This window comes from Streptomyces gardneri, from assembly GCF_006539185.1.
Classification (GTDB): domain Bacteria; phylum Actinomycetota; class Actinomycetes; order Streptomycetales; family Streptomycetaceae; genus Streptomyces; species Streptomyces gardneri.
The window spans coordinates 109,359-157,420 of sequence record NZ_BJMN01000026.1 but is presented as its reverse complement, the minus strand read 5'-3'; the positions used below and the strand labels follow the sequence as shown (position 1 = coordinate 157,420).

At 70.7% G+C, this 48,062-nt stretch carries 33 protein-coding genes, 1 tRNA gene and 1 pseudogene; 13 read left to right on the top strand and 22 right to left on the bottom strand.

The window, feature by feature from the left end; genetic code table 11:
- Positions 1–51: 51 nt before the first annotated feature.
- The 6 genes from SGA01_RS20630 to SGA01_RS20605 form a co-directional block, all read right to left on the bottom strand.
- On the bottom strand, positions 52–711 hold the full coding sequence (locus SGA01_RS20630; RefSeq protein ID WP_141297913.1) for a TOMM precursor leader peptide-binding protein: 660 nt from the start codon (positions 709–711) through the stop codon (positions 52–54).
- 46 nt (positions 712–757) lie between these two features.
- Positions 758–2,188 carry a YcaO-like family protein gene (locus SGA01_RS20625; protein WP_229918179.1) on the bottom strand — a complete coding sequence of 477 codons (1,431 nt, stop codon included), beginning with the start codon at positions 2,186–2,188 and terminating at the stop codon, positions 758–760.
- Positions 2,185–3,240 carry an ABC transporter permease gene (locus SGA01_RS20620; RefSeq protein WP_141297912.1) on the bottom strand — a complete coding sequence of 352 codons (1,056 nt, stop codon included), beginning with the start codon at positions 3,238–3,240 and terminating at the stop codon, positions 2,185–2,187. Before SGA01_RS20620 ends, SGA01_RS20625 begins: the two co-directional genes overlap by 4 nt.
- Entirely contained in the window at positions 3,237–4,136 is a 900-nt protein-coding gene (locus tag SGA01_RS20615) for an ABC transporter ATP-binding protein (RefSeq protein WP_167534146.1), read from the bottom strand. Before SGA01_RS20615 ends, SGA01_RS20620 begins: the two co-directional genes overlap by 4 nt.
- A gap of 152 nt (positions 4,137–4,288) precedes the next feature.
- Positions 4,289–4,492, bottom strand: a complete 204-nt coding sequence (locus SGA01_RS20610; protein ID WP_141297910.1) for a hypothetical protein — start codon at positions 4,490–4,492, stop codon at positions 4,289–4,291.
- A 302-nt stretch (positions 4,493–4,794) separates the two neighbouring features.
- The gene (locus SGA01_RS20605) at positions 4,795–9,816 is read right to left on the bottom strand and encodes an FG-GAP-like repeat-containing protein (RefSeq protein WP_141297909.1); all 5,022 of its coding nucleotides are present in this window, start codon (positions 9,814–9,816) and stop codon (positions 4,795–4,797) included.
- 490 nt (positions 9,817–10,306) lie between these two features.
- Between SGA01_RS20605 and SGA01_RS20600 the strand changes: the two genes are divergently transcribed.
- Together SGA01_RS20600 and SGA01_RS42935 are read left to right on the top strand one after the other, a co-directional pair.
- The gene (locus tag SGA01_RS20600) at positions 10,307–17,338 is read left to right on the top strand and encodes a polymorphic toxin-type HINT domain-containing protein (RefSeq protein WP_141297908.1); all 7,032 of its coding nucleotides are present in this window, start codon (positions 10,307–10,309) and stop codon (positions 17,336–17,338) included.
- 3 nt (positions 17,339–17,341) lie between these two features.
- Entirely contained in the window at positions 17,342–17,734 is a 393-nt protein-coding gene (locus SGA01_RS42935; RefSeq protein ID WP_371866088.1) for a DUF5958 family protein, read from the top strand.
- A 245-nt stretch (positions 17,735–17,979) separates the two neighbouring features.
- Here SGA01_RS42935 and SGA01_RS20595 read toward each other — a convergent pair whose 3' ends face one another.
- Entirely contained in the window at positions 17,980–18,846 is an 867-nt protein-coding gene (locus SGA01_RS20595) for a glycerophosphodiester phosphodiesterase (RefSeq protein WP_229918177.1), read from the bottom strand.
- 307 nt (positions 18,847–19,153) lie between these two features.
- On the opposite strand from SGA01_RS20595, the gene SGA01_RS20590 reads away from it, so the two are divergent.
- Together SGA01_RS20590 and SGA01_RS20585 are read left to right on the top strand one after the other, a co-directional pair.
- A tRNA-Arg gene (locus SGA01_RS20590) sits at positions 19,154–19,226 on the top strand.
- Between the two features lie 91 nt (positions 19,227–19,317).
- A complete protein-coding gene (locus SGA01_RS20585) occupies positions 19,318–19,755 on the top strand; it encodes a hypothetical protein (RefSeq protein WP_141297906.1) in 438 nt (145 codons plus the stop codon).
- Between the two features lie 12 nt (positions 19,756–19,767).
- On the opposite strand, the gene SGA01_RS20580 is transcribed toward SGA01_RS20585, so the two are convergent.
- Together SGA01_RS20580 and SGA01_RS20575 are read right to left on the bottom strand one after the other, a co-directional pair.
- Entirely contained in the window at positions 19,768–21,453 is a 1,686-nt protein-coding gene (locus SGA01_RS20580) for a DUF8823 domain-containing protein (protein WP_141297927.1), read from the bottom strand.
- 416 nt (positions 21,454–21,869) lie between these two features.
- Positions 21,870–24,185 (bottom strand): D-alanyl-D-alanine carboxypeptidase family protein, encoded by a 2,316-nt coding sequence (locus tag SGA01_RS20575; protein ID WP_174867396.1) that lies wholly within the window; start codon positions 24,183–24,185, stop codon positions 21,870–21,872.
- 183 nt (positions 24,186–24,368) lie between these two features.
- On the opposite strand from SGA01_RS20575, the gene SGA01_RS20570 reads away from it, so the two are divergent.
- From SGA01_RS20570 to SGA01_RS20560, 3 genes and pseudogenes are all read left to right on the top strand, one after another.
- Positions 24,369–25,070: a GOLPH3/VPS74 family protein gene (locus SGA01_RS20570; protein ID WP_141297904.1), complete on the top strand. Its 702-nt coding sequence runs from the start codon at positions 24,369–24,371 to the stop codon at positions 25,068–25,070.
- A 171-nt stretch (positions 25,071–25,241) separates the two neighbouring features.
- Positions 25,242–26,102 (top strand): annotated as a pseudogene (locus tag SGA01_RS20565) (helix-turn-helix domain-containing protein).
- Between the two features lie 213 nt (positions 26,103–26,315).
- A complete protein-coding gene (locus SGA01_RS20560; protein WP_055642930.1) occupies positions 26,316–26,516 on the top strand; it encodes a DUF397 domain-containing protein in 201 nt (66 codons plus the stop codon).
- A gap of 150 nt (positions 26,517–26,666) precedes the next feature.
- On the opposite strand, the gene SGA01_RS20555 is transcribed toward SGA01_RS20560, so the two are convergent.
- Complete coding sequence (locus SGA01_RS20555) at positions 26,667–27,521, bottom strand: hypothetical protein (protein WP_229918175.1); 855 nt, start codon at positions 27,519–27,521, stop codon at positions 26,667–26,669.
- 82 nt (positions 27,522–27,603) lie between these two features.
- On the opposite strand from SGA01_RS20555, the gene SGA01_RS20550 reads away from it, so the two are divergent.
- Both SGA01_RS20550 and SGA01_RS20545 read left to right on the top strand, forming a co-directional pair.
- A complete protein-coding gene (locus tag SGA01_RS20550) occupies positions 27,604–28,386 on the top strand; it encodes an SDR family oxidoreductase (protein WP_141297903.1) in 783 nt (260 codons plus the stop codon).
- A 175-nt stretch (positions 28,387–28,561) separates the two neighbouring features.
- Positions 28,562–30,130: a sodium:solute symporter family protein gene (locus SGA01_RS20545; RefSeq protein WP_141297902.1), complete on the top strand. Its 1,569-nt coding sequence runs from the start codon at positions 28,562–28,564 to the stop codon at positions 30,128–30,130.
- On the opposite strand, the gene SGA01_RS20540 is transcribed toward SGA01_RS20545, so the two are convergent.
- From SGA01_RS20540 to SGA01_RS20525, 4 genes are all read right to left on the bottom strand, one after another.
- On the bottom strand, positions 30,115–31,233 hold the full coding sequence (locus SGA01_RS20540; protein ID WP_141297901.1) for an ADP-ribosylglycohydrolase family protein: 1,119 nt from the start codon (positions 31,231–31,233) through the stop codon (positions 30,115–30,117). The genes SGA01_RS20545 and SGA01_RS20540 overlap by 16 nt on opposite strands.
- 188 nt (positions 31,234–31,421) lie before the next feature.
- On the bottom strand, positions 31,422–34,019 hold the full coding sequence (locus SGA01_RS20535) for a bifunctional FO biosynthesis protein CofGH (RefSeq protein WP_141297900.1): 2,598 nt from the start codon (positions 34,017–34,019) through the stop codon (positions 31,422–31,424).
- Positions 34,020–34,117: 98 nt separating this feature from the next.
- Positions 34,118–34,951: an LLM class F420-dependent oxidoreductase gene (locus SGA01_RS20530; protein ID WP_141297899.1), complete on the bottom strand. Its 834-nt coding sequence runs from the start codon at positions 34,949–34,951 to the stop codon at positions 34,118–34,120.
- Between the two features lie 57 nt (positions 34,952–35,008).
- Positions 35,009–35,653, bottom strand: coding sequence for a hypothetical protein (locus tag SGA01_RS20525; RefSeq protein ID WP_141297898.1), 645 nt, complete (start codon positions 35,651–35,653; stop codon positions 35,009–35,011).
- A gap of 115 nt (positions 35,654–35,768) precedes the next feature.
- On the opposite strand from SGA01_RS20525, the gene SGA01_RS20520 reads away from it, so the two are divergent.
- Both SGA01_RS20520 and SGA01_RS20515 read left to right on the top strand, forming a co-directional pair.
- The gene (locus SGA01_RS20520) at positions 35,769–36,509 is read left to right on the top strand and encodes a GNAT family N-acetyltransferase (RefSeq protein ID WP_229918173.1); all 741 of its coding nucleotides are present in this window, start codon (positions 35,769–35,771) and stop codon (positions 36,507–36,509) included.
- Between the two features lie 148 nt (positions 36,510–36,657).
- A complete protein-coding gene (locus tag SGA01_RS20515) occupies positions 36,658–37,125 on the top strand; it encodes a carboxymuconolactone decarboxylase family protein (protein WP_141297896.1) in 468 nt (155 codons plus the stop codon).
- On the opposite strand, the gene SGA01_RS20510 is transcribed toward SGA01_RS20515, so the two are convergent.
- Complete coding sequence (locus SGA01_RS20510; protein WP_371866084.1) at positions 37,091–37,597, bottom strand: GNAT family N-acetyltransferase; 507 nt, start codon at positions 37,595–37,597, stop codon at positions 37,091–37,093. The genes SGA01_RS20515 and SGA01_RS20510 overlap by 35 nt on opposite strands.
- A gap of 23 nt (positions 37,598–37,620) precedes the next feature.
- On the opposite strand from SGA01_RS20510, the gene SGA01_RS20505 reads away from it, so the two are divergent.
- Both SGA01_RS20505 and SGA01_RS20500 read left to right on the top strand, forming a co-directional pair.
- On the top strand, positions 37,621–38,082 hold the full coding sequence (locus tag SGA01_RS20505; RefSeq protein WP_141297895.1) for a carboxymuconolactone decarboxylase family protein: 462 nt from the start codon (positions 37,621–37,623) through the stop codon (positions 38,080–38,082).
- Positions 38,083–38,144: 62 nt separating this feature from the next.
- A complete protein-coding gene (locus SGA01_RS20500) occupies positions 38,145–38,363 on the top strand; it encodes a hypothetical protein (RefSeq protein WP_055642921.1) in 219 nt (72 codons plus the stop codon).
- Between the two features lie 131 nt (positions 38,364–38,494).
- Here SGA01_RS20500 and SGA01_RS20495 read toward each other — a convergent pair whose 3' ends face one another.
- From SGA01_RS20495 to SGA01_RS20465, 7 genes are all read right to left on the bottom strand, one after another.
- Entirely contained in the window at positions 38,495–40,060 is a 1,566-nt protein-coding gene (locus SGA01_RS20495) for an APC family permease (RefSeq protein ID WP_141297894.1), read from the bottom strand.
- 273 nt (positions 40,061–40,333) lie between these two features.
- Entirely contained in the window at positions 40,334–41,788 is a 1,455-nt protein-coding gene (locus SGA01_RS20490) for an aldehyde dehydrogenase family protein (RefSeq protein ID WP_141297893.1), read from the bottom strand.
- Between the two features lie 11 nt (positions 41,789–41,799).
- Positions 41,800–43,539, bottom strand: a complete 1,740-nt coding sequence (locus SGA01_RS20485) for an N-acyl-D-amino-acid deacylase family protein (protein ID WP_141297892.1) — start codon at positions 43,537–43,539, stop codon at positions 41,800–41,802.
- Between the two features lie 157 nt (positions 43,540–43,696).
- Positions 43,697–44,821: an LLM class flavin-dependent oxidoreductase gene (locus tag SGA01_RS20480; protein ID WP_055642917.1), complete on the bottom strand. Its 1,125-nt coding sequence runs from the start codon at positions 44,819–44,821 to the stop codon at positions 43,697–43,699.
- A 99-nt stretch (positions 44,822–44,920) separates the two neighbouring features.
- Positions 44,921–45,682, bottom strand: coding sequence for an SDR family NAD(P)-dependent oxidoreductase (locus SGA01_RS20475; protein WP_141297891.1), 762 nt, complete (start codon positions 45,680–45,682; stop codon positions 44,921–44,923).
- Positions 45,683–45,696: 14 nt separating this feature from the next.
- Positions 45,697–46,617 carry a TIGR03619 family F420-dependent LLM class oxidoreductase gene (locus SGA01_RS20470; RefSeq protein ID WP_055642915.1) on the bottom strand — a complete coding sequence of 307 codons (921 nt, stop codon included), beginning with the start codon at positions 46,615–46,617 and terminating at the stop codon, positions 45,697–45,699.
- Positions 46,618–46,797: 180 nt separating this feature from the next.
- Positions 46,798–48,039 carry an amidohydrolase family protein gene (locus SGA01_RS20465; RefSeq protein ID WP_371866091.1) on the bottom strand — a complete coding sequence of 414 codons (1,242 nt, stop codon included), beginning with the start codon at positions 48,037–48,039 and terminating at the stop codon, positions 46,798–46,800.
- Between the last annotated feature and the right edge of the window lie 23 nt (positions 48,040–48,062).

The window sequence follows — 48,062 nt, the reverse complement described above, 5'->3', positions numbered from 1 at the left end:
AGGTGCGGTACGGAGTGCGGTACGGGTTCGTGCGCGGGGGCGGGGCCGGGGTCATCGGCCGGGAAGGGCCGGCAGGGCCGCGAGCTCCGCCGCGATCGCCTCGAACCGCTCCAGGCGGCTCTCGGGCGTCCGGGCCGGCCGGCAGCGGGCGCACCGGTCGACGGCGACGACCGCCGAGGTGGAGGTGGCGCCCTCCACGACCCCGAAGATCCGCACGGTGGCACCGATGCCCTCCGCAGCGCCCGGCTCACCGGGTTCGGCCAGGGCCTCGCGCACCGCCTGGTCCGCGAGACCCACGGCGATGGCCACGTGGTGCGGGGCGTGTCCGGAGACCGGGGGCGCGGTGGTCGCCCCGCCCCGGGTCCCGTCCGTCGTCGGGGCGGTGTGCTGTGCGCGGCGGCGGGTGTAGCAGCGGTGGCATGCGGTGCGGCCGGGGACGACCACCGGTCCGCACCGCAGGTCGAGGGGGCCCGCCTGGACGGGGAACCAGGGCCGGTTCCAGGCATGGGCGCTGGCGTCCACCATGTCGGCCAGCACCTCCCGGTCCCCTCCCGTGGCCAGCACGATCAGATCGCTGTCGGGCCACAGGCTGGGGTGGGTGCCCTGGTTCACGTCGAGCACGGTCGACCCGGCGTGGCGTGCGGCCAGCCCTTCGGCGACGGCCGCGCCGAACGCTCCCGCGGCGAGGATCAGCAGGCGCGGATCGGTCATCTTCGGACTCCTCGTCGGACGTTCACGGCGGGTGGAAGGTCGGATATCAGGCGAAGGGCTGGGGGTGCGGGTTGATGTCGCCCTCGCCCCGCACCGGGTGGCCCATGGCGGCGGGTGCCGCGTAGAGCCGGGGGTGCGCCAGGTAGCGGGCCCTGTGCACGAAGGACAGCGGCATGAGCTGGGGGATGAGCATCCGTACGACGGTGGCTCCGACCTGCTCGGCCTCGTCGGTGGTGAGGTCGACGGCGACGACCTCGCAGCCGGCGGTGTGCAGGCGCTCCAGCAGCCAGGCCAGGGCCGGCAGCGGCTCCTCGGACGGGGCCCGGGGAAGGTCGCGCAGCCCGTGCACCGGGCGTTCGCCCTCCAGCAGGAAGTCGAAGCGGTGGCGCTGGGACAGCGGGCCGGACAGCAGGGCGCCGTCGACGACGCTGACGATGTCCTCCTCCGCCGCGGGGGTCGTGGCCTCCTTCTCGGCGGCCCGTGCCATGTGGCGGAGCGCGATCCGGAGGGAGGAGGCCTCGCGGTAGAGCTTGGCGATCCCCTTGCCGGGGTCCAGCTCAGCTGTCGCTGCGACGAGTTGGGCGATGACCCGGTCGTCGTCGGCGAGCTGCACCCCGTAGATCACCGGGATGCCGAGGTCGGTGGTCGCGTCGTAGAGCTGGGTACGCAGCCGTTCGCTGCTGCCCCGCTCCACGAAGGCCCGGAACTCCGGGGCCAGTTCGGCCGGGTCGAACTCAAGACGGGGAAGCCGCAGCCGCTGGAGCCAGGTCAGTGCGATGGCGTCGCGTTCGACGATCTCCAGGATGCCGTTGACGACGGCGGCGGCCGGATCGGAGTGCGCGGCGCAGCCGGTCGAGACCGGGTGGACGTAGCGCTCCGCGATGGACTCCACGGGGTTCTTCAGCCAGACCTGCATGGCTGGCACGTACACCGGGCGGTTGCGGGTGAAGGACCAGCCGCGCACCCAGCGCATGGGCCCGTCGGGGTCGGTGGGGACGAGACCGCTGCGGGGGTCGGCCAGTTCGGCCGGCGAGCACCGCGGCCAGCGGTCGCTGGTGATCGCGTCCTCGCCGAGTTCGGCGGCGGTCGCCCAGACGATCTGCTCGGGGTCCCTGGCGCAGGAGGAGTACCGCTCCAGCGATTCGGCGACCGCGAGGTGCGCGGCGCGCTCCGGGTCGAGGTCACCGCCGGCTCCGTCGAAGTTCCCGGAGCTGGGGTTGTGCTCCCAGCCGGACTGTTCGCTGAGTACTTCGCCGGGGTTGCCGAGCGAGGCCGTGAAGATCGGGAAGTCGGGTTCGCCCTCGGCGACGGGGAGCCGGGTCACCCGGTTCACCAGGCCGTAGGAGGAGGCCAGTTGGCCGATGCGGAGGAGCGATTCGGGTATGGCGGGGTGGTCCGTGCCGGCGGCGGTCCCGGCAGAGCTCTGGTTCGTCGTAGAAGTCGTTGAAGTCGTTGAAGTCGCAGAAACGGTCATCATGCACGCTCCGTGTCCCAGCGGAACGTCCGTGCCGCGAGGGCCGTGAGCCCCGCGGCCGTCGCCGCCATCACTGTCCAGTCGAGCCACAGGGCGTGGCGGGTGATCCCGCCGACGACGTCGTGGCGAAGGGCGTCTCCGAACATCGCCAGCGGGGTCCAGGAGAGCGGCCCGGCCACCGAGTCGGGGAGAAGTTCGAGGGGGAACAGCAGTCCCGTGCTCATCAGCAGGACCGGGGTGAGCAGCCCGGAGATCGCGTTGGTCACCTCGGGCGAGGAGAGCAGTCCGCCGAGCAGATAGCCCAGGGCGAGCAGCATCACCAGACCGATGGCCGTGGTCAGCAGCAGCCGCAGCATCGAGGCCGGCTCGAGCAGTCCGCCGGCGACGGCGCCCGTTCCCATCAGGGCGAGCACGGCCAGCGCCAGCAGACCTCGGCCCGGGATGAGCGAGAGCAGGACGGCGGGCCGCCGGGCCGGTGTCGTCGACAGCAGCCGCAGGGTGCCGCTGGCCCGCATGGCGACGAGGGCGGAAGCGGTACCGGTCAGGGCGAGCGAGAGCAGCGCGAAGGCGAGGACGCCGGGGATCACGAAGGCCATGGGGTCGAAGAGCGCGGACCCGTCGCTGCCGACGGCCGCCACCTCCCAGCCCTGCCAGGGGGTGTCGTCCAGTGCGGCGCGCACCGCGGCGACCACGGACGGCTGTTCCGGATCGACGGCCATCCGCAGGGTGCGGGAGGCCGCGTCGGGGACGATCAGCGCCGCCTTGCCCGGCTGTGGGCCGGCTTCGGCGACGGCGACGGCGGTGCTGCCGCCGCCGAGCGCCTCCTGGAGGGCGGTCGCCTGGGTGCCGGGTCCGACGACGGCGAGCTCGAAGGGGCCTCGTACCCAGGTGAGTTGCATGAGGACGACGAAGAACACCGCCATCAGCAAGGGGAAGACCACGGTGAAGAAGAGCGCCGCGGGGTCGCGCAGGAGCTGTCGGGTCATGGCCCGGGAGAGCGCCTTCCACTGGCGCGTCGTCGACACGGGTGGTGCGTCGAGACGGACGCGATTCATCGCATGCCCTCCTGTTCCGATGCCATGTCCGATGTGGGTTCGAGCGAAGTTCCGGTGAGGCGGAGGAACACGTCCTCCAAGGTCGCGGGGCGCGGCCGCACATCGGCCGCGGGGTCGAGTCCGGTGATCCACGCGGCGGTGGCGTGCGGGTCGTCCGCCGTCACCTCGAACCGTGTCCGGCCCGAGCGCCCGGCCGACTCGACGGCGGTCACGGCGTCGCCGTGACGTGCGCGCACCTGGTCGGCGAGGTCGGCGCGGTCGGTCCGTACGGAGACGACGCCGCCGGATGCGTACCGGGCGATCAGCTCCGCCGGGGAGCCGGCCGCCACCACCCGTCCTTCGTGCATGACGGCGAGCCGGTCGCACATCTCCTCGGCCTCGGCCATGGCGTGGGTCGTGAGCAGGAAGGTGGTGCCACCGGCCTGGGCCCTGCGGATCAGGTCCCAGACGGCGTGCCGGGCGTGCGGGTCGAGTCCGGTGGTGGGTTCGTCGAGGACGACCACGGGGGTGTCGCCGACCAGCGCCGTGGCGAGCAGCAGCCTCTGCTGCTGACCGCCGGAGAGCCGGGCGGAGCGCGCCCCGGCCTTCTCGGCCAGGCCGATCTCGTCGAGCAGGGCGTCCACGTCCCGGGGCGCCGGGTACAGCGCGGCCCAGGTCTCCAGGGTCTCCCGCACCTTCAGCCGCGGGAACAGGCTGGCCTGCTGGGGCTGGAGGGCAAGGGAGGCGCGCAGGAGATCGGTCCGTACGAGCGCGTCCTCACCGAGGATGCGGACCTGTCCCGCATCGGGCCTGCGCAGGCCCGCGATGGCCGAGATGGTGCTGGTCTTGCCGGCTCCGTTACGGCCGAGGAGACCGAAGATCTCGCCCGGAGCGACGGAGAAGGAAATTCCCGCCACCGCTTCGAAGTCGGCGTATCTCACCCGTAGGTCGACGACTTCGAGAACGTCTTCCGAACTACCCGGGAATTCCGTGACACTCGGGAGCTGACTTGTCATGACCATCTCTGCTCTCGCCCTCTGGATCAGCAGTCGTGGAAAGGGGGCGGGAACTACTGCCAGCCGTTGACCGGCTTGCAGTGGGGGACCGGAACCAGGTGCGGCATGTGCGGCAGGTTCGCCTGGATCTCGCAGATCAGCTCACCGACCTCCGGCGGCACCGGCACCGGCCACTGCGACTCACCGTGCAGTCCGGCACGCTGTCCGGCGCTCTGCCCCTCACCCTGCTCGACGGCAGCCGCGCTGCCCGCCGCCACAGTGAGACCGGCGATCGTCAGAGCCAGACAAGCAACTGCCGAAGTGATTCGAATCCGCACTGTTTCCCCCTGGGTTCTGCTTCTGTGTTCCCTCTGCGTTTCCGCTGAGAAAGACAATGCCAGCGGGGCGGGGGCCACTCCACGGCATCCGGTGTCAGCTTGCTGCAGAAGCCCGTGCAACAAGCTGACGACCGAGGAGGACCGCTCCTCACCACGTGCCGGAACACGGCGAAGGGCCGCACCCCTGGGTGGAGTGCGGCCCTCGTTGTACTGGTCAGCGGTTCAGCGTCGGCTGCCCCGCGTCACCAGGTGCCGGGGGCGGCGTACCAGCCGCGCACCCCCTTGTCGATCGTCCCCGCCTCGTTGCCGTGGAAGGTGAACACGCGCGTCTCGCCGTTGGCGTAGTTGTAGGAGACGGAGATGTCGGGGCGACCGTCGCTGTTCATGTCACCGGTGACGAGATTCCCGGTGCTCGCCAGGTACCAGTCGCCGGGATCGGTGGCGTACGGGACCACGAACCCGGCGAAGCCGCCGTCCGCACGGGCGTTGAAGAGCCTGAACTCGGTGCGCCCGTCGTCGTGCCCGTACATGATCGCGAGATCGTCTCGGCCGTCCTTGTCGAAGTCACCCGTGGTCATCTTGCCCCGGCCGCGCTCCCAGACGCCTGCGGGCACGGACCAGGAACCGACGTAGTTGGCGAGGTGGCCGTCGGCCTTCGCCGCGAAGGTGAAGAGACGGGCCTCGCCGGTGCTGTAGCCGTAGAGGGCGACGATGTCGTCACGGCCGTCGCCGTTCGTGTCCCCCATCGTGTAGCTGGCGGAGGCCGCGTACCACCACGTGGCCGCGGTCTTGAACGACAGGACCGGGTTCTCGAAGGATCCGTCGGCCCGGGACAGGGCCCTGAAGACGCCCAGGACGCCGTCGCCGTAGTCGTAGAGGAAGGCGAGGTCGTCCCGGCCGTCGCCGTTGAGGTCGCCGGCGAGCATCGTGCTCCTGGACCAGTTCCACTGGCCGGTGGGGAGGGCGATGCTGGTGCGCTGGACGGGGCCGCCCTTGGCCTGGCTCAGGAAGGAGTACGCCTTGACGCTTCCGTCGCTGTAGCCGTAGAAGCCCGCGAGGTCGTCGCGGCCGTCGCCGTCGAAGTCGCCGGAGGCCCACTTGCTGCTGTCGTAGTACCAGTCGCCGGGGTCGTCCGTGGCGTAGTACTCCGTCGGCGGGTTGTGGCCGTCGTTGGCGTGGGCCTTGGCCACGTACAGGCCCATCCCGCCCTTCTCGTAGTCGTAGACGGTGAAGATGTCGGTCTTGCCGTCACCGTTGTAGTCGCCGGCCAGGTCGGTCCGCAGGTGCGCGGTCTTGTCCGTGAAGGCGTGCTCCGCGACGTGGTACGACTGCCGGTTCCAGCGGATGTAGCCGTTCGCGAAGGTCGTGCGCCTGCCGCCCTTGACGTCGAACTCGGCCGAGGCCGGGAGTCCGAGGGTCCCGGTGTGACCGCCCTTGCTCAGCCAGTGGGTGCGGATGGCGCCGGAGACAGGCCAGGCCTCCTGGATCCTCTTGGTGAAGTTGAAGTAGGAGTAGAAGGAGTGGTTGTCCGTGGTGGAGGTGCCCGAGCGGAAATGCTGGACGCGGGTGGTGGTGGGCCCCGCCACCTCCTCGTCGCCGGTCGGATAGCCGAACACCCGGACGCCGCCGAGCTTCACGTACTGGTTGTAGACGGTGCCCGTGATCATCTGGGAGCCGATGCCGCTCCGCCAGTAGATGGCGCCGGGCCTGCCCGCCTTGGCGAAGGTGATGAAGGTGCCGCCCTGGACCCCGGTCTGCCGCTCGTCCGCGGTCGGGTAGCCGAGGGTGCCGGTCTCCCGCCCGGCGGCGACCCACCGGGTGAAGACGCCGTTGGAGACGGCCCAGGCGCCCGTGTTCTTGCTCCAGGAGATGGCGCGGTCGGTCGTCGTGGTGCTCTTGGAGAAGTTGACGTACCGTCCGCCGTCGCTGACGTTGATCACGCCGGAGGTGGGCTTGCCGAAGGCCGCCTCGCCGAGAGCCTCGTACTTGCCGCGGATCGGACCGCAGAGCGAGAAGGTCGCGGTGCCGCCCGAGGCCGCGGGGAAGCTCTTGCAGTCGGCCCAGTCGTAGCCGCTGGTGCCGATGTTGCCGGCCGCCTTGAAGGACTGGCCGTTGACGGGCGCCTGGCCGGGGTACGCGACCGTGCGGCCGGATCCGTCCTGCGACCAGAGGTCGGCGAAGCCGTGGCCCGGGAAGCCGGGGGCCTCGAAGTCACCGGTGGTGGCCAGGTGCGGGATGTCGGCGCCCTTGAACCCGGAGCCGATGGACGTCTGCCGGACCGTGGGATCGCCGTACACGGTGAGGTCGGCGAGGACGCCGCCCTGCCCGGGCACGCTCGCGACGCGCCGGCTCTTGTACTCGTGGATCGTGCCCTTGACCTTGTCGCGCGCCCAGATCTCCGGAAGGCCGTCCTTGTTGAGGTCGCCCGGGGTCATGACGGTCATGTCCTGCCAGTCGGCGTTGCCGAGGGCGATCGGACCGCCGAAGTTGTCGAGGAGACCAGCGGTCCTGGAGCCCAGGTAGAGCCACAGGTGCGGCCCCTCCTTGACCAGCAGGTCGGGGTAGTCGTGGGTGTCGAGGACGTTGTCCGGACCTGCCGGACCGCTGGGGGGAGCGTCGTCGTCGCTGAAGCTGGGCACGGAGACGATCTCGGCCCCGTCGCGCCAGTGGTTGTCGCACACCACTCCGGGCTCGGGGTCGTGGTCGTGGCAGTTGTTCTCGGAGATCGTCAGTTGCTGCCGGTCGTTTTCGTCGGTGTCCAACTTGCCGTCGCCGTTGCCGCGGTAGGCCCACAGTTCGTAGGTCTCGGGGGCGTCGGCGGCGGGCTGAAGGGCCACGACGTCCTCGTAGCCGTCCACGGCGTCCCAGCTGCCGCCGTTCGACACCGTGCCCGCCGCGAACGTCTCGCCCTTGGCGGCACTGCCCGCACCGAACGTGCCGTCCCCACGGCCCGGGTACGTCCAGAGGGTGCCCGACCCCGGGTCGACCGTGACGAGGTCGACCAGGTCGTCACCGTTCAGGTCGCCCAGCTTGTCCCGCTCGGCCCGGCGCGACGGGATGAACAGGTACTTCTTGACGGCGGAACGGTTGTTGGCCGCGTCCTCGCTGCGCACATAGAGGAACTGAGGACCGGCGCTCAACGGCTTGAGGCTGACGGTCACCGATCCACCGGTGGCCGAGGGCTTCACCGGCCTCTCCACGGTGTCGTAGTCGGACCAGTAGACGTACTCGGTGATGTCGTTGGTCTCGCCAGGGGCCGGGTTCGCCGAGAACGTGAACGACCCGACCGTGCGCGCGGGCTTCGAGCACGGGACTGTCACGTTGGGCTCACAGCCCTTCCCCACGTTCTCGGGGAACTGCGCGGAGCTCACCTTCGGGGCCTGCTTCGGCCCGGTCCGGTCGTACGTGAAGTAGCAGCGGCCCGCCCTCGGGCTGTTGCCGGTACCGTCCTTGACGACGGCCTCGTACCAGTGCAGAGCGGACGGCAGGACCGTCCCCGCGGGGATGCGGAGCTGCGCGGTCCCCCCTCTGCTGGAATCGACGACGACGGTCTTGGCCGGCTTGCCGGACTGCGCGTACTTGAACTCGACGTCGAGGTCGACGTCCTCGTCGTCATCGAGCTTGGAGGCCGAGAGGACGATCTCATCGGTCGTGCCGATGATGCCGCCCGCGCACGGGACCGACGGGTCGATCGACAGGGTCGGCCTGCCGGGGAGGGTGTTGTAGAGCGTGGAGACCCTCGCCGAATTGGGGTCGAACTTGCGCCACGAGGTGTCGACCTCGCTCGACTTGGCGGTCAGGACGAAGGCCCAGCTGCTCCACTTGTCGGCGACGGCGTCGGTGATCGCGCCCTTGACGTCGAACTCGACGAGTCCGGCCGTGTCGGTCGGGCAGCTGCGGCCGCCGTAGGACTTCCCGGAGGCGTCCGCGAGCGCACCCCACGTGGGCTGGTTGTTCCAGGTGATGCCGCCCGGCAGCGAGCCGCCGATGGTCTTCACCTGGACGTCACCGGAGTCGCAGGACCAGGCGCCGGCCCACGTCTGCTTGATGCGCAGCGTCGAGTCGATGATCGTCTTCCCCGCCAGGTTGGCGATGGGGATACGGAAGTAGGTGTTGGCGCGGACGGTGCCGGCGTTGTCCGGGTCGATGGCGACACCGACCCGCGCCTCCTTCGAGAGGGTGCCGCCGTTGTAGTAGACGGTGTTCTCGGAGCCCGAGTAGGCCGTGTGCTTGTACGCGACCGACCAGGCGTTCTTGAAGGCCGGGTCCGTCCAGTCGGGGTCGATGACGACCGGGTAGACCGTCTTCGGGTCGTCCAGCAGCTTGGCGTCCGGGGTGAGCGTGAGCTTGCCCGCACCGAGCTTCACGCCCAGCTTGGCCCGCTTGCTGCCCTCGACGGCGCCTTCGAGGGTGTCCTGGAGCGACCGTGCCGTCGGTGCCTTGGCGCCCTCGGCGCCCTCGGCGGTCTTGGCCGTCTTGGCCGTCTTGGCGGTCTTGGCGGTCTTCGGTGCGTCCGACGTGGAGCTGTCCGTGCCGGCGGAGTCCCACATGAACGGCTGCGGGGCCGCGAAGAGGGCGTTGCGGGCCGGCGTCGTGGCGATGATCTCGCCGGCGGCTCCCTGCGCGACCGTGAGGCCTCGTGCCTTCAGCCCGAACTCGACGGAGCGGACGGCCGGGTTCTTGGCCGCGGCGGGCGTCTTGACGACGAGCGCGTGCGAGAAGGAGACGTCGTCCGCGGTGGCGGTGAGGTCGACGCCCGGCAGCACGTTGGCGTACGTGGCGGTCCGGCCGTTCACCGTGGGCTTCGGGAGCTTCCCGTGCGGCCAGGTGAGCGAGACGGTCCGGCCTTCGCGGATCATGGTGGCGAAGACGTCGTCGCCACCACCGGAGAAGGAGACGGCCATCTTCGAGGCCTTGGGGGCGATCCGGCCGCCGGAGCCCGCCGTCAGGTTCGGGTCGATGTCGACGAGCTTGCTGCCCTGACGGACGCGGACGGGCAGGAGCGACCGGTCGACCCGCGCGGTGCCGTCCGGGTTGATGAACACCTCGTCGGTCTCCGTGCGCCGGGAGACGAGCTCGACCGGCTCGCCGGTGCGCTTGGCCTCCTTGAGGGCCTGCGCCGTCAGGCGGTCGTCCCGCTCCTCCTGCGAGGCGGCGGGAGCGTCGGCCGCGGGCGCCTCGGCCGTGGCGTACCCGGGGGTCGCCACGGACAGGAGCCCTGCGGACATCGCCGCGACGACGACTGCCGATATCCCTCTTCGCACGACCCCCCCTGGGTCGGTCTTTCTCGACGTGAACTGTCTCATGGAGTGGGATCCATCCCATTCTGGATCGTGAATCCCGGCACTCGAAGCCAAGTACCCTTCCCCCTGACTTACGGGGAGAAATCCCCCTCGGGCGTGACCGCCGGGATTCGAACGGAATCGTTCAGGCTGCTTTCTAGCAGGCCTCGACGACACGCGGCGAAAAAGATACGGCCGACTTGACATATTCCCAACGCGCTTGCCAGCGGCTTGCGTTGGTTTGCCCGCGGACACGCCATTTCCCTGGAAACCCGCCGCGAGCCCTCCCTTGTTGCCCTTCATCGCTCTACGTAAATTGCACCCGTTCGCGTGATCAACGATTTCAGGGGTGGGGGTTCACGTGCCGCTTTGGCATGCGCGAAAACTTTCCAGACATAGATCTCTAACATGGCGATCCGGACTTTCCGCGGTCGCACTTGCCGTGATCGCCTCGGGGGCGTCGCTGTCCCCCGTGGCCGCTCAGGCCGCGGAGACGCGGGGCCTGCCCGAGCTCCAGAAGGTCACGGACGTCCCGGCGTCGCCCACGACCGCCAAGGCCCCGGCCACGCCGCCGGACCTCAGCAGCAAGGCCGCCCTCAAGGCGGCCCCGGACGTCCGCTGGCCCGCTCCGGCGACGGCCGAGGCCACCGTGCCGAAGGCCACGGCCGGGCAGGCCGCCCGGTCCTCCGCTGCCACCCGGGACAAGGCCGCTCCGGTCGGTCCCGCCGCACGCGCGGGCTCGCTTCCCGTACGTCTCGCACTCGGCAACAAGGCCGTGGCCAAGGGCGCCGTCGCTCCGGCGGCCGACGCCCCCGCCGTCACGGCGAAGGTCTCCCTCCACGGGCAGGACAAGGCCCGCAAGGCCGGTGTCCAAGGCGTCCTCCTGTCCGTCCAGCGCACCGACGGGGGCACGGGTACCAACCCGCTCTCCGTCGAGCTGGACTACAGCTCCTTCGCCCATGCCTACGGCGGCGACTGGGGCTCCCGGCTGCGGTTCAGCCGGCGCCCCGCTTGTGTGCTGACGACGCCGGAGAAGCCCGAGTGCCAGGGTTCCGTCCCGCTCCCGAGCGTCAACGACACCGAGACCGGCACGCTGACCGGTACCTTCGCCGCGCGCTCCGCCGAAGGCGCGAGCACGGCCGCCGCGGACAAGGCCGGCCCGAGCACGGCCTCCGCGAACACCGCCGCCGCGAGCAGCGGGGCGGTCGTCCTCGCCGCGACGGCCTCGGCCTCCGGCGCCAAGGGCACGTTCAACGCGACCTCGCTCAGCCCGACCGGCTCCTGGTCGGCCGGCGGCTCCACCGGTGACTTCTCCTGGACGTACCCCATGGAGATCCCGGCGTCGCTCGGCGGCCCCGGCCCGTCCCTCTCCATCGGCTACAACTCGGGCAGCATCGACGGGCGTACCGTCGCCACCTCGCAGCAGCCCTCGTGGGTCGGCGACGGCTGGGACACCGGCTCCAGCTTCATCGAGCGCACCTACGTCTCCTGCGCCGAGGACCGCAAGTCGGGCAGCGGGTTCAACAACCCCACGACCCACCCGACGGGCGACCTCTGTCACGGCCCTCCGATGGTCACGCTCTCCCTCAACGGCTCCTCCACCTCGCTCGTCCTCAACGACGCCGACAAGAAGTGGTACCCGGCCAACCAGGACGGCTCCAAGGTCGACCTGCGCACCGGCGCCACCAACGGCGACAAGGAGGGCGAGTACTGGGTCGTCACCAACAGCGAGGGCGTCGAGTACCACTTCGGCCGCAACCACCTGCCGAACTGGAAGACCGGAGACCCCGAGACGAACTCGGCGTTCAACGTCCCGGTCTACGGCAACCACGACGGCGAGCCCTGCTACAACACGTCCTACGCCGCCTCGGTCTGTGACCAGACCTACCGCTGGAACCTCGACTACGTCGTCGACCCGCGCGGCAACGCCCTCACGTACTGGTACGCCAAGGAGCGCAACTACTACGGCTCCAACGTCACCACCACCGGCACCTCGACCGCCCGCGGCTACGACCGCGGCGGCTACCTGAAGCGTGCCGCGTACGGCCTGCGTTCCGACGACCTGTTCGCCGCCGCGCCCGCCGAGGTGACGTACAACGCCAAGGAACGCTGCATCGTCTCGCCGACCTTCGACTGCGGCGAGGCGAAGCTCACCTCCACGGCGGCCAACGACATCGCCAAGAACTGGCCGGACGTTCCCGCCGACCGGCTCTGCGCCTCCGGCCAGACCTGCACCGACCGGTACTCGCCCACGTTCTTCACCCGCAAGCTCCTGAAGAGCATCACCACCAAGGTGCTGAAGAACGGTGTCCCCACCCCGGTGGACACCTGGACCCTCAACCACTCCTTCCAGTCCACGGGTGACGGCGCCGTCAACGGCGAGTACCCCCTGTGGCTCAAGAGCATCCAGCGCACCGACGAGAACGGCGCGACGCTCGGTCTTCCCGCCGTGACCTTCATGGGCGCCCAGATGGCCAACCGCGTCGACAACAACGACGACGGGAACCCGCCCTACCTGCGCTGGCGCGTCACGCAGATCAACACGGAGACCGGCGCCCGCACGATGGTCGCGTACGCGCCCACCGAGTGCTCCAGCGTCCCGGGCTCCGTCAGGCTTCCTTCCTCACCCGACGACAACGACCTGCGCTGCTTCCCGGTCGTCGTCGAGACGAACGACCCCACCGACCCGACGGGTCTGAAGAAGAAGTACTCCACGGACTGGTTCCACAAGCACCGCGTCGACCAGGTCCGCGAGGAGGACAAGAACGGCACCTCGCCGACCCGCGAGGTCAACTACACCTACATCGGCAGCCCGGCCTGGGCCTACGACGACGCCAGCGAGCTGACCAACAAGCCCGCCCGCACCTGGTCCGTCTACCGCGGCTACGCCAAGGTGAAGGCCGTCCACGGGGTCGCCCCGGACGTACTCACCCGCACGGAGACCCTCTTCTACCGGGGCCTCGACGGCGACCTCATGGAGAACGGCAGCCGCCGATCGGTCTCGATCACGGCCTCCGACGGCAGTTCGGTCGCCGACCACCGCATGCTCGCGGGACAGGCCAGGGAGACGCAGTACTTCAACGGGGTCTCCGGCCCGCTGAGTTCCGCGACGATCAACACCCCGTACCTGCACGGCCCGGTCGCCTCCCGCGACCGCTCGGCCACCGGGGCCTCGGACCTGGAGTCCTGGGTCCAGGGCCAGAAGTCGACGTCCTCCCGCACGATCCTGTCGGGCAACCGCGGCGAGCGGAAGACCGCCGTCGAGCACGACTACGACGACGCGGGCCGGGTCACCTGGACCTGGTACAAGGGCGACACGTCCGACGGGGGTGACGACACGTGCACCCGGTACGAGTACCTCGACGACGCCGACAAATGGTTCAAGTCCCAGCAGACCAGGGTCCAGACGGTGGCCGCGGCGTGTAACGCGCCCATCATCTTCGGCCCCGAGAACGTCATCGCCGACGGCAAGGTCGAATACGACGCCGTGGGCAACGTCGTGAAGACGGAGTCCCTCTCCGGCTTCACCAACGGCGTCCCGCAGTACACCTCCCAGGGCACCGCCACCTTCGACACCCACGGCCGCATCACCTCCGCGACCGACGTCTACGGCAAGACCACCACGACGGCCTACACGCCCGCTTCGGGTTCGGTCGTGACCAAGATCGTCACGACGAACACCCTCGGACACACGGCCACCACCGAGCTCGACCCGGGCCGCGGCCTGCCGCTCAGGCAGATCGACGCCAACGGCCGCAAGACCGTCATGGAATACGACGTGCTGGGCCGGACGAAGAAGGTCTGGTCGCCCGACCGCGACGCGCTCACCACGACGCCCGACGCGGAGTTCGAGTACACCGTCGGCCAGAACGCCCCCGTCGTCATCACCAACAAGAGGCTCCTGGAGGACGGCACCTACCGCACCTCCTACGACTTCTACGACGGCGCGCTGCGCCTGCGGCAGACCCAGAACCCGGCCATGAACGGCGGCAGGGTCGTCACCGACACGTTCTACGACAGCCTCGGCCGGGTCTGGAAGGAGAACGCCGGCTACTACAACAGTGCCAGCGGCCCGGTCGCCACGATGTTCCCGCCGACCGACAACTCCGTCCCGTCCTCCACGGTGACGAAGTACGACGGACTCGGACGGCCGACCGACACCATCGCGCGCAGCAAGGGCGTCGAGACCTGGCGGACGAGCAACACCTACGGCGGCGACTGGACGGCCGTCGACCCGCCGGCGGGCGACACGCCGACCATGGCGCTGCTGGACGCCCAGGGCCGCAAGACCGAGCTGCGCCAGTTCAAGGGCGACGGTCCCACCGGCGCCTACGACAAGATCGCGTACACCTACGACCGCAAGGGCCGGCTGGACAAGGTCACCGACCAGATCGGCAACGAGTGGTCGCAGACCTACGACATCCGCGGGCGTGTGAAGACGTCGACGGACCCCGACAAGGGCACGTCCTCGATGGAGTACGACAAGGGTGACCGGGTCGTCTCGATGACGGACGGCCGGAAGCCGGGCCGGACGATCGCCATGGCGTACGACGCGCTGGGCCGCGTCACCGCCACCCACGAGGGCTCGCTCACCGGCACGAAGCTGACGTCGCAGACGTACGACACGGTCCCCGGCGCCCTCGGCCTCCCGGCCTCGTCGACCCGGCACGTCGGCGGCAACGACTACACCCAGGCCATCAACGCGTACGACACCGAGTACCGGCCGAAGTCGACCTCGGTGACGATCCCGGCCGAGGAGGGCAAGCTCGCCGGCACCTACACCTACACCAACAGCTACACCGCGCGGACCGGCCTTCCGCTGTCCACGACCCACCCCGCGGTCGGCGGGCTCCCCTCCGAGAAGGTGTCCATCGGCTACAACGGCCTGGACACGATCAACTCCATGGCGGTCGCGGGTCTCACCTTCGTCGCGGAGACCCAGTACACCTCGCTCGGCGATGTCGTCCGCACCAGGGTCGACTCCTTCGGCAGGGCGGTGATCACCAGCAACGAGTTCGACGAGCAGACGCGCCGGACCACCCGCACCACGAACCACCAGGAAGTCGGCACGGTCGACACCGTCACGCTCAACGACGTGTTCACCGACTACGACGCCGTCGGCAACGTCACCCGCATCACGGACAAGACCGGCGACAACCCGACGGCCGCCACCACCGACGTCCAGTGCTTCGCCTACGACCACCTGCGCCGGATGACCGACGCCTGGACGGCGACCGACGCCTGCGCCCTGAAGCCCGGTGCTTCCGGGGCCGATTCGGCGCCGAAGGTCGGCGGTCCCGACGCGTACTGGCACTCGTACACCTTCGACGCCGCCGGCAACCGTCTCAGCGAGACGAAGCACGACCCGCTCGGCAACACGACGAAGGACGTCAAGCGCGCCTACACGTACGCGACGGGCCTGCCCACCAAGAGCCGCCTCTCCGAGGTGACCACGACGGGCCCGCAGGGCGAACGGCACGAGCTGTTCGGCTACGACGACGCGGGCAACACCACCTCCCGGACCAGCCAGGGCAACACCCAGAACCTCCAATGGGACCTGGAAGGCCACCTGGAGAAGGTGACCGCCGGCACCGACGAGACGTCGTACCTCTACGACGCGGGCGGCAGCCGCCTCATCAAGCGGGAGGCCACCGGCACGACCCTCTACCTGCCGGGCACCGAGCTCAAGCTCGACAAGGACGGCAACGTCGCCAAGACCACCCGGTACTACGCCCACCCGGCGGGCCCGGCCATGGTCAAGGTCGCCGAGGGCGGCACGATCAAGAAGTCGTACCTCCTCTCCGACCGCAACGGCACCTCGACGACCTCGGTCGACGCGGCGACGAAGTCGGTGACGCGCCGCAAGTACACGCCGTTCGGCGAGGACCGCGGCACGGCACCGTCGATGTGGCCGGACGACAAGGGCTACCTCGGCGGCACCAAGGACTCGACGGGCCTGACCCACCTCAACGCCCGCGAGTACGACCCGGCACTGGGCCGCTTCATCTCGGTCGACCCGCTGATGGACATCGCCGAGTCGCAGACGATGAACCCGTACGCGTACGGGAACAACAGCCCGATCACGTTCTCGGACCCGTCGGGCATGGCGTCGTGCGACGGAAAGGGAGGCTGCGGCGCTCCCATCCAGACCGAGGGCAAGGACTCCTTCGAGGAGGCCCTCGACGACTACGAGGAGAACCAGCTCCAGATCAGCAACAAGGCCGACCCGCCGCCGACGCCGCCGAACACGACCGTCAGCGAGGACGACGTCAAGAAGGCGACGACGCTCGTCAAGAAGTCCAAGACGGACATCATCCTCGAGATCGCTCTCGAGGTCGCCAAGGGAATCAGCGGCTTCGACGACATCCAGGCCTGCCTCGGCGGCGACGTCTGGGCCTGCGGATCGCTCGCCCTGGACGCGGCCATGCCCTTCGCAGGAAGGGCCAAGCGCACCATCAAGGCGCTCGAAGCCGCCTGGAAGATGTACAACCGCTGGGAGGACGAGGTCCGCTGGGCCCTCGGCACCCTGCGGCGGGCGGACGACGAAGCAGCGGCGATGGCGAAGTACGCCGAGGACTACGCCGCCTGGAAGAAGAGAGCCGACTCGGCGAAAGCCGCGGCGAAGAAGGCCGACGACGTAGCGGCGGACGCGGCGGCGAAATCCGACGGCGGCGGAGCCGGTTCCTGCGCCATCAGAAACAGCTTCACCCCGGAGACGAAGGTCCTCCTCGCCGACGGCACCACCAAGCCGATCAAGGACCTGAAGCCCGGCGACAAGGTCCTCTCGACCGACGAGAAGACCGGTGAGACGGCCGGCAAGGACGTCGCGGCCACGATCGTCGGCGAAGGCGAGAAGCACCTCGTCCGCGTCACGGTCGACACCGACGGCACCAAGGGCAAGGCCACGGCCCCCATCACGGCCACCGACGGCCACCCCTTCTGGGTCCCGTCCCTCGGCAAGTGGATCGACGCCAAGGCCCTGAAGCCCGGCCAGTGGCTCCGCACGAGCACCGGCACCCACGTCCAGATCACCGCAGTCCAGTCCTGGACCCAGCCGGCCAGCGTCCGCAACCTGACGGTCGCCGACTTCCACACGTACTACGTGGTGGCGGGTGCTACGCCGGTCCTCGTCCATAACTGCGGCGAAGGTGCCCGAACGTGGTCTGAGGCCGGCATGAGCCCGAATGACGCCAAGCGCATTCAGAATGCCGCGGATAAACTCGGCCGCCCAATCATCGTGGTTGGCAGCAGAGCGAAGGGTCGTCGATCTCTGGACAATCCGAAGGGGTTTGGTCCCGAATCCGACTGGGACTTCATCCTGGACGGCCCGTCAAGGAAGCGACACGGCGTGAAGAATTCTCTTCCCCGAGGAACAGGGGCCGGAGAGGGTAGCGGTCGAGGGAGAGACTTCTGGCAGAGTTACAATCCAGACAGCGATGTGGACGACTACGCGGTACTCATTGATCGTCTGCCTCACGTCATATTCAATCCACGGAGGCGGTAGGCCTTGGAAGAATCTGAGCGAATCATCAACGAGATCGCGCAAGGTCACCGCCGGCTGGACGATGGCGCCACCTGGTTCTCCTCCCTCTCTCAAGCCGAACAGAAGGAAGTGCTGAGGGAGGTCGTTCGTTACGCGATGCAGGCTCACACGACAGCAGAGGATGGCCGCGCAGGCGTGGCGCGATCGGGAGTCAAGCCCACGGCCAACCCCGCAGTAATGATCACAATGGAGCCAGCCCGTCTACGAATGGGGAAGATCGTCAATCTTCCTGCCGACGAATACTTGACGGCATTTCGGGTTCTCGTATCTGCGTTTAGTGTCTCCGACACTCGCCGCAGAGAGACGTCTTGCAGAGGGCAGTGCGGCCACTCTTGGCACAACCTGCCGTCAAATTGACGAACGGCGGTCAAACTCGCAGCGTCCGAATGCGATCCCAAGCCCATTCTCGGTTCCATCCCGAGCGCCGCGTGCGGGCGTGAGAGTCAGCCTGTCGATAAGTCGTAACGGCGGCCCCACCGGATTTGTCTCCGGTGGGGCCGCCGGCGTGTCTGACGGCAGTGCTGACGGCAACGGCAGCGGACGGCCAGTGCACAAGGCGGTGGTTCGGCGCTGACATCTGGACCGGCGGTGGCATCGGTGACCTAGCGGTCCCCGGCCCGGGCCGCGTTCCAGCCCGAGAGTTCCGTCGCGCGGTCCGTGATGATGCCGTCCACGCCCAGGTCGGCCAGCGCGCGCCAGCGGGCCGGGTCGTTGACCGTCCAGACGTTGACCTGCACGCCCGCGGCGTGCAGCTCGGCCACCAGCTCCGGGCGCGTCGCCAGGGCCTTGTCCGAGACGTTGTACGCCTTCACGCCGAGGTCCTTCGTCACCGCCACCGGGTCCGCGTCGAGTTCGGCGCGCAGCAGCGCCCTCGGAACCTCGGGGGCCAGCGCGCGGACCTGCCTCAGCGACTCCGGGAAGAAGCTCTGCACGAGCACCCGGTCCATCATCTTCTGTTCCCGCACGGTCCGGATGATGCGCGCGATGTCGGCCTTGCCGCGCGTTCCGGTGATGTCAAGGAGCAGCCGGCCACCCCGCACCCGCAGATCCGCGAGCTGGGCGGCCAGCGTCGGGATCCGGACCCCCTTGTACGCCGGGGCGAACCAGGAGCCCGCGTCCAGGGCGTTGATCTGGGCCGAGGTCAGCTTCCCCACGTGGCCCGTGCCGTTGGTCGTCCGGTCCACGTTCGCGTCGTGGAGCACGTACGGGACGCCGTCCTTGCTCGGCCGGACGTCGTTCTCGATCCAGTCCGCTCCGGCCCGGCGCGCCACCTCGCCCGAGATCAGGGTGTTCTCCGGGGCCAAGGAGGAGGCACCCCGGTGCGCGATCACCTCAGGCAGCGACAGCGAGGCCGCGGCGACGGGCTCCGAACCCTGGTCGACCACCAGGAAACCGGCGGTCAGAGCGGCGGTGAGCGTGGCGGCGGTGATCGCTGCGACACGCAGCCGCCGACGGTATGCAGAAGTCACGGGGGCGGACCCTAACACGCACCCTGCCGCAGCGAGCGGCCGGTGGCGGCGATGCCCGATCATGCCTGGCCCGGCCCCGACCGGTGCACCCGCATCTGTCAGGTCCAGGCGTACAGATAGCCCCGGCCGTGGTCAGAGGGTGGGCATGGAGCGGACGCGGGGCGGCACTTAGCGCTAACGGGGGCGACCTCCGGAATCCCTATCCGCTAGGCTGTCAGCGGTCGGTCGGCCTCCAGAGCGCCGGTCCGGGAGAGTGTCCGTCAGGGCACCTCACCGGCATCGCCCCGGAAGTCCTCGGCCAAGCCCCGCCTTCGTAGCTCAGGGGATAGAGCACCGCTCTCCTAAAGCGGGTGTCGCAGGTTCGAATCCTGCCGGGGGCACAGTGAAGTAGCAGGTCAGAGGCCCTGTCGTCCGTGTGGACGGCGGGGCCTCCGTCAGATCCGGCCGCGCCTCGGGGAGAGGGGACACCTCATGGACACGCTGCCGTATGTCGACGAGCATGCCGTCATCGTCGGGGGCGGGGGCGACGAGGCGTGGTCGCGGGTGCGGGACGGGGTCGAGCGGGCGTTGTCCCGGCGGTGGCTCGCCGGCTACGCGCGGGTCGTACGGGCCGAGCCCCGGGAGGCGGGTGGGCCTCGACCGTTGGCCGAGGGGGCCGTCTTTCCCGGGTTCCGGGTCGTTCGAGTCGTGCCGGGGCGGGAGCTCGCCCTTGAGGGGCGGCACCGGTTCTCCGTGTACTCCCTGGTGTTCCGGATCGAGGAGCTCAGCGACGGCCGGACGCGGCTGCGGGCCGAGAGCCGGGCGGCGTTTCCCGGGGTGGCCGGGTGGGTCTACCGGGCGCTCGTCATCGGGAGCGGCGGGCATGCCGCGGGGATGCGGCGGATGCTCGCCTCGTTCGCCCGCGGGTAGCTCGGCCGAAGGTCAGCGGAGTTCCTCCGGGCATGGTGTGCCGCGGGACAGCTTGTACGGGGCCGCCAGGCGGTAGACGCCCGCCTTCGGGGCGACCAGTTCCGTCCACTCGTCGCCCTCCGCGTCCGCCTCCGCCTTGAAGAGGCAGCCCTCCTCGTTGTCGAAGACCTTCGGGAGCTCCGTCTCCGACTCCTCGCGGGCCAGCTTCGAGGCCTCGGTCTCCTGCGGCGCCTCGATCTTGCCGCCGTTCTCGTCCATCAGCGCGAGCCACGGCGAGTACGGGACGCGGATCTGGACCCGGCCGGGGCTGCCCACGCGGATCACGACCTCGTTCTCCTCCGCGCTCAGCACCTGCGCGGGCGCGTCCGCGAGCGGTGTCGGGTTCTCGACCTCGTACAGCCGCCAGTTCTCGTCCGACCAGACCTGCTCCAGGTACGGCAGGCCGTCCTCGATCAGTTCCGCCTCCTGCTCGGCGCCCGAGTCGGGGGCGCCGGTGGGCAGGACCACGTAGTGGACGGCCCAGCGGTGGAGCCAGTCCTCGTAGTTGACGGCGTTCAGGGTGTCGTCGTAGAAGAGCGGGTTGCGCTCCATGTCCGCCTGGCGGTTCCAGCCCCTCGCCAGGTTGATGTACGGGCTGAGCGCGGAGGACTCGCGGTGGCTGGAGGCCGGCACGACCTCGACCCGCGCCTTGCCCGCGTCCCGCACCTGGAGCTGGTTGACCAGCGGCGCGAGCTCGCGCGCCCAGGAGGCGTCCGGGGCGGTGCGGATGACGTCGTCGACGCCTTTGAAGCCGATCCAGAAGTTCAGCCCGACGAAGGCCAGCACGAGCGCGTACCAGCGGCGTGAGCGCGGCGCCGTGTACGGCAGGGCCGCGAGCAGCACGACGCCCGCGAAGAGCATCGGCAGCCGCGAGATGTTCGAGCCGATCTGCGAGTCGATCAGCCAGGTGAGGAGCGTGCCGATCGTGTAGACCGCGGCGGCCGTGCGGACCGTCCGCCAGTCCCGCGGGACGAGGGCGAAGACCAGGATCCCGAAGAGGAGGGGGAGCGCCGTCGAGCCGAAGGCCATCGGCTGCGTACCGGAGAAGGGGAAGAGCCAGGAGGAGAGGGCGACGACGGCCACCGGGGCGAGGCCCAGGGCGTACGCGCCGGGGCGTCGCTTGTTGAGGAAGAGCGCCGCCGCCGCGACACCGAGAAAGAGGCCCGCGACCGGGCTGCACGCCGTCGCCAGACCCGCCAGCGGCGCGGCGACCGCCGCCTTCGCCCACCGCTTGCGGCGCCAGCGGTGCGGCCAGCAGAAGACGGCCGCGACCGCGCCCAGCGCGAACATCATGCCGAGGCCGAAGGTCACCCGGCCCGAGAGCGCGTTGCAGAGGAACGCGAAGGCGGCCGCGAGCGAGCAGGCCATCGGATTGCGGACCGCGGGCACGCGCACCAGGATCAGCGCGGTCAGCGCCGCCGACAGCGTCCCGGCGACCATCATCGTGCTGCGGACGCCGAGCAGCGACATCAGGTACGGCGAGACGACGCTGTACGAGACCGGGTGCATCCCGCCGTACCAGGCGAGGTTGTACGCGGAGTCCGGGTGCCGTCCGACGAACTCGGCCCACGCGTCCTGCGCGGCCAGGTCCCCGCCGCTGTTCGCGAAGAAGAAGAACCAGAGGATGTGGGTGACGGCCGCGACCGCCGTGGCCGCCATGACCGTGTACCGGCGCTTGCGCCGCCAGGGCGGTGTGGACGCGAGGGTGGGTGCGGGCGGGGCCGGCGCGGTCGTGGGCTCCGGGGCGGGGCGCTGGGACGGGAGCACTATTCGCGAACGGGAAGAGGCCGACGATTCACGGGCGGAATCGGTGCGAACTGCTGCTGCGTCTGCTCGGTCGGCTTCATCGGTGTGATCCTCGCCGCCGACGTGGTCGTCGGCTCGGTCGTCGGCTCGGTCCGCTCGGTCGTCCGCCCGGTCGTCCGCCCGGTCGGCGCGGTCCGCGCGTGTCGGCTCAGCGGTGGTCACTGCTGCCCTCTCCCGTGCTGCCCGTCTCGCTTCTCGTCCCCCGGAAACGCTAACAGCCGGACGCCCCGGAGGTCCGGGGCGTCCGGCCGAGCGGATGACGGCCCGGCTCAGCCGAGGCGGGTCAGCTTCTTGTCGAAGCCCGGCTCCACCAGGTCCTTCTCCAGAGCGACCGGTGCGCTGACCTTGCCCGCGCCCGTGCCGATGGACACCTGGCCGATCACGTCGCCCGCCTTGCCTGCGTGCGGCACGGCCTTGCCACCGTCCGTGAGCTCCAGCTTCACCTTGAGGCCCGGCCAGCCGATGGCCTTGAGCTCCTTGGTCGCCACGACCGGGGTCCGGCTGCCGAGGCCGTCGTCGATGTAGCCGAGGACCTGGCCCTTGCGGACCACGGCGGCCGAGGTGACGTCCTTCTGCGCCTGCTGGATCAGCTTGAGGCTGTTGTCGATGGCGAGCTGGAGCTTCTTGCCGAGATCGGCCGCGTCCTTCGCGCCCATCACGATGCCCAGGATGCGGCGGTTCTCGCCGTCGACGATGGTGTTCGCCGACCAGAGCAGGTTGCCGCCCGCGGGCGTGGAGGAGCCGGTCTTGATGCCGCTCACACCATCCTCGAGCAGGATGTTGTTGTTGTTCTCGATCCGGCCGGGGATGCCGTCCACCGTCACGTTCGGCATGTTCACGATCTCGCGGAACACGTCGTACTGCATGACCGCCTTCGCCAGCTTCAGCTGGTCCTGCGGGGTCGACACGGTGCTGTCGAGCAGACCCGACGGGTCGGTGTACGTGGACTGGGTCATCCCCAGGTCCTTCGCGGCGGCGTTCATCTTCTCGACGAACGCGGCCTCCGAACCGGCGTCCCAGCGCGCGAGCAGCCGGGCCACGTTGTTCGCGGACGGGATCATGAGGAGCTCCAGGAGCTCCTTCTGGCTGTAGGTCTGGCCCTCCTGGACCGCCGCCGTCGACTCGTGCTCCGCCTTGCCCTGCTCGGCGGCCTTCTTGTCGATCTCGATCTCGGGGCCCTTCTGGCTCCCCTTGAGCGGGTGGTCGCGCAGGATCACGTACGCCGTCATCGTCTTCGTGACGCTCGCGATCGGGGCCGGCTTCTGCGGGCCGTACTGACCCATGGAACCGACGCCCTCGACCTCGACGGCGCCCTGGCCCTCGTTGGGCCACGGCATCTGCAGCTCGCCGCCCTCGAAGGTGAAGGTCGGCGCAGCGGAGAGCGTCAGCACGGGCGCCGGCAGCGGCCGGACCATCTGCACGATCGCAAAGACGATCAGCAGGAGCACGACCAGCGGCGTCCAGATCCGCACCCGGCGCGCGGTCGTCCGCAGGGCGTTCGGCTTCGGCGGCGGGGTGTTCGTCAGCTCCGCGAGCAGGTCCAGCGGGGGCAGCGGCGGCAGCGGCTGCTGCCGCGTCCGCTCCGCCTCGACGAGCGACGCCGGCGGTACGGGGGCGGCTTCCGCGGCCGCACCGAAGGCCTTGGGGGCCGTGGGGGCGGCAGGGGCCTTGGGGGCCTCAGGGGCCCCTGAGGCGGGCTTGGGGGCGGGCGCGGGCGCCTTGGGGGGCTGCTGAGCCTTGGGGGACGCCTGGGCCTGCTGGGCCGCCTGGGCCTGCTCGGCCTTCCGCTCGGCGGGAATGTCCGCACGGAGCGGCACGAAGGTGCTCGTGCGCTCGCTGTCGTACTCCTCGCGCAGGGACTGCGGGAGCTTCAGCGCGGTCGTCGGCTGGTCCACGGCGGGCGCCACGGGCGGGCGGACGATCTTGAACATGGCGGTCGGCTGATCGACCGGCTCGTCGACGACCGACTCGGCAGCGGTCGACTTGGCGGCGGTCGCGTCCGTCGCGGGCTCGTCCTCGCCGTCGGACTCCGCGGCGGGCTCGGCGGCGGCCACGGCCTTCTCGGCCTTCTCAGGCTTCTCGGCGTCGCCCGGCTTCCGCGCCGCGAACCAGGACTCGGCCGGCGCCTTGTCCTCGACGGGCTCGTCGGTCGGCTCGTCGCTCGCCTCCGCCTCGACGGGCTCGGCGGACTGCTCGTCGGTGGACTCCTCGTCGACCGCCTCGTCCGTCAGCGCCTCGTCGGCCGCCGGCTCGGAGTCGTCGTCGTCCGCCGACGCCACCCACGCCGCCACAGCCGCCTTCAGCCGGTCACCCTCGGGCGCGGACGTGGACGCGGTCACGGACGCGGACGCGGACGCGGCCGGCTTCGGTGCGTCGTCCTCCGGTGTCCGGGGAGCCAGCGTCTTGAACACGGCCGTCGCCTGATCCACCTGAACCGACGACTCCGACGATGCCGGCGATTTCGACGACGCGGACTCTGCCTCACGGAGTGCGGAAAGCCGAGGATCCCGGCTGCCGCCGCCCGAGGCCGCCGTCTCCTCCGACGACCCCTGCTGCTCCGCCTTGTCGGGGGACTCGCCCGCCACCGTGCCTCCTCCATGCGTCATACGTACGTCCGAACCGTCTACCAGTGTCCTGTGTGAACCCCTTGGCTCCCGTGCTAGACGAGAACGACATACCTACTGGTTCCCGGATGAAGCACCCAGGCACTCTCGACAGATGAATGTGAGAGGGGTCACCCTGTCATTCATCCACGCGGGGAGGCATGGATGGGCAGGAGCCGCAGAAGTATTCCGGAAGAGCTTCTACTGCTCGCTCTGGACCCGACCACGGGTACCACAGCGCAGCCGCAGTCGCTCGACCTCGGTCTGGCCGGAGCACAGCTAGTGGAGCTGGCGCTGGCAGGCCGGATAGCCCCTGACGGGGATCGTATCGCCGTGGTGATGCCACGGCCGACCGGAGATCCGACACTGGACTCCGCACTGGAGCTGCTGCGCAGGCGTGGCAGCCCGGTTCGGGCCGTCCATTGGATCGGCGGACCCCGACTGGGGCTCCGTCAGACGTATCTCTCGCATCTGGAGCGATGCGGCATGGTGCATGCCGTGGAGACCCAGATGTGCGGGGTGTTGCCGACGACTCGCTACCAGGCGACGGACACGGCGATCAGCAGGGAGATCCGATCCCGGCTGGACAATGCGATCCGCACCGGCGTACCGCCGGACCCGCGGACCGCGGCGCTTGCCGCGCTGGCCCACGCGGTCGGTCTCGGGAAGCACCTCTACCCCGGCAACGAAGGACGGTCGTCGCGGTCCCGGCTGCGCGACCTGATCCGGCACGATCCGATGGGCGGTCTCGTGGCGCACGCCGTGATGGACGTCCAGAACGGTGCGGCGGCACAGCCGCGCCGTGCGCCCGCCGCGGGCGTACCGGCGCAGCCGCGCGGCAGCATGGCCCGCGCGGCGGTTCACTGAGCCGACAGAGCCAACCGGGAGCCGCACAGCTGTGCGGGGCGGTCACGACGACCGCCCCGCACATGTGCGTTGTACCGGTTTCCCAGCGCGCACCTGACCTTTGGTGGCAGTCTGCCAAGCGGTAGATACTCACAGCTACGCAGGCAGACAGCAGCCGGAGGTGCAGTTTCCGTGGCGTCCAACGTCAACCCCACCGTCAGGCGACGCCGATTGGGCCAGGAGCTGCGCAAGCTCCGAGAAGCGAAGAACATGACGGCCGAGCAGGTCGCCGAGCGCCTTCTCGTCTCCCAGTCCAAGATCAGCCGCCTCGAGAACGGCCGTCGTTCCATCAGCCAGCGCGATGTGCGCGACCTCTGCGGGGTGTACGAGGTCGAGGACGAGCGCATGGTCGACTCGCTCATGCAGATGGCGAAGGACTCGCGCCAGCAGGGCTGGTGGCACGCCTTCGGCGACATCCCGTACAGCGTCTACATCGGCCTGGAGACGGACGCCGAGAGCCTGCGGATGTACGAGTCGCAGATCATCCCCGGACTGCTCCAGACCCCCGCGTACGCGGAGGCCGTGATCTCCGGCGCGATGCCGGAGTCGACGCCGGCGGACATCGACAAGCGCGTCACGGTCCGCACCCGCCGCCAGGAGCGCATCCGGGACGAGGAGCGTCCGCTGCGCCTGTGGGCGGTCATCGACGAGGGTGCCCTGCACCGGATCGTCGGCAGCAGGCAGCTGATGGTGCAGCAGCTGGAGCACCTCGTCGAGCAGTCGCACCTGCCGCACGTCACGGTGTAGGTGATCCCCTTCGAGATGGGTGCGCATCCCGGGATCAGCGGCCAGTACTCGATCCTGGAGTTCCCGGACACGTCCGACTCCAGCGTCGTCTACATCGAGGGCGTGACCAGCGACCTGTATCTGGAGAAGGCGCAGGACGTCGGCAAGTACAGCGTCATGTACGAGCACCTCAGGGCGCAGGCGCTGAACGTCGAGCAGACCCGTGAGTTCATCGCGAAGATGGCCAAGAAGCACGCCCAGGGCTGATCGCGGAGGCGTCGCGGAGGGGTAGCAGACGATCGCGAGCGGGCGGGCCAGGCACCGTACACGGCGTGATCGCTCCCATGGAAGCGCTGTTGGAATATGCCACCCGGTCGGGTGAACGCCGGTCCCGTCGAGCGGGGCCGGCGAGTAGCGTCGATCACGTCGGCGAGAACGCTGGCGCGACACCCCCACTGGGCAGAACCGGAGTTGAGCATAATGGCGATTTTTCAGGGTGCTACGGACACGTGGACGAAGTCTTCGTACTCCGGCGGGAACGGCGCCTGCGTCGAGGTGAAGTCCCCCGTCGTGGCCGCCATCGCGGTGCGTGACTCCAAGGCTCCCGAAGGCCCGTCCCTCTCTTTCGGACCGGGCTCGTGGAACGCCTTCGTCGGCGAGGTGAGCAACGGGGCCCTCTGAGCCCCGATGCTCCCGCCTTCACCCGCGGTTCAGCAGTACTCGCAGGACGAGCAGTACCCGCAACACCCGCAGTACCCGAAGAGCCCTCTCGACCGGTCCGCCGTCCTGGCCGAGAGGGCTCGGCCCTTTTCCCGGGCCTTCCCGTCCTTCTCAGCGCAGTTCGTCCACGTACCGGTCCGTGCCCGGCACCGTCGGGATGAACGGTGCCACGAGCTCCACCCGGCCGCCGGCTCCCCCGAGGGTCTCCAGGTCCGCGAAGTGCTCCGTCCAGCACTCGCGCGGGTCCCGCTCCAGGAACCAGAGCAGGGTCAGCCGGGTGTCGACGCCCTCCACCTGCTTCACGTACGTCATGCGGTCGCCGGGCAGGGGGGTCGGGCGGAAGATCGTCACCATCGCCGCCGGTGAGCCGGCCAGCCGCCCGGGGAGCTCCCGCGAGCGCAGTCGTTCGAGCAGTTCCTCCCGCGCCTCGGGCCCCTCGGTGTCGACGACCTGGAGGATCAGCCCGGCGTAGGGGTGGTCGAGGGCGTGGAAGTCGCGCGGGCCGCCCGCCCCGTCGCGGTACACGGTCGCCTCGTGGTCCTGGAAGGCCGTGAAGACGTGCGTGCGGTCCTGGTGGACGCGGGCGTCGCGGTTGAGCCGCTTGTTGATGGCGACGGTCCACTTCATGTGCTCGTCGTAGCGGCCGTCGGTGATCCAGTACGTGGAGAGGTAGCAGCCCGCGGTGACGGGCTGGGCGACGGCGGACTTCTCCGGGCGGCGCAGCTCCTGGAGCTCGCGGGTGGCGACCCAGCGGCGGCCCGCGTACATCCAGGGCATGGCCATGGCGCCGGCGTAGTAGTGGTCGTCCTCGTACCAGCGGTTGTACGCGTACTCATGGCCCGGGTGCGGTTCGACCATGGTGATCAGGGCGTGGCCGGGGCGCACGCCGTACGGGCCCACGGAGGCCAGCTCCGCGTACCTCGCCGTCAGTTCGTCCCGCTCGCTCTTCTCGCTCTTCTCGCTCACGCGCGCGTCCCTTCCCAAGTCGATGACCGAGCCCTACTCTGACGGACCGTCAGATGCTTCGCCAGGGTCGAGGAGGGTCCGGATGCTGCTCCAGGGGAAGACGGTCGTCGTGTCGGGAGTCGGGGCCGGGCTCGGTCATCGGATCGCCGAGACGGTGGTGCGGGACGGCGGCAACGCCGTCCTCGGCGCCCGTACCGAGGCGAACCTCGCCAAGTCCGCCGCCGAGATCGACCCGGAGGGGCGTCGCACCGCCTACCGGGCCACGGACATCACCGACGAGGAGCAGTGCGCGGCCCTGGCCGGGCTGGCCGTCGAGCGCTTCGGCGGGGTCGACGCGGTCGTCCATGTCGCCGCCTGGGACTCCTACTTCGGGGGCCTGGAGGACGCCGACTTCGCGACCTGGCAGTCCGTCCTGGACGTCAACCTCCTCGGGACGCTGCGGATGACCCGCGCCTGCCTGCCGGCGCTCAAGGAGCGCGGGGGCTCGGTGGTGCTGATCGGCACGCAGTCGGCGATCGCCGCCCCCACGCAGGTGCGACAGGCGGCCTACGCGGCCTCGAAGGGGGCGCTGACCTCGGCGATGTACTCCCTCGCGCACGAGCTCGGCCCGCACCGGATCCGGGTCAACACCGTGCTGCCGGGCTGGATGTGGGGGCCGCCGGTCCAGGCGTACGTGCGGTTCGCCGCGGACTCCGAGGGGGTGCCGGAGACGGAGGTCCTGGCCCGGCTGACCGAGCGGATGGCGCTTCCGGAGCTGGCGACCGACGGGGACGTGGCGGAGGCCGCGGCCTTCCTCGCCTCGGACCGCGCGCGGGCCATCACGGGCCAGTCCCTGCTGGTCAACGCCGGGGAGCTGATGCGCTGACGCCGCCTCAGGTACCCCCGAAGGCACTCTCGACAAGTTCATAGACGTGAACAAGGGTCAGTAAACAGAACGATTTTACTGTCCCTTGACCCTCCATTGCATTGTCCCCGCCTTGTCGCACGCCACACGATGAACGGCGTTCACAAGGCGGACCGGACCCCTTGGAGGGGGCTCAATGAACAGTCTCGACTGGGCCGTGCTCATCGGCTACTTCGGCGTGATGGTCGCGATCGGCGTCTGGTCCCACAAGCGCGTGGACAACGTCTCCGACTTCTTCACCGCCGGCGGCAAGATGCCCTGGTGGCTCTCCGGCATCTCGCACCACATGTCCGGCTACAGCGCCGTGATGTTCACCGGCTACGCGGGGATCGCGTACACCTACGGCGTCACCTCGTACGTCACCTGGTCCTTCCCCATCGCCATCGGCATCGCGATCGGCGCCCACCTCTTCGCGCCCCGCCTCAACCGGCTCCGCTCCCGGCTCCACGTGGCCTCCCCGCTGGAGTACCTGAAGAACCGGTACAACCTCCCCACCCAGCAGGCGCTCGCCTGGTCCGGTGTCCTGCTGAAGATCGTCGACGTCGGCGCCAAGTGGGCCGCCATCGCGACCCTGCTCTCCGTCTTCACCGGGATCTCCCTCAACGAGGGCATCCTCATCACCGGTGTGATCACCGGCATCTACTGCACGGTCGGCGGCCTGTGGGCCGACGCCCTCACCGAACTCGGCCAGTTCATCATCCAGTTCTTCGCCGGCATCGCCATGCTCGTCGCCGTCCTCGCCAAGCTCGGCGGGGTCAGCGCGCTGTGGGACGTCTGGGACCGGCCCGAGCTCCAGGGGCACACGGCCCCCACGGCCGGCCCGTACACGCTGACCTTCCTCCTCGCCTACCTCTTCATCAAGACCTTCGAGTACAGCGGCGGCATGTGGAACCAGGCCCAGCGCTACATGGCCACCCCCAGCGCCCGCGAGGCCACCCGCTCCGGCCGGCTCTCCGCCGTCCTGTGGTTCGTCTGGCCGCTCGTCCTCTTCTTCCCCATGTGGGTCGCGCCGCTGCTCGTCGACCCGAAGAAGCCCGACGCCTCCGACAGCTACGCCCTGATGACCGAGCAGCTGCTCCCGCACGGACTGCTCGGCCTGGTCATCGTCGGCTTCTTCTCCCACACGATGGCCATGTGCTCCTCCGACGCCAACGCCATCGCGGCCGTCTTCACCCGGGACATCGCCCCCGTCCTCAGCAAGGCCGCGCGGAGCTGGACGCAGCGGGCCGGGCTGATCGCCGCGCGCTGGTCGACGATCGCCTTCCTCGCGCTGTCGATGGCGGTCGCCACCCAGGTCAACTCCCCCACCTTCAAGGACATCATCACCGTCGTCATCAAGTGGGTGGCCGGACTGATGGGACCGATCGCGATCCCGTTCATGCTGGGCCTGCTGAAGACCTTCCGGAAGTCGGGACCGACGGCGGCGCTCGTCTCCTGGGCGGCCGGGCTCTTCGTCTTCTGGCTCACCAACTACGGCCTCGACGGCGTCGAGCTCCAGATCCAGATCGTCTCGCCGCTCGCCACCTCCCTCGTCCTGTACGTCCTCATCGGCTTCGTCCGGCCGGAGGACACCCCGGAGCGGGACGCGCTCCTGGACCGGATCGGCACGGATCCGGACGGGGACGAGGACGGGACCGGGGCCGGGACCGGGGCCGCCGGGATTCCCGCCCAGGGCGGCGCCCGGACCGATCAGCCTCTCGGGTAGCGCGCCAGCCAGCCCGGCGAGGCCTCGGTGGCGGAGTGCAGGGCGGCGCCCTGGGTCATCTCCATCGAGAAGTCGTCCGCCAGCTCAAGGACCGTCGCACGGCCCTCCAGTTCGGCCAGCCAGGCCGGCGGGAGGGCCGTCTCGCCGTGCAGGGCGCCCAGCAGCGCCCCGGTGAGCGCCCCCGTGACCGACGAGGGCCCGTCGTGGTTCACCGCGAGCCGCAGCCCGTGCCGGACGTCCTCGCCGACCAGGGCGCAGTAGACGGCCGCCGCCAGCTGCCCTTCGGCCCGGTCCTCGTCCGCCCCGAGACCGGCCACCCGCTCCGCGTCCGGCGCCCCTTCCCGTACGGCTCCGAGGGCCGCGGTGAGGGCCTCGGTCACCGGCTCGTGGCCGGGGCGGTCCGCGAGCAGCTCCACGGCCCGGGCCACCGCCGCCTCGACGGATCCGCCGCGCGCGAGCCCGTGCACCGTGACGGCGAGGGCGCCCGCCGCGAGGGTGGCCGCCGGGGCGCCGTGCGTCTGCGCCGCGCACTCCACCGCGAGCTGGCAGACGAGCTGCGGCTCCCAGCCGACGAGGAGCCCGAAGGGCGCCGAGCGGACGAGCGCGCCGGAGTCGGCGGCCTCCGGGTTCTTGGGCTTGTCGAGGGTGCCGAGGAGCTCGTCGCCGAGGCCGGTGAGGCAGGCGCGGGACGGGTTGCGGCGGGCGTAGAGCCACTCCTCGCCGGCGAGCCAGCCGTTGTCCTTGCGGCGCTCGTCGGGGCCCCAGTCGCGCTGCGTGGCGGCCCAGCGCAGGTGCGCCCGGTGGACGTCGGTCGGCGGGTGCCAGGCGCCGGTGTCGCGGCGGACCTGTGCGCGGATGAGGCCGTCGACGGTGAAGAGGCCCATCTGGGTGGCGGCGGTGACGGCGCCGCGCCGGCCGTACGCGAGCACGGGCTCGGTCAGTCCGTCAGGTCCGTGGGCCTCCCGCGTCTGCGCGAGGGTGAGACCGTCGGCCCCCGCCCCGAGCGCGTCGCCGACGGCTCCGCCGAGGAGACAGCCCCGTACGCGGGCCCGGAAGTCCTGCTGCTCGGCACGGCCCCACACGGCTGCGGCTGTCGTGGCCACGACGTGCCCTCCCCCGGTCGGCGGTTCGCTGACGGTTCCTCGCCGCACTGTAATCGACCGGGTACGTCCGATCGGGGGCCGGAACGTTATGTGATCCGACGCCCTTCCGGCCGCTTTTGACCGCAGTTCACCCGCAGTTCGGTCGCGAGCCGGAAGGACGCCGGTGGGACGCCAGAGGGACGCCGGGGTCACTCCTGGACGAGCGGCAGCAGCTCCGGGAGGTGGCCGTCGGAGGCGGTCGCCGTGCGCTGCCGCTCCTCCGGGACCTCCCCGTACAGCGTCGTGCGGGGCTTCGCCGGGCGGCCCGCCGCGTCCGCGATGGCGACCAGGTCGCGGATGGAGCGGTACGAGCCGTAACTCGACCCGGCCATCCGGGAGATGGTCTCCTCCATCAGGGTGCCGCCCAGGTCGTTGGCGCCCGAGCGGAGCATCTCGGCGGCGCCCTCGGTGCCCAGCTTCACCCAGCTGGTCTGGATGTTGGGGATGTGCGGGTGGAGGAGGAGCCGCGCCATGGCGATGACGGCGCGGTTGTCGCGGGCCGTGGGGCCGGGGCGGGCGATGCCGGCGAGGTAGACGGGCGCGTTGGTGTGGATGAAGGGGAGTGTCACGAACTCGGTGAAGCCCTGCCCCCCTGAATCCAGTGCAGCCTGCTGGATGCGGGAGAGGGTGCGGAAGTGGCCGAGCCAGTGCCGGGGCTGGTCCACGTGCCCGTACATCATCGTCGAGCTCGACCGGATGCCCAGCTCGTGGGCGGTGGTGACGACCTCGATCCAGGTGGCCGTGGGCAGCTTGCCCTTGGTGAGGACCCAGCGGACCTCGTCGTCGAGGATCTCGGCGGCGGTGCCGGGGATCGAGTCGAGACCGGCCTCCTTGGCGGCCGTCAGCCACTCCCGGATCGAGAGCCCCGTCCGGGTCGCGCCGTTGACGACCTCCATCGGGGAGAAGGCGTGGACGTGCATGCCGGGGACGCGTTCCTTCACCGCGCGCGCGATGTCGAAGTAGGCGGTGCCGGGCAGGTCGGGGTGGATGCCGCCCTGCATGCAGACCTCGACGGCGCCGACGTCCCAGGCCTGCTGGGCGCGGTCCGCGACCTGGTCGAGGGAGAGGGTGTACGCGTCGGCGTCGGTGCGGCGCTGGGCGAAGGCGCAGAAGCGGCAGCCGGTGTAGCAGACGTTGGTGAAGTTGATGTTCCGCGTGACGATGTACGTGACGTCGTCGCCGACCACGGACCTGCGGACGTCGTCGGCGATCCGGGTCAGCGCGTCGAGGGCGGGCCCGTCGGCGTGGAGCAGGGCGAGTGCCTGGGCGTCGGTGAGCTTCGTCGGATCGTCGGCGGCGACGGCGAGGGCCTCGCGGACGTCGGTGTCGATGCGCTCGGGGACCATCCCGGGGGCGGCGGCCTCGCGGAGCGCCTCCCAGTCCCCGTACACCTCGTCGAAGTCGTCGCGCCGGTCGTGCGTGCGGCCCGTGGTGTCGATGGTGCGGTGCAGGTCGGTGCGGCCGGCGGAGGTGAAGGCCTCGTCGGGCTCCTGCCAGGGCAGACCGCGCACGGGCGCGTCGGGCTTGGCGAGACCCGTCTCGGGGTCGGCGAGGGCGCGGACGTGCGGGAGGAGCCGGGGGTCGAGCCAGGGCTCGCCGCGCTGGACGAACTCGGGGTAGACGCAGAGCCGTTCGCGCAGCTCGAAGCCGGCGGCGGCGGACCGCTCGGCCAGCTCCTCGATCCGCGGCCAGGGGCGCTCGGGGTTGACGTGGTCGATGGTGAGCGGGGAGACGCCGCCCCAGTCGTCGATGCCGGCGGCGATGAGCCGCTCGTACTCGGAGTCGACCAGGTTGGGCGGGGCCTGGAGGCAGGCGGAGGGGCCCATGATGAGCCGCGCGACGGCGACGGTGGCGACCAGGTCGTCCAGCTCCGCGTCGGGCATGCCGCGCATGGCCGTGTCCGGCTTGGCGCGGAAGTTCTGGATGATCAGTTCCTGGATCGAGTGGTACGCGCGCGCCACGCGCCGCAGCGCGAACAGCGACTCGGCGCGCTCCTCGACGGTCTCGCCGATGCCCAGCAGCAGGCCGCTCGTGAAGGGCACGGAGGAGCGGCCCGCGTCCTCCAGGACCCGCAGCCGCACGGCCGGGTCCTTGTCGGGGGACCCGTAGTGCGGACCGCCCGGCTCCGACCACAGCCGGGTCGCGGTGGTCTCCAGCATCATGCCCATGGACGGCGCGACGGGCTTGAGGCGCTGGAAGTCGGTCCAGGACAGCACGCCGGGGTTGAGGTGCGGGAGGAGTCCCGTCTCCTCCAGGATGCGGATCGCCATGGCCCGTACGTACGCGAGGGTGTCGTCGTAGCCGTGCGCGTCGAGCCACTCGCGCGCCTCGGGCCAGCGGTCCTCGGGCTTGTCGCCGAGGGTGATCAGGGCTTCCTTGCAGCCCAGCTCGGCCCCGCGCCGGGCGACGTCGAGCACCTCGTCCGGCGACATGAACATCCCGTGCCCGTCGCGGCGGAGCTTGCCGGGCACGGTGACGAAGGTGCAGTAGTGGCACTTGTCCCGGCAGAGTCGGGTGAGGGGTATGAAGACGCTCTTCGAGTACGTGATGACTCCGGGCCGCCCCGCGGCCTCGAGACCCGCGTCCCGCACCCGCCCGGCGGACGCGACGAGGTCCGCCAGGTCCTCCCCGCGCGCCTGCAACAGCACGGCGGCCTCGGTGACATCGAGCGCGACCCCGTCCCTGGCCCGCTTGAGCGCGCGCCGCATGGCGTTGCCGGTGGGACGTGCTGCCTGGTGATCCGTCATGAACCGAGCATACGAGCGGGCGGGTCGGGGCGGGTTCGGGTACCCGTAGGAAGCGGGTTCCTCCCCGCCCGGCGGGGCGGGGAGGAACCCGTCGCCGCTCAGAGGTACCCCGCGAACTCGTCCAGGACCCCCAGGACCTCCCGCTCGTCGCCCGGCGGGAGCTGGAGGACGACCTCCTCGCAGCCCAGTTCCGCGTAGTGCGCGAGCTTCCCGGGGCTCGGGAGGACCGCGTACGGGACGAGCTGGAGGGTCTTCGGGTCGCGGCCCGCGGACTCCCAGACCTCGCGCAGGACCGGCAGCGACTCCGTCAGGCCCCGGCCGCCGATCGGCATCCAGCCGTCCGCCTCCGCGGCGATCCGCGCGAAGAGCTTCGGGCCCGCCGCGCCGCCCAGCAGGATGCGGGGCGCGCCGCCGCGGGCCGGCTTGGGCCAGGCCTCCGAGGCGCGCACGGAGCGGCCGAACTCCCCCTCGTACGCGGTGGGCTCGGGCGCCCACAGCGCCCGCATGAGGGCCAGTCGGTCGTGGGTGAGCGCCCGGCGGGTGGACCAGTCGACGCCGTGGTCGGCGGCCTCCTCGCGGTTCCAGCCGTAGCCGACACCGAGGGTGAAGCGGCCGCCTGAGAGGTGGTCGAGGGTCGCGATCTGCTTGGCGAGGGCGATCGCGTCGTGCTCGGCGATCAGCGTGACGCCGGTGCCGAGCCCGAGCCGCTCGGTGACGGCGGCGGCCTGCCCGAGCGCCACGAAGGGATCGAGTATGCGGCTGTACTCCCGGGGCAGTTCGCCGCCCGCCGGGTAGGGCGTGGTCCGCTCGACGGGGATGTGGGTGTGCTCGGGGAGGTAGAGCCCGTCGAAGCCCCGCTCCTCCAGCTCGCGTGCGAGCCGCACGGGGGTGATGGTCTCGTCGGTCAGGAAGATCGTGGTCGAGATCCGCATAGCGGCACGGTAGGGGCTGCGGCGTGGATTTCCGAGAGCCGCGACACGAGCCGGCGGTCAGGAGCGGTCCGAGTCCACCGCCCGCTGCTCCGCCGCGAGGTCGCCGTAGCCGCCGTGTTCCCAGACCCTCTCGCGGAATCGCTGGAGGGTGAGCGGGGTGCGGTCCTCGCCCGGGATGTCCTCGAAGTGGACCGTGCCGCAGCGGTGGCAGTACCAGCCGCACGACCAGAGTTCCTCGGCGCGGTGGCGGCCGCGCGTCAGGTGGGCGAAGGCGGTCCGGCGCCGCCGGAGCTCGAGGACGACCAGGAGGGCGACGGCCAGGGCGACAGCCGACAGCCATCCCGTGAACCACAGGTCGGGACCGAGTTCGGCCGGCGGCGGCCCGAACGCCCCGAAGTCCGCCTCGGGAGCCTGGTCGTCCTCCAGGGCGCCGCCGACGAAGACCCAGGCCATGAACGAGGCGATGCACACGAATCCGGCGAGGAGGCCGACGCAGCCGATGCGGTGGGCGGGCTCCTCGGGCACGGGCGCGAGCGCGTCGGAGAGTCCGGTGGTCACCGTCCGCGTCACGGTCCGCATGTCGCCGTCGCGGTTCCGCTCGCGGCTCGTCACCGCGTCCCGGCCCGCGAGGTACACGGCGGGCACCGCCTGCACCCGGTCGTCGCGGTCACAGCCCGGGCAGGTGTTGGTCGTACGGCTCATGGCTCCCCCTCGTCCACGCCTGTGCACTGAGTGACGGGATCATGCCATCCCTGGTTCCGTCCGCTCCGCCCGAAAAGCACCTGCGGCGTCCACGACCGCCCTCTACCGTGGCCCGGTGCTGAACCGAATCGAGTCGTTCTACGACGCCGTCCCCCGTTCCTCCGCCCGCGCCGAGGCGCATGGGCCCCTGACCCTGTTCGTGCAGGAGGGGAAGGGCTGGCCGTACTACGCCCGGCCCGCGCTCGGGCACACCGGCGACGTGCCGGTCGACGCTGTGGAGGCCGTACGGGCCCGCCAGCGGGAGCTCGGGATCCCCGAGGCCTTCGAGTGGGTCGCGGAGACGACACCGGGTCTTCGGGCGGCCGTGGAGGCGACCGGGCTCACGGTCCACGAGCACCCGCTGATGGTCCTGGAGGGCGACGGCATCGCCGTACCGGCCCCCGAGGGGATCACCGTACGGATGGTCGACGCCGGCGACACCGCCCTGGAGACCGCCGTCGCCGCCCCGTACGCGGCCTTCGGCATGGCGCCGGAGCCCGGCACCGCCGAGCGGGTCGGCGAGCGGATCACCGCCGGTCTCACCCGGCTCGCGGCGGCCCTCGACAGCGCCGGCGAGGCCCTCGCCGCCGGGCAGCACCAGCCCGTCGGGCCGGTCACGGAGGTCGTCGGCGTCGGCACCGTCCCGGCGGCCCGCCGCCGCGGCCTCGGTCTCGCGGTGACGGCCGCGCTCGTCGCGGACGCCCGCGCCCGGGGCGCGGAGCTGGTGTTCCTGTCGGCCTCGGACGCGGACGTGGCCCGGCTCTACGGCCGTCTCGGCTTCCGCACGGTCGCGACCGCCCTCATCGCGGAGGCGTAGAGCACCTCGGAGACCTTCTCCGAGGAGCGCGTCGAAAAAGTTCTTCGAAAAAAGTTCTCCGGTCGTGTCACATCCGCGTCGCCCGGTCCGTCAGTGCAGTGAAAGCGACGGACGAACGACCCGCGAGAGACACCGAGGAGCGATCACCATGCTGCACGAGCCCAAGGCCCGCATGACCAACCCCGCCTACGTCCTGCCCGGCGCCGGACCGGCGATCATGGAGCTGGCGAAGGCGGCCCGCCAGGGCGGGGTCCCCGAGTCCACCCTGGAGCTCGTGCACCTGCGCGCCAGCCAGATCAACAACTGCGGCTTCTGCGTCGACTTCGGCGCGAAGAACGCCAGGAAGGCCGGGGTGAGCGACGAGAAGCTGTTCGCCGTCGCCGCCTGGCGCGAGGCGCCGTACTTCTCCGACGAGGAGCGTGCGGCCCTCGCGCTCACCGAGGCCGCGACCCGGCTCGCCGACGCCTCGGACGCCGTGCCGGACGACGTCTGGGACGCCGCCGCCGATCACTTCGACGAGAAGCAGCTCGCCTCGATCGTGCTGACGGTCGCGGTCACCAACCTCTTCAACCGGATCAACGTCACCGTCCGGCAGCCGGCCGGCGTGGGCCTGTGACGGGACGGGTGGCCTCCCGCACCATCAGCACGTCGACCGGATCCTCCTCCGACTCGACCGTGAACCCCTCCCGCTCGTAGAGACGGCGGGCCGCGCTCCCCTTCAGGACGACCAGACTGACGGGATTCCCCTCCTCGTCGGCCCGGTCGAGCAGCTCGCGCAGCACCGCCGTCCCGAGGCCCCGCCCCTGCGTCTCGGGGGCCAGGTAGAAGTGCTCCAGGTAGAGCCCTTCTCCCGCCTCGTACGGGCGGAGCGTGACGCAGCCCGCGAAGACGCCGCCGACCTCGACGACCGAGGTGTACGCGGGCGAGAACCCGTCCCGCAGCCGCTGCCGCACCCGGTGCTCGTCGTAGCGGCCGAGCCGCACGAGGTCGTCGCGCATGACGACCGCCCTCAGCTCGGCGACCGCCTCGACGTCCTCCGCCCTGCCCGGACGCAGCGACCAGTTCGCTTCCCCATACACGTAATCCACGTACGCATCCTAAGGAGCCCGCCATGGCCGCCGCCCGTATGTCCAACCCCGCCACCGTCCTCCCCGAGGCCACGCCCGCGATCTTCCAGCTGATCAAGGCCGTCCAGTCGGGCGGCGATGTGCCGGCCACCACGCTGGACCTGGTCCACCTCCGCGCGAGCCAGATCAACGGCTGCGGCTTCTGCGTGGTCGGCGGGGCCCTGAAGTCGCAGAAGGAGGGCGAGACCGACGAGCGGCTGCACGCGGTGGCGGCCTGGCGGGAGACCCCGTACTTCACCGAGGCCGAGCGGGCGGCGCTCGCCCTCGCCGAGCACGCGACCCGGCTCGCGGACCGCGAGGACGCCGTGCCGGACGCGGTGTGGGAGGAGGCCGCGCGGCACTACGACGAGACGCAGCTGTCCCAGATCGTGCTGTGGATCGGGGTCACCAACCTCTTCAACCGGCTCAACGCGACGACCCGGCAGCCGGCCGGCGGGACCTGGTAGCGGAATCCCGGGAGGCGACCGGCGGTCGTAACCGGACGCCCGGCATCCGCGTTGGAGCGGGCATGAAGAGGATCCTCACCGCAGCCGCCCTGACCGCCTTCGCCGCCGCGGGTGTCGCGGGCGCCACCGCCGGGACCGCAGCCGCCGACACCGGCGGCATGAACCTGCCCTCGGTCGTCCCGCTCAGCGGCGTCCTGGCCCCCAAGGCGAAGCCGGCCGGCACCCCCGACCTGCCGCCGGCCAACGCGGCGGTCGAGCGCCTGCTCCCCGGGCACCACTGAGGCAAGCCGGCACGACGAAGGCGACGGGCCCCCCACGGGCCCGCCGCCTTCGCGTTTCGGGTGACTCGGGAACGCACGACTCGGGAGACGTACGACTCAGGAAGGTACGACTCCGGTGCGCGTCGCCGCCGTCAGTCGGCCATCACCAGCGACGGGGTCTCCTTCGTCAGGATCTCGCCGCGGAAGAAGGCCGGGCTCTTCCGCTGCATGACCAGCATGATCACCACGCCGAGCAGCAGCAGCCCCACGCCGATCACGAAGACCGAGCCGACGCCGAGGACGGCGGAGCCGGAGCCGTAGGCCGGGTCCCACATGTCGTACAGCGTCTTGCCGAAGACGCCCGTCAGCATGAGTCCGCCGAGCAGCGGCATCAGGCCCTTGTAGGCGAAGTCCCGGCCCGAGCGGAAGAGCTCGCCGCGGAAGTACCAGACGCAGGCGAAGGCCGTCAGGGCGTAGTAGAAGCAGATCATCAGGCCGAGCGCGTAGATCGTGTCGACCAGGACGTTCTCGCTGACGAGGGTCATCACCGTGTAGAAGACGCCGGTGGCGACACCGGCCACGATCGTGGCCTTGCCGGGGGTCTTGAAGACCGGGTGGACCTTGGTGAAGGACTTCGGCAGCGCCTCGTACGTGGACATGGCGAGCACCGTGCGGGCGACCGGGATGAAGGTCGTCTGGAGGCTCGCGGCCGCCGAGGCGAGGACCGCGAGGAAGAGCAGGATGCCGAGCGTCGGGCCCATGACGGGGCCCGCGAGGGCGGCGAAGACGTTGTCCGAGGTCTCCGGGTTCGACAGGCCGAGGCCCTCCTCGCCGGAGCCGACGGCCATCTGCGCGGCGATGCCGGTGGCGAGGTACGAGCCGACGAGCACGACCATCGCGATGAGCGCGGCGCGGCCGGGGGTCTTCGCGCTGCCGGTGGTCTCCTCGTTGGTCGCCATGCAGGCGTCCCAGCCCCAGTACATGAAGATCGAGAGCGAGAGGCCGGCGGTGAAGGCCGCGAAGGACTGGACCGCGAAGGGGTTCATCCAGGACCAGGAGAAGGAGACCGAGGTCTCGAAGTCGCCGGCCTTCGACAGCGCCATCGCCACGAAGGCGACGAGGACGACGAGCTGGAGGCCGACGAGGGCGTACTGGATGCCCTTGGTGGCGGTCATGCCGCGGTAGCTGATCGCGGTGGCGACGGCGATGAGCGTGAGGCAGGTGAGGATGTGGACGGCCTTGTTGTCGTCCAGGGCGGCGACGGATTCGCTGCCGCTGATCTCACCCGCGAGGAGCCAGAAGTAGGAGGTCGCGACGCCCGCGAGGTTGGAGAGCACGATGATCGTCGCGATGACGAGGCCCCAGCCGCACATCCAGCCGATCTTGGGGCCGAAGGCCTTCACGGTCCAGGTGAAGGAGGTGCCGCAGTCGGGCATGACCTTGTTGAGCTCCCGGTACGCGAAGGCGACGAGGAGCATCGGGAGGAAGCCGGCGAGGAAGATCGCGGGCATCTGCAGGCCGACCTCGCCGGCCGTGGAGCCGAGGGTCGAGGTCAGACAGTAGACGGGGGCGACGGTCGAGATGCCGATGACGGCACTGCCGAGCAGGCCGACGGAGTTGCCTCCGAGGCCCTTGGTGCGTACGGCCTGAGTGCCGCCCGGGGCGTCGACGCCCCTTACCGTGTCTCCGGCCTGGGGCCGTGCATCCACCTGAGTCATGAACAGGACGTTAAATGCTGCGGTTTCCATATCCGGAAGATCGAAGTCCGCTCACTTGATCGATCAATGCCTTGCATTGGCGGGGTCGAAGCAGACCTACGCCAATGATTGAAAGATCGACCACCGACACGGACCGACCAACTGGTAGGTCAGTCGATCCATGTCCGATATGCGGGAACCGCAGCTGTACCCCAAATGTCCGTTTCCAAAATTTCCCGAGGAAATTTCAACAGACTGTTCGACGGCCTGCCCGGGGGCGCCGTCGGCCCTGTCTCAGCCCGGCCAGACGACCGCCTGCAGCTCGCTGTACGCATGCAGCGCGTACGAGCCGACGTCCCGTCCGACCCCGCTCTTCTTGAATCCGCCGAACGGCGCCTCCATGTTCCGCCCGATCGTGTTCACGCCCACCCCGCCGGCCCGCAGCCTCGCCGCGACCCGGAAGGCGCGGGCCACGTCGCCCGACCACACGTAGTCGATGAGCCCGTAGTCGCTGTCGTTGGCGAGCGCGATGCCTTCCTCCTCCTCGTCGAAGGGGACGACCACGACGACCGGACCGAAGATCTCCTCCCGGACCACCCGCATCTCGTTGGTGCAGTCGGCGAGCAGGGTCGGCGCCACGTAGAAGCCCTTCGCGAGGTCCGGGCGCTCGCCGCCCGCGACGACCCGCGCCCCTTCCTTCCGCCCCAGCTCGACGTACGCCTCCACCCGGTCGCGGTGGGCCGCCGAGATGACCGGGCCGACCACCGTGCCCGGCGTCGCCGGGTCCCCCACCTTCATGAAGGCCAGGAAGCCGGTGAGCTTCTCGATCAGCTGCTCGTAGATCCCGCGCTGGGCGAGCACCCGGGTCGGCGCCGTGCAGATCTGCCCGCTGTAGAAGGCGAAGGTCGTGCCGATGCCCATGACGGCGGAGTCCAGGTCCGCGTCGTCGAAGACGAGCGCGGCCCCCTTCCCGCCCAGCTCCATCAGCTGCCGCTTGAGCGAGCGCCCGCAGACCTCGCCGATCGCCTGCCCGACGGCCGTCGAGCCGGTGAACGAGACCATGTCGACTTCCGGGGAGTCCACGGCCGCCTCGCCGACCGCCTGCGCGGAGCCGGTGACGACGTTGACGACCCCCGCCGGGACCCCGGCCTCCGCCAGGGCCCGCGTCATCGCGTACACCGAGAGCGGGTCCTGCGGGGCGGGCTTCACGAGGACCGTGTTGCCCATCGCGAGCGCCGGCGCGATCTTCCCCGCCGGGTTCGCCCAGGGGTTGTTGTACGAGGTGATGCAGGTGACCACGCCGACCGGGCGCCGCACCGCGACCGCCCCGAACACCCCGGCCTTCCCCATCGGCCCGGCCTCGTTGATCTGCGGGGGCAGCGCCTGCTCGACCGGCTCCATGGCGCCCCGGGCGTACCGCCGGAAGCGCGAGGAGCCGACCGCGACCTGCATCCCGCGGGCGGTGCCGGTGGTGGCGCCGGTCTCGGCCCGCGCGAGCAGGACGTTCTCCTCGGCGTCCCGGGCCATGAGGTCCGCCGCCCGGTCGAGGATCGCCGCCCGCTCCTCCGGCTTCGTCCGCGACCAGGAGTCGAAGGCCTCGCGGGCCGCGGCGGCCGCCTCGTACACCTGGGCGCGGGACGCCTCCGGCGCGAGGCCGACGACCTCCTCCGTGGCCGGGTCGATGACGGGGTAATGGCCGCCGTCGGGCTCGACCCACTCCCCGCCGATGAAGAGCTTCTCGGTCCTCACGCTCTCGCTCCTCACCTGGTGCTCACCGTCCTCGTGTCACGGCCGGAGCGCAGCACCCTGCCGGGGATCGCGCCGGTCACCTCGTCGTCGCGGACCGTCTCCACGCCGTTGACCCGGACCGAGACGATCCCGATCGCGCGCGAGTCGAGCCGCGGGCTGTCCCCCGGCAGGTCGTGGACGAGCGTCGCCGGGCCCGCCTCGATCCGCTCCGGGTCGAAGAGGACCAGGTCGGCGTGGAAGCCCTCCTCGATCCGGCCGCGCTCGCGCAGGCCGAAGAGCCGGGCCGGGTCGTCGGTCAGCATCTTCACCGCCCGCTCCAGGGGCAGCAGCTTCCGGCCGCGCAGGCAGTCGCCGAGGAAGCGCGTCGTGTACGGCGCCCCGCACATCCGGTCCAGGTGCGCGCCGGCGTCCGAGCCGCCGAGCATCACGTCCTCGTGGTCCCAGGTCTCGCGGCGCAGGGCCCACGAGGCCGGGTCGTTGTCGCTGGGCATCGGCCACAGCACGGTCCGCAGGTCGTCGTTGGCGCAGATCTCGACGAGGCACTGGAAGGGGTCCTGGCCGCGCTCGGCGGCGATGTCCTTCACGACCCGGCCGGTCAGGCCCTCGTTCTCGGCGCTGTACGTGTCGCCGATGACGTACCGGCCGAAGTGCGCGAGCCGCCGGAAGACCCCGGCCTCCTTGGAGTCGGCGCGCCGCAGCATCTCCGCCCGCACGTCGGGGTCGCGGAGCTTCGCGATCCGCTCGGGGACGGGGAGGGCGAGGATCTCGCCCCAGCCGGGGATGAGGTTGAGCGCGCAGAACGTGCCGAGGGACATGTTCATGGGGGTGAGGATCGGCATGGTGAGGGCGACGATCCGGCCGCCGGACTTGCGGGCCCGCTCGGAGGCGGTGAGCTGGCGCGGGACGCGCTCCGGGACGGCGGCGTCGATGGTGAGGACGTTCCAGTTGAGCGGCCTGCCCGCGGCGGCCGTCATCTCGACGAAGAGGTCGATCTCGGCGTCGGAGAACTGGTCGAGGCAGCCCGCGAGGATCGCCTCCAGCTGCGTGCCCTCGTGCTCGCCGACGGCCCGGGAGAGGGCGATCAGCTCGGCGGGGGTGGCGTGCCGGGAGGCGACGGGGGCGCCGTCGCCGTCGGAGTGGGTGGCGGACTGGGTGGTGGAGAGTCCCCAGGCCCCGGCCTCCATGGCGTCCTTGAGGAGGCCGACCATCCGGTCCAGCTGCTCGGGCGTGGGCTGCCCGCCGACGGCGTCGGCGCCCATCACGTACCGGCGCAGGGCGCAGTGGCCGACCATGAAGCCGGCGTTGACGGCGATCCGTCCTTCGAGGGCGTCGAGGTACTCGGCGAAGGAGGACCAGCTCCAGTCGACGCCCTCTTCGAGTGCGGCGAGGGCCATGCCCTCGACCTTGGACATCATGCGGCGCGTGTAGTCGGCGTCCTCGGGCCGGTCCGGGTGGAGCGGGGCGAGGGTGAAGCCGCAGTTGCCGCCGGCGACGGTGGTGACTCCGTGGTTCATGGAGGGGGTGGCGTACGGGTCCCAGAAGAGCTGGGCGTCGTAGTGGGTGTGGGGGTCGACGAAGCCGGGGGTGAGGACGAGGCCGGTGGCGTCCTCGGTGGTCCGGGCCTCCTCGCGGACGGTGCCGGGCTCGGCGACGACGGCGATGCGGCCGTCGCGTATCCCGACGTCGGCGACGAAGGAGGGGGCGCCGGTGCCGTCCACGACGGTGGCGCCCGTGATCAGGTGGTCGAGCATGGACGGTCCCTTTCTGCACGGGTGCTGTCTTCTGCCGGTTTCCGCAGGGGGTTGTCTTCCGTGCCCCGAACGTGGGCTGCCCCGGCCGCGGGCCGCCGCGGTCGGGGCGTGCGGGCGGCGGTCCGGGAAGACGCCGCCCACGCGTGGGCCGGCTCGCCTACTGGCCCGCGGCCTGACGGAAGCGGGTCGTGCGGTGGACCGGGTCCGTGTCGATCTTGGGGATCACGTGCTCGCCGATCAGCTTGATCGAGTTCATCGTGTCCTCGTACGAGATCCCGATCGGGATGCCGAAGGAGAGCTGGTCCGCCCCCGACTGCTCCCAGCGCTTGCACTGGGCGAGGACCTCCGAGGGGTCTCCGCAGATCATCAGCTCCTCCTGGATGAGGAGTTCGATGATCTCGGCCGAGTACTCGGGGAGCAGCTCGGGCCACTCGGGGATGCCCTCGGGGCGGGGGAAGGTGTCGTGGTAGCGGAAGAGCAGCGACTGGAGGTAGTTGAGGCCGCCGGAGACGGCGATCTCGACGGCCTTGTCGTGGGTCTCCGCGCAGATCGCCGTCGACGTCACCATGACGTTGTCGTTGACGAAGTCGCCGACCGCCTTGGCCTCCTTGATCGCCGTCTTGTACGACTCGACGACCCACTCCATGTCGGAGACCTTCTGCACGCTGAAGCCGAGGACGCCGAGGCCCTTCTTGGCGGCCATGGCGTACGAGGAGGGGGACCCCGCCGCGTACCACATGGCGGGGTGGGAGGCCCCGTACGGCTTGGGCAGGATCTTGCGGGGCGGCAGCGACCAGTGCTTGCCCTGGAAGCCGACGTACTCGTCCTGGAGCCACATCTTGGGGAACTCGGCGATCGTCTCCTCCCAGATCTCCTTCGTGTGGTTCATGTCGGTGATGCCCGGCATGAACCCGAGGATCTCGTGGGAGCCCGCGCCGCGTCCGGAGCCGAACTCGAAGCGTCCGCCGGAGAGGTGGTCGAGCATGGCGACCTTCTCGGCCACCTTCACCGGGTGGTTGACGGGGGCGAGGGGGTTGAAGATGCCGGAGCCGAGGTGGATGCGCTCGGTGGCGTGGGCGAGGTAGCCCAGGTAGACGTCGTTGGCGGAGATGTGGGAGTACTCGTCCAGGAAGTGGTGCTCGGAGGCCCAGGCGTACTTGAACCCGGACTTGTCCGCCTGGATGACGTACTCGGTCTCCTCCATGAGGGCCTTGTGCTCGGCTTCGGGATCGGTCTCGGCGCGCTTGCCGACGTATCCCTGTACGAAGATCCCGAATTCCAAGGGGGTTCACCGTCCTCGTGAGTTTCTGACGAGCCGTCAGATTCGTGATGTGCCCGACTGTCGCACCGAGCGGCAGGTGCGTCAATACCTGACGAGTCGTCAGAAGAGGCTGACGCCCGCCAGCCAGCCGCCGTCGATCACGAACGGCTGGCCCGTGATGTACGCCGAGTCCTCCCCCGTCAGGAAGAGCGCGAGGGCCGCGACCTCGTCCGGCCGCCCGATCCGCCCGAGCGGCACGAGCTTCCGGTACAGCTCGGCCGTGGAGGCCGGGTCGACGCCCTCCGGGTTGCTCATCGGGGTGTCGATCGCGCCGGGGCAGACCGCGTTCACCCGGATGTTCCGCGCGGCCAGTTCGAGCGCCGCGACCTTGGTGAGCCCGAGGACGGCGTGCTTGCTCGCCGCGTAGGCGCCGACGCCGGCCATGCCGGTGAGCCCCGTGTACGAGGCGGTGTTGACGATCGTCCCGCCGCCGGCCGCCGCGATCTCGGGCGCGACCGTCCTGATACCCAGGAAGCAGCCGGTCTGGTTGACCGAGACGATCGCCTGGAACTCCTCCAGCGGGGTGGCGAGCAGCTCGTTGAAGCGGAGGATCCCGGCGTTGTTGACGAGCCCGTCGATCTTCCCGAACCGCTCCTTGGCGAGGGCGACGGCCGCGGTCCAGTCCTCCTCCCGCGTCACGTCCAGGTGGACGTAGGCCGCCCGCTCCTCCCCCAGCTCCTTGGCCAGCGCCTCGCCGGCGCCGTCGAGGACGTCCGCGAGGACGACCCGCGCCCCCTCGGCGGCGAAGAGCCGCGCCTCCTGTTCGCCCTGGCCGCGTGCCGCTCCGGTGACGAGGACGACCCGCCCGTCGAGCTTGCCCATGTCTGCCACGCTCCTCAGTTCAGATGGGGGGCGACCTCCGCACCGAAGGCCGCCATCTGGTCGGTGAGTTCGGTACGGCTCCGGGAGCGGAACCGGACCTGGATCTGGTGCACGCCCATGTCCCCGTACGCGCGCAGGGAGGCGGCGAGCGCCTCCGGGGAGCCGCTCAGGGTGCGGCGGCCGACGTCCCAGCCGGGGGCGCCGACGTACAGCGCCTCGGTGATGGCGCCGACCGTGATCGGCTCGGCGATCCCGGCGTCGGCGCGGAGCCGCAGGAGCCGCTGGATCTGGACGGCGAGCTTCTCGCGCGGGTCGCCCTGCGGCAGCCAGCCGTCACCCTTGAGCGCGGCCCGGCGCACGGCGGCCGGCGAGGAGCCGCCCACCCAGACGGGGACCCGCTCCTGGGCGGGCCGGGGCAACTGCCCGAGGTCCTTGAAGGCGAAGCGCTCGCCCAGGTGCTCGGGGTACTCCTCGGGGCCGAGGGCCGCCCGCAGCGCGTCGACGGTCTCGTCGAGCACGGCGCCCCGGCGCGCGAAGTCCACGCCGAGCGCCTCGAACTCCTCCTGTACGTGCCCGGCGCCGACGCCGAGGACCAGCCGGCCGCCGGAGAGGTGGTCGAGGGTCGCGTACGCCTTGGCGGTGACGAGCGGATGGCGCAGGCCGACGACGGCGACGTGCGAGAGGAGCCGGACGCGCCCGGTGGCGGCGGCGAGGAAGGAGAGCGTGGCGACAGGGTCGTACCAGACGGTGCTCATCGCCCCGGCGAGCCGACGCGGGATGGCGACGTGGTCGCAGCTCGCGAGGTAGTCGAAGCCGTGCGCCTCGGCGGCGCGGGCGACGGCGAGGAGATCCCCGGGCCCGGCGGCCGCCTCCCAGGGTTCGGCGTAGAGGGTGGACTGCGACTGGACGGGAAGCTGCATTCCGTAGACCACCATGGGACACCCCTTAACTGACGCTCCGTCAGAATCAGAAGGGCCCATCGTCACCGCCGCCACGCCATCAGGCAAGGGGTGCGACGGGGGCGACCGCCACACGGGATCGCACCGACGGGATCACCCGCACGACGTCCGGTAGGGCCGCGAGGCCCTACCGGGGCCGGCCCGTCCACCGGCCGGTCACGGCCGCCAGAGGCCCTCCGGGGTCAGCCCGAGGAGCTCGATCGCGTTGCCGCGGACGATCCGGTCGACGACGTCCGGCGCCAGGTGTCCCATCTGCGATTCGCCGACCTCCCGGGACTTGGGCCAGGTGGAGTCCGAGTGCGGGTAGTCCGTCTCGTAGAGGACGTTCCCGACGCCGATGGAGTCGAGGTTCTTCAGCCCGAAGGCGTCGTCGAAGAAGCAGCCGAAGACATGGCCGGCGAAGAGCTCGGACGGCGGGCGCAGGACCTTGTCCGCGACGCCGCCCCAGCCGCGGTTCTCCTCCCAGACGACGTCGGCGCGCTCCAGGATGTACGGGATCCAGCCGATCTGCCCCTCCGCGTACATGATCTTCAGATTCGGGAAGCGCTCGAACTTGCCGCTCATCAGCCAGTCGACCATCGAGAAGCAGCAGTTCGCGAAGGTGATGGTGGAGCCGACCGCCGGCGGGGCGTCGGCGGAGGTGGACGGCATCCGGCTGGAGGAGCCGATGTGCATGGCGATGACCGTGCCGGTCTCGTCGCAGGCGCGGAAGAAGGGGTCCCAGTGGTCCGTGTGGACCGAGGGGAGCCCGAGGTGGGGCGGGATCTCCGAGAAGGCGACGGCCCGGACCCCGCGCGCGGCGTTGCGGCGGACCTCGGCGGCGGCGAGCTCGGGGTCCCAGAGCGGGATGAGGGTGAGCGGGATGAGCCGGCCGTGGGCCTCGGGGCCGCACCACTCCTCGACCATCCAGTCGTTGTAGGCGCGGACGCAGAGCAGGCCGAGCTCGCGGTCGCTCGCCTCCGTGAAGGTCTGCCCGCAGAAGCGCGGGAAGGTGGGGAAGCAGAGGGCGGACTGGACGTGGTTGACGTCCATGTCGGCGAGGCGGTCGGGGACGGAGTGGGAGCCGGGCCGCATCTGCTCGTAGGTGATGACTTCGAGCCGTATCTCGTCCCGGTCGTAGCCGACGGCGGTGTCGAGGCGGGTGAGGGGCCGGTGCAGGTCCTCGTAGACCCACCAGTCGCCGATGGGCCCGTCGTCGCCCTTGGCGCCCATGACCGGGGCGAACTTGCCGCCGAGGAAGGTCATCTCCTTGAGGGGGGCGCGGACGATCCGGGGGCCGGTGTCGTGGAAGCGGGACGGGAGCCGGTCCCGCCAGACGTGCGGGGGCTCCACGGTGTGGTCGTCGACCGAGATGATCTTCGGGAAGGTCTCGGGCACTGTCTCCATGCTCTCCTCCATGCTCTCCATGGCCTTCACGGTAG

Bases quoted from the DNA above. Each gene is read 5' to 3' on its own strand.
- SGA01_RS20560 (WP_055642930.1), top strand. From the start codon at position 26,316: ATGGCGATTTTTCAGGGTGCTACGGACACGTGGACGAAGTCTTCGTAC.
- SGA01_RS20530 (WP_141297899.1), bottom strand. From the start codon at position 34,951: ATGCGGATCTCGACCACGATCTTCCTGACCGACGAGACCATCACCCCC.
- SGA01_RS20505 (WP_141297895.1), top strand. From the start codon at position 37,621: ATGGCCGCCGCCCGTATGTCCAACCCCGCCACCGTCCTCCCCGAGGCC.
- SGA01_RS20620 (WP_141297912.1), bottom strand. From the start codon at position 3,240: ATGAATCGCGTCCGTCTCGACGCACCACCCGTGTCGACGACGCGCCAG.
- SGA01_RS20550 (WP_141297903.1), top strand. From the start codon at position 27,604: ATGCTGCTCCAGGGGAAGACGGTCGTCGTGTCGGGAGTCGGGGCCGGG.
- SGA01_RS20545 (WP_141297902.1), top strand. From the start codon at position 28,562: ATGAACAGTCTCGACTGGGCCGTGCTCATCGGCTACTTCGGCGTGATG.
- SGA01_RS20475 (WP_141297891.1), bottom strand. From the start codon at position 45,682: ATGGGCAAGCTCGACGGGCGGGTCGTCCTCGTCACCGGAGCGGCACGC.
- SGA01_RS20515 (WP_141297896.1), top strand. From the start codon at position 36,658: ATGCTGCACGAGCCCAAGGCCCGCATGACCAACCCCGCCTACGTCCTG.
- SGA01_RS20630 (WP_141297913.1), bottom strand. From the start codon at position 711: ATGACCGATCCGCGCCTGCTGATCCTCGCCGCGGGAGCGTTCGGCGCG.
- SGA01_RS20585 (WP_141297906.1), top strand. From the start codon at position 19,318: ATGGACACGCTGCCGTATGTCGACGAGCATGCCGTCATCGTCGGGGGC.
- SGA01_RS20485 (WP_141297892.1), bottom strand. From the start codon at position 43,539: ATGCTCGACCACCTGATCACGGGCGCCACCGTCGTGGACGGCACCGGC.
- SGA01_RS20465 (WP_371866091.1), bottom strand. From the start codon at position 48,039: ATGGAGGAGAGCATGGAGACAGTGCCCGAGACCTTCCCGAAGATCATC.
- SGA01_RS20495 (WP_141297894.1), bottom strand. From the start codon at position 40,060: ATGACTCAGGTGGATGCACGGCCCCAGGCCGGAGACACGGTAAGGGGC.
- SGA01_RS20535 (WP_141297900.1), bottom strand. From the start codon at position 34,019: ATGACGGATCACCAGGCAGCACGTCCCACCGGCAACGCCATGCGGCGC.
- SGA01_RS20470 (WP_055642915.1), bottom strand. From the start codon at position 46,617: ATGGTGGTCTACGGAATGCAGCTTCCCGTCCAGTCGCAGTCCACCCTC.
- SGA01_RS20570 (WP_141297904.1), top strand. From the start codon at position 24,369: ATGGGCAGGAGCCGCAGAAGTATTCCGGAAGAGCTTCTACTGCTCGCT.
- SGA01_RS20525 (WP_141297898.1), bottom strand. From the start codon at position 35,653: ATGAGCCGTACGACCAACACCTGCCCGGGCTGTGACCGCGACGACCGG.
- SGA01_RS20580 (WP_141297927.1), bottom strand. From the start codon at position 21,453: ATGGCGGCCACGGCGGTCGCGGCCGTCACCCACATCCTCTGGTTCTTC.
- SGA01_RS20500 (WP_055642921.1), top strand. From the start codon at position 38,145: ATGAAGAGGATCCTCACCGCAGCCGCCCTGACCGCCTTCGCCGCCGCG.
- SGA01_RS20625 (WP_229918179.1), bottom strand. From the start codon at position 2,188: ATGATGACCGTTTCTGCGACTTCAACGACTTCAACGACTTCTACGACG.